This is a genomic window from Paraglaciecola sp. T6c (assembly GCF_000014225.1).
Classification (GTDB): Bacteria; Pseudomonadota; Gammaproteobacteria; order Enterobacterales; family Alteromonadaceae; genus Paraglaciecola; species Paraglaciecola atlantica_A.
Genome location: NC_008228.1, coordinates 3,979,328 through 4,036,998, shown reverse-complemented (window position 1 = coordinate 4,036,998; position 57,671 = coordinate 3,979,328). Strand labels below are relative to the sequence as shown.

The window sequence follows — 57,671 nt, the reverse complement described above, 5'->3', positions numbered from 1 at the left end:
AAGTCATTGATAATAAAGCGTTGTTAAAGAGTTTTGAATCAGGGTACAAGCTAAATGTTGTGTTAGATGTGTGGGAAAACGAACCAGATATCGACCAAGCGCTCGTACCCTATATCGCATTAGCTACGGCGCACATCGCTGGGCACACTGTTGAGGGAAAGGCGCGCGGTACTGAAATGCTTTATCAGCAGGTGTGCGAACAATTTGGCTTTAATGCGACAAAAAAGCTTAGCGATTATTTGCCGGCACCCCAGCCAAGCATTATCACGCTTGATGAAACATTAAGCGGGCAAGCGCAACTAAGTGCGTTAGTGCTTAGTGTTTACGACATTCGAAAGGACTCTAAGCAGTTTAAAGAGACCATTGAACAGCCGGATCAGTTTAGATATATCCGAAAAAACTATTCTATTCGAAGAGAATTCGCTGCACTTAGCGTAAATACTGGAAATTATAGCGGATCAGAGGCAATCTACGCCCTCGGATTCAACCGTAAATAAGTTACTTAAATAAACAATCACATTTTAGGAGTTATGCTACATGTCTCGGTCTTTTGATGTCGCCGTGTTGGGTGCTACTGGTTTAGTAGGACAACACATGATTGAAATTCTTGAACAAAGAGGATTTCCAGTCAATAAACTTTACCCATTGGCAAGTTCACGTTCTGCTGGTGGTACGGTGACGTTTAAGGGTGAAGAAGTAACTGTGCTAGACGCAGATACTTTTGATTGGAGCCTAGTGCAATTGGGTTTCTTTTCAGCAGGCGGCAGTGTTTCTGAGAAATTTGCACCTATCGCTGCAGAAGCAGGTTGCGTGGTTATCGATAATACATCGCACTACCGTTATGAACCGGATATCCCTCTAGTGGTGCCGGAAGTGAATGCTCATGCATTGGCTGATTTTCGTAACCGCAACATCATCGCTAACCCTAACTGTTCAACCATCCAAATGATGGTAGCACTTAAACCAATCCACGACGCAGTGGGTATTGAGCGCATTAACGTGTGCACTTACCAGTCTGTATCAGGTGGCGGGAAAGAATCTATGGATGAATTGGCGAAGCAAACTGCCGCGCTCCTAAACGGGCAAGAAGCAAAGCCTGAAGCGTTTAGTCGTCAAATCGCGTTTAACGTAATTCCGCAAATAGATGTGTTTTTAGATAACGATTACACCAAAGAAGAAATGAAGATGGTGTGGGAAACCCAGAAAATCTTGGGTGACGAAAGCATTCGTGTGAATGCCACCGCAGTGCGTGTTCCGGTATTCTATGGCCACGGTGAAGCGATACACATAGAAACGCGTACTCCGATTGATGCACAAGATGCGAAAAACTTATTGGCTGAAGCGCCGGGTATTGTTCTAAAAGCAGACCCAGCCGACTTTCCTACTCAAGTAAGTGATGCGAGCGGAAACGATGATGTTCACGTTGGGCGCGTTCGTAACGACATTAGCCACCCCAATGGCCTGAATATGTGGGTTGTTTCTGATAACGTGCGCAAGGGCGCTGCTACTAACAGTGTTCAAATTGCAGAGGTGCTTATTCGCGATTACATGTAATCACCGAATAGACTAATGTTGACCCACGGTGCGTACTTTACGGCCGTGGGTTAATTATTTGTGCAGCCGATAGTGCTAATAATCGCTTATAGTTTGATGGTTTATATATTCATATTTTTACTGCATGTGTCGATAATAAGACGTAGCCTTATCATAAATCATGTGATGTTTGAGTTGTTCCGGTCTTAGATGAATTGATAGGAAAGTGGCGACTAGGCCATTCTAGATCATCTGAATCTTCTGGTTTATAGTAAGACGTGAAGATGTAATCCACTTAGTTTATGAATTTGTGGAATATTTTTTGCTGTGATTCGTCGTATGCAAGTACGCGTAACGATAATAATAAATGATATTGTAAATAACCTGATGGCGGCTTATTTACCCTAATTTCGAGGCATAAAGGATCAATGAATTTGCGAACGCTAGCCCTCTTATTTGTAGCGAGCCTCACCTTAAACTTCTCTATTGGTTTACACGCAGCCGATTTTCAGCAAATCCGTATTAAAGGTCCCAAAAGCAGCGATTCCGATTATTCAGGTCAAACATATGGCCCAATAACGGCCGCTGACACACTTTGGCGTATTGCAAGCGATGCAAGACAGAATACCAATCACTCCATATATCAAGTGATGCTCGCGACCTACGAGCTTAACCCCGATGCTTTTGAACGCAATAACATAAACCTGATGAGAGACGGGGCTATTTTGCGCCTACCAGCGTCTCAGTATGTGAATAGGGTAAACGAAGCTCAGGCTATTTCAAAAGTGCGCTACGACAATCAGCTACTTAATTTAGGTGGCGAAACTCTTGGCGATGGCGCAACAGGTAACGTCAATAAAAAATTAGCCAGTAAAGACGATTTAGACGAAACCAAAGACATAATTGAAAAACGTTTAGGTGCTATCGATGAGGAACAAAATCGTCAATTTCAAGAAATTCGGCAACAATTTGCCGAGTCTATTCTCAGCGTTCAAACTATTCTCAATGAAAACCAGCGCGTTTTCGAAAGCCTTGATTCGGTTAACAAAGACTTAGCAGAAATTCGCAGTCAAGAAGAAATCCGAGACGAACAAATGTCGCAAATGGGCAAGAGCATTGAAGAGCTTCTTGCTAAATCACGTGATGCTGAGGCCAAAGCGTTGGCACAGCAGCAAGAAGGCGGTTTCACAGACTGGCTGATGAAACCACTGACCTTGATTATCTCCTCTATCTTAATTTCTTTGCTTATCTTAGGTGGTTTTGCTTTCTGGCTAATGAAGCGTAAAAAGCCGCAGGAGATGGATCTAGACTTATTGGCGACAAAAGATGAGCCGGCTGATACTTACGTGGCCAGTGAGATGGATGATCTGTCTGATGCATTGAGCGAAGAATTAACTTCGGAATTAGATGACGATAATTTATTTGGCGAACAAGATGTTCCCGACGATGTATTAGCAGAAGAGCTGAAAGACTCATTTGACGACACGCAAGAGTTAGATGACACATCAGAACTTGCTGGAAAGGAAGAATTCGATGATCTTGGCGATGATATGTTGGTGCCAGATAGCGAACTCAACCCGACAGAAGAGTTTGAAGCAGGAAGTGACGAACTTGACCAAGATGATTTAGACAACCTATTCGAAGATGAAGACGATCTGTTGGCTGAAATTGATGAAGAAATGGATAACATCAGCCTGTCTGATGAAGATAAGGAAGAAATTCAGGCTGACGCGCAAGAAGCCGAAACTGAGAAGGTCGAAATAGACGACACGCAAGCACAAACTCCTGAACCTGAAAACACTGAGGAGTCGAGCGCCTCAGACGACGAAGAGTTTGACTTTGATATAGATCTCGACGAGTCGGCGAAAGTAGAGAGCGCAACCGAAGCCGAAATTGTTGAAGAGCTAGGGGATGAAGACTTAGATTTAGACGATAACGAGTCGGATGATCCGGACGTCGAAGCCACTGGTGATGCATCTAACGAGCTATTACAGGAAACATCAAGCGAGGCTAGTGCAGTCTCCCAGGTAGATGACAGTGATGAGCAACCTGAGATCAGTATTGATGATTTACTCGTTGAGCCTAAACCTGAATTACCAGAATCATCTGAAGTAAATGCAGATGATCCTATCAATGAAGATATGCTCGAGCAACTCGATAAAGAAATTGCATCGCAAAGTGAAGAGCTAGACAACATCACCAGCAACTTGATTGATGAACTTGAACAAGTCGAGATGATGCAGGATATGCTCCCCGACGAAGAGGATGCATCCGAGCCAGAATTTACCGGTACGCCGCAACATGATATTCAGGAATTAGACAAGATTACAGAAGGGCTAGGCGATATCTTTGCTGAAGCTGATAGCCATGAGTCTGAAAAAATTGAACATGATGTTGAAAATCTGTCAGTAGAAGATTTGAAGTCAGCAGATGAAGAGTTTGGGACTGAAGTTGAAGAGCCAACGCTGACCGATGAGCAGGCCGACGAGTTCGAAACAGAAGAATCAGCGCTCTCAGAAGAGGAAAATTTACCAGAGGAATCACAGCCTCTAGAAGAGGATTTAACCCCAGAGGCGGCAAACACTGAAGAATCAGAAGATGAAGAGTCGACGCAGACAGCTGAGCAGGCTGACGAGTTTGTAACAGAGGGATCACAGCCTCTAGAACAAGAGTTAACCCCAGAAGTAGCAGACGCTAACGAGTCAGTAGACGACTCCGTAGATGACTCCATAGGTGAAAAACGGACAACAGAAGACGAGCTGCTTGACGAGTCTGGGACAGACCATGAAGAACCAACGCAGACGGTTGAGGAGGTCGACGAGTTTGTAACAGAGGGATCACAGCCTTTAGAAGAAGGTCTAACCCCAGAAGCAGCAGATGTTGACCAGTTAGTAGATGACTCAGTAGATGAAAAGCCGGCGACAGAAGACGAGCCGCTTGAAGAGCTTGCAGCAGATAAATCAGAGTTGTTAGAAGAGGGCACATTGCCTGAGGCAGCAATTGCTGACGAATTAATAGACGAACCTGCAGAAGAAGAGCCAGGGAAAGGCGATGAAGCATCGACGCCGATAGCTGAGCAGGCCGACGAGTTTGTGACAGAGGAGTCACAGCCGTTAACAGAGGAAACCGCATCTAAGGCGACAGCCGCTGACGAATCAGTCGACGAGGCAGAAGATGAAGAGCTGGAATTAGATACTGAATCAGATGTTCTCGATGAAGATAATGCGTTAGAGCAAGCACTTGCTGATTTCGATGAATCGATAGCTGAGGCAAATGACGAACCCTCTCAAGCGGGTGAAAGCGACACCTTGTCTGATCCTATGGATTTGGATGATATAGATGGCTTGAGCGATTTTGATGACGGTGAATTAGAAAAAGCACTTGCAGATTTTGACGACGATGGGCCTGAAACCAGTGTACAGCCATCTCAGTCTGAGGAAAGTGAGCTGTCATCCGATGCAATGGATTTAGACGACATAGATGCCATAGGTGATTTTGATGATGATGAGTTAGAGCGTGCGCTAGATAATTTTGTTCTAGACGATAACTCTAGCAATAGCGCAGCGTTATCTGATAACGAATCATTAGCACCGTCCTTTGATAAAGACAGTGAAGAGTTAGATGAATTCCCTGAACTAGGGGACTGGTTAAACGAAGTAGATGAAGACGACAAAGGGGCCATCGAGAACCTAGAATCCGGCTCATTCGATGACATGTTGCAAAGTTTAGATGAAGATTTGGGCGACGCCATTTCTGCAACGACCGAAAACACGCCGTCACCCAGCAATACCAATCAAGCCGGACAGGATATTGACGACGCGGTGGACATCGCAACCTTACTGGAAGAAAGCGATCCCCATGAACAAGAGCGCGATTTTCTGGACGTTGACGACTTGCTTAATGACAGTATCACGGCGGATCCCTCACCGGAAAAAGCGCTAGATTTAGAGTCTGTGATGGGGGAGTTTTCAGGGGCACAAGGCGACGTTGATCATATTGACGTGGACAGTGACGACGGCTTTGGCGCTAAGCTTGATTTGGCGCATGCCTATATCGAAATAGGTGAGACAGAATCAGCTACGGAGCTACTTGAAGAAATCATCGAAAACGGACACCCCCCGCAATCAGATGAAGCTAAGCGTGTGCTGGCTAGCCTATCCGAAAATGACTAAGTAAGAAACTATGACAAAGACGACGTGATTTCGTTGTCTTTGCCCCATTAAATGTCGTAAAAAAGCGTCTTTATATAATACATCAACAAAAAATAAGTTAGTATTATTCAAAAAATTGAGGCGGCTGTGACCAGGTTCATTCTCTTTCTATTGCTAATCATGGCAAATTCAGTCAGTTTTGCTGGCAACATTGCGGTTTCCCTTTTGGATAACCAGCAAAACCCATTAGCGAATGCTGTGGTTTATCTTATACCGAAAACGGAATCTTTCGAGCCTGTTGAAAACATGGCGATCATGGATCAAGTCGACACCCAGTTTTACCCGCATATTCTTGCTGTTCAGCGTAACACTCAAGTGAGTTTTCCTAATTCTGACTCGATTCAGCATCACGTATACTCGTTCTCTAGCGCCAAGGTGTTTGAGTTAGAGCTATACAAGGGATTACGGGCGGATCCGTTATTGTTCGACAACCTTGGAGTGGTGGAAATGGGGTGTAACGTGCATGACTGGATGCTGGGTTACATCTATGTAGTGGATACACCGTATTTTAAAAAATCGGACTACGCAGGCGAGGTGACAATCAGCGTGCCTGACGGTGAATATACTCTTAAAGCATGGCATCCACGTATTAGCGATAGCCCAGAGTCATTTCAAATGATGTTATCAATACAAGGTGATACTCACGTGAGCATGAGTGTGCCTTCTGCTCTGTTACCTGATGTAAATGCTTTTGAAGATGCGGCAGATGAATTCGGTGAATATGAGTAACAAAAGCGTATTGATTAAACCATCTTTGCAAATGCGGATGTCTTTCATATTTTTGCTCTTGCTCAGTATTATCGTCGTGGTAACCATTTATTTCGTTCAGCAAGCCACGTTCAAACACGCTAGTGCTCAACTAATGAATCATATTCAAACTTCTGCTGCGGTCGTTCAGGACAATGTGGAGGGACGAGCCAGTGCGCTAGATAACGGAATGGCCACACTCGCCAAAGATTTCAGCATGAAGCAACTCATAGCAACAGCTAAAAATGATCAACGCTCATTAAGCTCCGCTATGTCAAACTACCAGAGCCGTTTAGGAGCAGATATCTACTGGGTTTTGAGTAAGGACTTCACACCACTTATTGAAGCGCATTCGCCGTTTGAAAATAGCAAGCAAGTCGTTCCTGCTTTCTCCAAAGCAGCGTTACATTGGTTTACTTACCAAGGGCGTAACTACCTTATGCGCTCAACACCTGTGCGCTTTGTCGAAACGTCAGGCCATATCAATGCTTGGGTCGTGATGGGGATTGATGCAAAGAAATTGTTCACACCACATCTGGTGGATTTAACCGATATGCAAATATCACTGTTCGGTGGCAATGCCAGTGTGCTGTTGGGAGCGACCCCTGAAGCGCATTTCGTCGCGGGCCAAAAGCAAGGTGAAATCGCTAAAACGCGAGGGCTTCACAGGCTACCATTAAATTCTACCAGCATCATTTACAGTGCTTTTGAGCTTGGCACTTGGCAAGGGGAATCGGCTTTTATTGTATTGTCGATGGACGAAGATGATGCGTTTCTTTCTAATGAAAGTTTAATTGGTCAATTAATCTTCATTTTGTTGGCCGCTGCCGCGCTGGGTTTGTTAGGTGCGACACTGCTATCACGCGAAATTACCAAGCCATTGAAGCAATTGATAGATGCAGCGCGCAGAATGCGTGCCGGTGAGAATGTTGATAGTTTTCCTAGTGCAAACACTCGAGAAGTAGAAACGCTTTCCAGCGCCTTTAGTGATATGCAACTAGGTATCCAAGATCGTGAAGCGCAAATTCACCAACTGGCATATTTTGACGAGCTAACTCATATCCCAAACCGCATCCAGTTTTCTAACCATATCAGCGACATGATCAGGCAAGCACCAGAATGCGAGTTGATCGTGTTGATGATAGATGTAGACCGATTCAAAGAGATAAACGATACCCTAGGTCATGATTTAGGCGACGAACTGCTTATTGCCATCGCCAAGCGTTTACATAGTCATACGCAAAACAAGGGTTTCTGTGCGCGATTAGGGGGAGATGAATATGCTTGGGTCGGCCTTCAAGAGGCCAATACACGCCCGCAAGATGTGGCTCAAAATCTCCTGAGCGTGTTCGAGCAGCCTTTTAAGATAGAAAATCTAGTACTAGATGTGGACTGCTCAATGGGAATTGCCCTTTATCCACAACACGCTTCGTCGCTGCAAGGGCTTATGCAATGTGCTGATATTGCTATGTACAGTTGTAAAGATCAGCATAATCCATTCGCCCTTTATAATGATGCACTTAACAAGCACTCAGTGGTTCGGTTGAGCCTGATGTCACAGCTTAAAGGCGCGTTAGGCGAGGGACAATTAGAGCTGCATTACCAACCGAAGTTAACCATCGCGAGCGACAAAATAGAGACGCTGGAATGCCTAATACGCTGGTTTCACCCTGAACATGGTTTCGTTCCCCCTGATGATTTTATTCCACTAGCCGAGCAAACAGGCGCTATTCGCCACGTTACCCAATGGGCATTAAGAACAGCGTGTGAGCAAGTCAAACGATGGCGTGATAAGAACATATGTTTTTCCGTGGCAGTGAATATTTCAGCGATCGATTTAGTTGATTTATCGTTACCAGCGAGCATTGAATCTTTGCTCAATGAGTTTGATTTACCCCCCAGTGCATTGACAATGGAGGTGACTGAAAGCGCGGTTATGGGCGATCCAGAAAATGCCCTTAAGGCATTAAACCTGCTCCGAGATATGGGGGTTACCTTGTCTATCGATGACTTTGGTACGGGGTATTCTTCGATGGCTCAATTGAAAAAAATGCCGGTAGATGAACTCAAAATTGATAAGGCATTTGTACTTGCGCTAGCCACAAACCAAGAAGACAGAGTGATGGTGAAAACGCTAGTCAGCTTAGCGCAAAATTTAGGGCTTACAACCGTAGCTGAGGGAGTTGAAGACCTTGAAACGTTAGAATTTTTAAGAGAAGTCGGTTGCACCAAGGCGCAAGGCTACTATATGACTAAGGCATTGCGCGCTGATGAATTAATCTCTTGGTATGAAATGTTTACCGAGCAGGGATTGGCTTCGTGCTCACAATGAGGTTATCGCGTTTTGTGTCTGTGATGTTACTCGGCTTTTATGGAATAGTCGGTTGGCAAATCCCTGTAAGTGCCCAGCAACTCAGCGGCCTCATTCAGGCGAATATTGTGCACGGTGATGAGCAGGCGCCATGGCTTGAAAAAGGGACCGGTATTCTTGCGTATGAAGATAATGCAGTGCATTTACAGCAAGGTGTATTGAGAATAACGGATCGGTTATCATCGAGTTTTTCCTATGACGTCAGTGCTAACCTGTATCAGTTAGGTGAACAGCGCTTGGGTATCTCACAAGCCACCATACACTATAAGCCTTTGTCTCATCGCCAGGTCCGGTTTAAAGGGCGAGCAGGTTTTTTTTACCCGCGTTTGTCTCTTGAGAATGTTGATTTAGGATGGTTATCGCCCTATGCCTATACGCAATCTGCTATCAACAGTTGGATTGGTGAAGAACTCAGGGTTGCGGGTATCGAGGGATCGTTATTTAGTTCCGGGCGCAGTCGTCGCAGTCCATTGACTTGGGAAGTAACAGCAGGGGCATTTAAAGGCAACGATACCTTGGGGACCGTGCTTAGCTGGCGAGGCTTTGCAATGCACGATAGACAAAGTTTGCACAATGATAGAGTTGTTTTCGCTAATTACCCTACGGTTGTGGATCCTAACGGAATTTTTCATCCGTCTTATGTGGAGCCATTTCATGAGCTTGATAGCAGAGTGGGGTATTACCTAGGTGCACACCTGAATTACTATCACAGAAGCAAAGTCCGTTATTATTTCTACGACAATCAAGCCAATCCAAACGTCGTGAATTCTCAGCGTTTATACGCTTGGCGTACTAAGTTTCATTCGTTAGCGTTCTCACATGACGTCACGCCAAATGGACGATTCATTGCCCAATGGTTAACAGGCAGCAGCCACATGGGGCAGCGGTTCGTATACATTAATTTCGATGCATACTATGTGATGTACAGCCATAAAGTCGGCTCACATCGATTCAGCGCTCGCTACGATGACTTTGAGGTGAGGGAAGATGACATATTCCCAGATGATCCAAACAACAGCGACGGGCAGGCTATGACCTTGGCATGGCGCTATACTATTGATAAAAATTGGCAAGTGGGGCTAGAGCAACATTTTAATCGTAATCGCGCTGATATTCGTTCGACGCTCGGCGAACAACAAAGACAAAATCAGCAACAAACCCTTGCCGTGGCGCAGTACAGATGGCGCTAGCAGTATATAGATACAAAAACGGCAACCCATGGTTGCCGTTTCTTTTTAAGCTTGACCGTTGTTTAGAAGAAAGTGTAAACGATGGTTGCTGCTGTTTGCGTATCTAGCTTTTCTATTCCTTCAGACACACTCGAGTTGTGATCGAACGTTAAGGTTAGTTTCATTGATAATGAACTGTTTATTTTGGCTGAGATAGAGCTTATGGACTTAGACTTAGTGTTATCTTCACCGACTTCCGTACTCATTGTTTGTTTGAACGTTGCGGTATCAGAAATTTTCCAATTGAAGCCCAATGCCCCACGGACGATAAAGCTATCAGCGTCTTCGCCTTCAGAGGTTTCAGCAAAAGAGTAACCAGGACCCACACTGTATTCAAACTTGGTGGTTTCGTTGTCCCACAACTTTTGGCTCCAACCCGCGGCAACGGTTGATTGATAATTAAAGCTGCTGAAACGGTCATCTTCGTATGAACCGAACGCGAATAAACGGTGATCAGGGTTGGCTAACTTGTAGTTACCTTGACCAGAGATAAAGAATTTCTGCGCTGTAGTTTGGCTTTCACTAGTATCATCATCAAGGGTGACATCATCTTTCTTATATAAACCCTCGAATAAGAAATCATTACTCCATTGCTCTAACTCTTGATGAGCAGACAACTTAGCATTCAAAGACGTGGTTTCTGTGTTACCTGAGGTAGCGATAAAGCCCAGCTCGCCATCCATAGAAAATGGTTTAACTTCTTCTTGGGCGAAGGCATTTCCCGCAAGGAGTAATCCAGTGGCGATAAGCGTTTTTTTCATTTAAAAATATCCTTAAGTTGAAAAGTAAATTTGTTAGGGCGATGGCGCATCAGAAAAATTGATAAACAAGCGTAACAGCGGTTTCCGTATCTAGGCTCTCTTGGCTCACTTCGGCGTTGCTGTTGTGTTCCATAATGAAGGACAGCTTCATGGCTAATGAACCAAATATTTTAGTGGAAAGTGACGTTTCTGATTTTGTTTTGGTGTATTCGGGATCGGTTTCTGTGCTGATAAACTGGCGAAACTGCGCTGATTTAGATATTTCTAAGGTGTATTCCAAAGCAGTACGTAGAATGACGCCTTGTAAGTCATCATTTTCTTCGTCGTTTTTGGCTTCAGCGATAGCATAACCCGGTCCTACACTGTATTTGAACTCGCTAAACTCGTCACGCCAAAGGCGTTCGCTCCAACCGCTGGCGACTAAAGTTTGGTAGTCATAAATATCGAACCGATCATTTTCATATTCGGCGTAAATAAAGATCCGTTCATCCGGCGAGGCGAGCTTAAAGTCTATTTGGGTGGAGATAAAGTTCTTCTGAGCCGTAGTGACATCATATTCATCCCCCCCATCATCTGCTTCCTTTGAGGTCTTATACCGAGTGTTGGCAATCGCTTGATAGCTCCATTTCTCGAGTTCGTGACTGATATTAAATTTAGCATTGACACTGGAAGAGTTGGTATTGCCCTTGTTATACAGTAAACCTAATTCACCGGTGGCCGTGATGTTGCTTCCAGAGGCTGGAAGGTTTCCACCGCTGTCGGACATGTAGAGTGAGCGCATAATGTTTATTTGAGCATGGCAGGGGAAACATAGTGCCAGCAAGATGAGGTATCTAAGCATTATTCTTCGAAACATGATAGGTAGCTAAAAGACAATGCCGTGCAGTATAGCTAAACGGGATAGTAAATGCATCCATAAACATGGCTGAAGCCTTCTACTTTAGGCTACTACTAGAACATTAGGGGCTAAGAAGTTCAATCATCGTTTGTGCTTCCATGTGTGCGAATTTTATACCGTCCGTTATGTCTTGTTCTTCTAAACCCGCTTTGCGCAAAATCATCGGGTGAATCACACTTGAAGCACTAAACTTATCAGGATAAACCATAGCAACAGCCACGCGGCAAACTATAAACATTAGGCTTGCTTCATGGCTCGAGTTTGCGGCCGTTTCATTGTTGGCATCTGGCAACACTTGGTACAAATGCGCAGGGAGTCCCCATTGTTTTAACAACGCATGAGTACAATCCGTATAATAGAATCCCAGTACTGACTTTTGGCGTTTCCAAGGTGGTACATGTTGGTCGTAATCGTTACAGGCAATTGCCAATTCAGGGGTTTGTACAGCCACGATGAGTTCACCAATATTGTGCAATAAGCCGATAACAAAATACCGAGCACTGGTGCGGGTTTGCGTCATCTTTGCTAAATGTTTAGCCACCAATGCAGCGTAGATACTCTGTAACCAGAAACGCTTTAAATCAATGACGTCGTTGCTGAAATGTTCAAACGCAGAGCCAGCCGTCTCGGCCATCACTAAGTTATACAGCGCTTCACCGCCCACCACATTAACGGCTTTATTAATGTTATCCACCTGAGATTCAAAACGAAACAAGGCACTGTTGGCCAGCTTCAGAAGTTTGGAGCTAAGGGCTGGGTCGGTAGAGACAAGTCTGGCGATATCGTCCGTGCTGGCATTGTTGCTGTCCAGCAGCGTGCGAATTTGTATACAAATTTTAGGTAAAGCGAATGACTCAGTGGCACGGTTTGCGTATTCATCAGCAGTGAACATAAGCTGGCTCTTTGATTTTTATTATTATTAGTCGCTCAGTATAGCCCTCATTGTTGCAATATTGACATTGAACTAAAGGCGCTTTTACAGGCCAAAACGGAGTGTCTTCATTTAGGTCCTTATTTATGCCCCATGCTCTACCTGTAGAATTGAGAAATCACGCCGGCGCTGTTCGCCTTGCTTTTGATGCTTTTGGTAAGTGCGAAAACCCCTCAATCATGCTGATTATGGGGCTAGGGGCCCAGCGCATTTTCTGGGAAGATGGGTTCTGTAACATGCTCGCCGAACAAGGCTTCTGGGTGATCCGCTTCGATAATCGAGATGTGGGAGAGAGCACAGTACTGGCTGATAGCTTGCCTCCGAATTTATTGCAGTTGGCGGCAAGTGGATTGTTTGACGCAACGGTTTCTACCCCATATTCATTAAAAGATATGGCAGATGATGTGGTCAGTTTGATGGCGCAATTAGGGATCACTAAAGCCCATATAGTGGGCGCATCAATGGGAGGAATGATAGCTCAGCTATTGGCCATACATCATCCGCAAAACGTCCTGAGCTTGACATCTATTATGTCTAGTACCGGTGATAAAAACCTGTATAAGCCTGACAAAATGGTATTACTTAAGCTGTTGAAACCGATGCCTAAAGAGCGTGAAAAATGCATCGAAAGTGGTGTTGAATTTTGGCGATTACTGCATGGTCATTTTTATACCTTCGACTTACCTCGAACGCAAAATCTAGTGCGGCGAGCATATGAAATAGGGGTTAGCACAGATGGAGTACTACGCCAGTTTGCTGCTATTTTAACGGCTAAGGATCGCACCAGCGACCTGAATCGCTTATCTTTACCAACATTGGTTATTCACGGTGAGGGTGACCCCTTGCTTCCAGTGAATAACGGCCAAGCAACCGCGAGCGCAATTGATAACGCGATATTGAAAATTTATGCTGGAATGGGGCATACGTTGCCCATTGAATTGTGGCAGTCTATCGTCAGCGATATAGCAAACATCGCACACAGTGCAGATTTAAGAAAGGTCAGTGAGCGACTAAAAGCCGCGGTTTAGTCTAGTAAGTCGCCCTGAATAGGCGGGTGTGGGGGAGGCGCGTCTTGGCTGCGCTTTCGCGCAAAAGCACGTTTTTTACGCAGAGCACAAGCCTTCACAATCTTACTTTTTACTTGATCGTCTAAGTTGATCCAGTGCAACCGTTCTTCTCTAGAGCGATAACAGCCTAAGCAATATCCACGCGGGCCTGCTTGGCAAACGCCAATACAAGGACTTTCAATGTGGAATATTTCGAGTTGTTGCACCGCTAGGCCTCGATAAAAGGAATAGTTAAAGTTTACGTCGGGCTGGGGGAAATTGGTACCGCTAAAGCTCATAGCTCAAAGGAATAAAAAAGCCAATCAAGGAGCACCTCAATTGGCTTTTAATCATAGCTAGGCGATCAAAGACCGACCATTGATTACCAGATTTTAACGCGGTCTTCAGGCTTCAGATACATGTTATCACCTTCTTTAACGTCAAAGGCCTCATAGAAAGCATCAACGTTACCTACTATGCCGTTTACACGGTATTCGCCAGGTGAGTGTGGGTCACTAAGCAAGCGAGCACGTAAAGCATCTTCACGCATTTTGCTACGCCATACTTGGGCATATCCCATAAAGAAGCGCTGGTCACCGGTTAGGCCGTCAATGACCTTGCCTTCTTTATCACCAAGTGACATGTGATAGGCTTTGTAGCCGATAGTCACACCGGCTAAATCGCCAATGTTTTCACCTAAAGTCAACTCACCGTTTACGTGCTGACCTGGGATGGGTTCGTAAGCGTCAAATTGGGCCACAAGCTTTTTACCAAGCACATCGAATGCGGCGCGATCTTCATCACTCCACCAGCTACGCAAGTTACCTTCGCCATCGTACTTTGAGCCTTGGTCGTCAAAACCATGGCCAATTTCATGGCCAATTACCGCTCCTATAGCGCCGTAATTAACAGCATCATCAGCGGTCATATCAAAAAACGGTGATTGCAATATGCCTGCAGGGAACACGATTTCGTTGCGTACCGGGCTGTAGTAAGCATTGATTGTCTGCGGTGTCATGCCCCAATCTGCTTTATCGACGGGTTTGCCAATTTTAGCTACATCTACTGCGTGATCGAATTCGAAATAACGCAGATAGTTGCCGACTAAGTCGTCTGCGGCAATGGTTAGATCATCGTAGTTCAACCACTTATCAGGGTAGCCGATTTTTGGGGTAAACTTAGCAAGCTTTTCACGGGCAGCCTTTTTCGTTTCAGGCGTCATCCAATCGAGTTGATCGATGCTTTCACCGTACGCTTTGGTCAAGTTTTTAACTAACTCATCCATTTTTGCTTTTGCTTCTGGGGTAAAGTGACGTTCAACGTATTGCTGGCCGAGTACTTCACCTAATACGCCACTGGTTGCGGCAACTGCACGTTTCCAGCGAGGTTGCTGCTCAGGAATACCGTTCAACGTCTTTGAGTGGAAATCGAAATGTAGGTTAACCAGTTCTTCATCTAAACGAGAGGCGTAAGCATCGAGCAAATTGTAAGTGAGATAGTTCTTCCAAACTTGCACGTCATGGTTTGCGTATATCTCGCCTACGGCTTCAAAGTAAGGCATGTTGCGCACGATAATTTCATCCACACTGCTGATACCGCTAGCAGCAGCATAAGCCTGCCAGTCAAAGCTACCGCCCATTAAGCTGGTTACTTCTTGCGCGCTGCGTTTGTTGTAGTTTTTTTCTGCATCACGGCTTTCTACGCGCGAGATGTGCTTGGAGGCTATGTCTTTTTCTAAATCCATTAACTCTGAAGCGGCTTGCTCAGGATCACTTACGCCAGCTTTTTCTAGTAGAGCTGCCATGTATGTTTGCGTTGCATTACGGAAGTTAACGAATTTTTCTTCGTCTTTACTGTAATAGTCACGATCAGGCAAGGTCAAGCCGCCTTGCACTAAGTACATACCAACAACTTCAGGTTTCTTGGCATCAGGTGACACATAGAAGTTGAAGATCCCGCCAATACCTTTAGTGTAAAGCTCACCAAATTTAGCCGATATTTGCTTCATATCTCTGATATCGTTAATACTATCAAGCTCAGCTTTAAGTGGTGAAAGGCCTAAGGAGTTGGCTAATTCAACGTTCATGTAACTGTTATACATGTCGCCTAATTTTTGCGTATTGGTGCCTTTCTTGGCGTTGCTGTCAGCAGCTTCTTGGATGATGGTTTTAAGATGATCTTGGGTATCATCATATAACACGTTGAATACACCATAACGAGACTTATCTCCTGGAATCTCTGTGGTTTCAAGCCATGTACCATTTACGTAACGAAACAAGTCGTCTTGAGGACGAACGGTTTTATCAATTGCCGTTAAGTCGATACCTGATAATTCAGGAGCCTTTTTCTCAGCGACTTTTGTGATTTCTTGTTTTGTTTCTGACTCTTTTTCAGGGCTAGGACTACAAGCGCTCAAACCCAATGCAATGCATACACTCATTGCTACTAAAGATAGCTTTTTCATATTTTTCCTTGTGAAGTGATGTTACACCATTATGCCTAAAGTTCGTGATACGTCACGAGAACGGGCAGTGCACTCACTTTTATTCTGTCGTTTAGGCAGCGAGCAGTCTAATGTCAACAACCGTTAAGTGCAAAATCCTTAGCTCTAAGAATCGCATAATAAGTGTGATAATTTGTAACACATTGCATTTAGCTGAATTTCAGATAATTCCAGCGTATTTCACGTTATAAAGGTTATTCATCGAGTCATCGCTGTTGGAAATAAGAGCTAGAGCATATTGGGAGCAATAAAAAAGGGCCCTGAGGCCCTTTTAAAATCTAACGTGCAAGCGGTTAAAAAATATTACTTTTTCTTTTTCGCTTTCGGGTTAGGCAAATCTGTAATGCTACCTTCGTACATTTCAGCAGCCAGACCTATAGACTCATTCAAGGTAGGGTGAGCATGGATAGTCAATGCGATGTCTTCAGCATCAGCACCCATTTCGATCGCAAGACCAATTTCGCCAAGCATTTCGCCTGCGTTGGTACCCACAATGGCACCACCGATGATGCGGTGAGTGTCTTTATCGAAAATAAGCTTAGTCATACCGTTGGTAGCAGCAGAAGCGATTGCTCGACCGGAAGCTGCCCAAGGGAAGTTAGCTGTTTCAAAGCTTATACCTTGCTCTTTTGCTTCTTTTTCAGTTAACCCCACCCAAGCCATTTCTGGCTCAGTGTAGGCAACAGAAGGAATGCATTTCGGGTCAAAGTAATGCTTCATACCAGAAATAACTTCAGCCGCTACATGGCCTTCATGTACGGCTTTGTGAGCAAGCATAGGTTGACCTACTAGGTCACCGATAGCAAAAATGCTGCTAACGTTGGTGCGCATTTGCTTATCAACATTGATAAACCCGCGCTCATCAACGGTTACACCAGCTTTGTCAGCGTCAACTAACTTACCGTTAGGACGACGACCCACTGCAACCAATACTTTGTCGTATTTAACCGGTTCTGCCGGTGCTTGTTTGCCTTCAAACGTCACGTACAAACCGTCATCTTTCGCTTCAACCGCAGTCACTTTGGTTTCAAGCATGATGTTGAATTTGTCTTTAACGGTTTTTTGGTAAATTTTAACGATGTCCTTGTCAGCTGCTGGCACCAATTGATCCAAGAACTCAACCACGTCAATTTGTGAACCTAACGCACTGTATACCGTACCCATTTCAAGACCGATGATACCACCGCCTAGAACTAGCATTTTACCAGGGATGTCTTTCATCTCTAGGGCGCCAGTTGAGTCGATTACCCGAGGGTCATCTTGAGGGATAAAAGGCAAGCTAACAGGCTCAGAGCCGGCGGCAATAATAGCGTTGTCAAAAGAAATTGTGGTTGTGCCGTCGTCGCCTTTCACTTCAAGGGTGTTACTGCCTGTGAATTTGCCGTAACCTTGCACGTGTTTCACTTTACGCATTTTAGACATGCCAGCGAGACCACCAGTGAGCTTGTCAACTACACTGTCTTTCCAGTCACGAATTTTGTCTAAATCAAATTTTGGCGCGCCAAAATCGACACCATGAGCCGATAACGCTTTAGCTTCTTCGATTACCTTTGCTACATGAAGCAGAGCTTTTGAAGGGATACACCCTACGTTTAAGCACACACCACCTAGCTTGCTGTTTACGTCAACAATTACTGTTTCGATTCCTAAGTCAGCAGCACGGAAAGCCGCGGAATAACCACCAGGGCCCGCACCAAGCACTACCAACTGAGTTTTAATTTCACTCATTTTGACCTCAATCTATTGATTTTCTTCCAGACTCTAGGAAATTCTACCTAGCCGATGTCTGGTTAGCAAAGAAAAGGCGATAACTTTTTGTACATTATCGCCTAGCTGTTCGTTACAGTAACATTTCGCGCAAGTCACCTAGGACTTTGCCCAAGTGTACAGCGAAGCGTGCGGCAACTGCGCCATCAATGACTCGGTGATCGTAAGACAAAGATAAAGGCAACATTAGCCTTGGTTCGAAGTCTTTACCGTTCCATTTCGGCTTCATTTCACTTTTAGACACACCTAATATGGCGACATCTGGCGCATTTACAATAGGGGTAAACGCGGTTCCGCCAATTCCGCCTAGGCTGGAAATGGTAAAACAACTACCTTGCATGTCAGCCGCCTTCAGTTTGCCGTCTCGCGCCTTGATGCTTATATCCATCAATTCTTTCGATAGCTCGTAAATGCCTTTCTTATCAACATCACGTACCACAGGTACAACTAAACCGTTTGGTGTTTCTACCGCAATACCCACGTGGAAATACTTCTTCTGGATCAAGCTTTCACCTGATTCAGACAAAGAAGAATTAAACACGGGGTACGCTTGAAGGGCATCCGCTACGGCTTTCATCATGAAGACCAATGGCGTTATTTTAAAGCCAAGCTTTTTCTTCTCAGCAACCACATTTTGCTGCTTACGGAATGCTTCTAAGTCTGTGATATCAGCTTCTTCAAACTGAGTGACGTGTGGGATAGTGACCCAGTTGCGATGCAAGTTCGGTCCAGAAATCTTCTGGATACGAGTCAATGGAATTTCTTCTATTTCGCCGAATTTGCTGAAATCAACTTTAGGTGGCGCAAGCACTTGTAAACCGCCACCGCCAGCATTAACCGAAGAACCTGAGGTCATCTTAGGACGAGACAATTCATACTTAACGTAAGATTGAACATCTTCTTTTAACACACGGTTTTTAGGGCCAGTGCCTTTGACTTGGGTTAAATCAACACCAAATTCACGAGCTACACGACGTACCGAAGGTGAGGCATGTACTTTCCCTGCTTTACCGCGCTCACCCGCTGAAGGATGATGAGGCACAGGGGCTGATTTAGGGGCTTGTTGCGCAGGCGCTGATGTTTGTAATGCTTGTGGCTCAGGTGCTTTAGGTGCAGCCTTAGGCGCTGCTTTCACAGCGCTACCAGCGACTTCAAGCAGAAGCACGACTGAACCTTCTGAAACCTTATCACCAACGTTGATTTTAAGCTCTTTAACCACACCCGCTTTAGGTGCGGGGACGTCCATGGTCGCTTTGTCTGTTTCAAGTGTGATTAAACCGGTTTCTTCTTCGATTTCATCACCAACGGCAACTAAGACTTCAATGACATCGACATCAGTGTCGCCACCGATATCCGGTACAGTCACTTCAATCGTTTCAGGTTCGCCAGAGGTTTGTTCTTCTTGTGCTGCAGGGGCACTTTCGGCTTGAGTTTGCTTTTGAGCCGGCGCTGCTTGTGCTTGAGGTGCAGAGTCAGCTTGCGCACTGCCTGCGACTTCAAGCAAAATCACTAGTGAGCCTTCAGATACTTTATCACCAGTACTGAGTTTCACTTCTTTAACAACACCTGCTTTAGGTGAAGGAACGTCCATAGTGGCTTTGTCTGTTTCAAGGGTGACAAGGCCTGTTTCTTCTTCGATGCTATCGCCGGCGGCGACAAGGATTTCAATGACCTCAACATCGGTGTCACCACCGATGTCGGGTACGGTCACTTCAATCACTTGTGCTGCTGAAGAAGCCGCTGGTGCTTCTTCTTTCGCAGGGCTGGCAGCTTCAGTCTTAGCAGGCTCAGGGGCTTGCTCTTGAGACTCTTGAGCTGCGGGTGCGCTGTCACCACTGGACATTTTCATGATCAGTTGGTCTTGGCTGATTTTGTCACCGACCTTGACCGAAATATCACTGATTTTACCAGCGAAAGGGGCAGGGATATCCATGCTCGCTTTATCGCTTTCTACCGTGATAAGGGATGCTTCTGCGTCAACGTCGTCGCCAACAGCAACAAGTACTTCAATGACTTCTACTTCGTCGCCACCCACATCGGGTACCAATACATCTTTTATATCTGACATTTTGATTTAATCCTCAATGGTTATGCGTAAAGCGGGTTAATTTTATTTTGGTCAATGCCATATTCTGCAATCGCATCTACCAATACTTTCTTATCGATGTTACCCGCTGTAACTAATTCACGAAGGGCAGCAATGACCACGAATTTAGCATCTACTTCAAAATGATGACGCAAGTTAGCGCGGCTATCTGAGCGGCCGAAACCGTCTGTGCCTAGCACTTTGTATTGACCTGGAACAAACGCACGTACTTGGTCTACATAAGTTTTGATGTAATCCGTTGCTGCGATAGTAGGGCCATCAAAACCGTCGTTTAACACTGTCGTGATGTAAGGAACGCGTTGCTCTTTTTCAGGATTCAACAAGTTAAAGTGCTCGCAATCCAAGCCGTCACGACCCAACTCATTGAATGAGGTCACGCTGTAGACTTCTGATGCAACAGAGTACTTGTCATGCAAAATCTTAGCGGCTTCACGCACTTGCTCTAAGATGGTGCCAGAGCCAAGCAGTTTCACCTTGGTCTTGTTGCTGGCGTTACCTTGATGCTCAAGTTTATAAATACCTTTGACGATACCTTCGCTAACGTTGTCAGGCATAGCTGGTTGAACGTAGTTTTCATTCATTACGGTCAGGTAATAGAACACGTTCTCTTGCTCTTCAAACATCCGGCGCATACCGTCTTGAACGATAACGGCAATTTCGTAACCATAGGTTGGGTCATAAGACACACAGTTAGGAATTAAGCCAGCTTGAATGTGGCTGTGACCATCTTGGTGCTGTAAACCTTCGCCGTTGAGGGTTGTTCTACCCGCTGTACCGCCGACTAAGAAACCGCGTGTTTGACTGTCACCCGCTGCCCACGCCATGTCACCAACACGTTGGAAACCGAACATTGAGTAGTAAATATAAACAGGGATCATAGGCAAATCGTTGGTCGAATATGACGTACCAGCCGCAACAAACGAGGCCATTGCGCCTAGCTCGTTAATACCTTCTTGCAGTACTTGGCCCTTTTCGTCTTCACGATAGTAAGCCACTTGATCTTTATCTTGAGGGACGTACTTTTGACCGCCATTGGAATAGATACCAACTTGACGGAATAAGCCTTCCATACCAAACGTACGAGCTTCATCAGGAATGATGGGCACGACGCGAGAACCGACTTTTTTGTCTTTCAACATAACGGTGAGTACACGAACGAAGGCCATAGTGGTCGAGATTTCACGATCACCCGATCCTTTAGTAATCGCTTCAAACGCTTTAAGAGGAGGAGCAGGTAAGTCTTCAGTGCTTTTTGCAAGACGTACTGGCATATAACCATGTAGCGACTCACGGCGGGCACGCATGTATTTCATTTCCTCGCTGTCTTCAGCAAATTTGAAATACGGCAAGTTTGCAATATCTTCGTCTGCAACAGGAATATTAAAACGGTCACGGTATTCACGTACCGAATCCACGTCCATTTTCTTCACGTTGTGAGCGATATTTTTACCTTCACCTGCTGAGCCCATGCCGTAACCTTTGACGGTTTTGGCTAGGATAACCTGTGGACGACCTTTGGTTTCAGTTGCGCGCTTGTACGCAGCGTAGACTTTAACCGGATCGTGACCGCCACGGTTCAAGCGCCAAATGTCATCGTCTGACATATTTGACACCATTTCTTTTAGCTCAGGGTATTTGCCAAAGAAGTTCTCACGTGTGTAAGCACCGCCTTTCGCTTTGTAGTTTTGGTATTCACCATCAACCGTTTCGTTCATCACATCAAGCAATTTGCCTGATGAGTCGCGGGCCAATAGTGGATCCCAGTAACGACCCCAAATAACTTTCAATACTTCCCAGCCTGCGCCGCGGAACGTGCCTTCTAGTTCCTGGATAATCTTACCATTACCACGTACCGGGCCATCTAGGCGCTGTAGGTTACAGTTAATGACAAATGTTAGGTTATCTAGGCCTTCGCGTGATGCAAGACCAATAGCCCCCAAGCTTTCTGGCTCATCGACTTCACCGTCACCCATAAAGCACCATACGCGTTGATCTGAACAGTCTTTCAGGCCTCGGCTGGTCAGGTATTTTAAGAAGCGCGCCAAGTAAATCGCCTGCATCGGGCCTAAGCCCATAGATACAGTTGGGAACTGCCAGAAATCAGGCATTAATTTAGGGTGCGGATAAGATGAAACACCTTTGCCGTCTACTTCCTGACGGAAGCCGTCAAGTTGGTCTTCGCTTAGACGCCCTTCAATAAATGCACGTGAGTATATTCCAGGTGACACGTGACCTTGTACGAACAAGTAATCACCGCCATCTTTCTCGTTAGGTGCGCGGAAAAAGTGGTTAAAGCCTACATCGTACAACATGGCAGAAGAGGCAAAACTTGAAATATGGCCGCCTAGCTCTAAGTCTTTCTTAGAGCCGCGAAGCACCATCATCATCGCGTTCCAGCGAATGGCTCTGCGGATGTTGGCTTCAATGGTTTGGTCACCTGGCATGGTAGGCTCTTGGCCTGCAGGGATCGTATTGATATATGCTGTGGTCGCATCATAAGGCAAATACGCACCATTGCGACGGGCTTTTTCTACTAAGCTTTCTAGCAAATAATGCGCACGGTCAATGCCTTCTTCTTCTAATACTGCGTCTAAGGCATCTAACCATTCTTGCGTTTCTTGTGGATCCACATCCGGATGCATCATATCAGCCATGGTGCTCTCCTATATTTAAAGTTGTTTATCAAATTTACTTTTATTTCAGTAGCACTTATGTAGTGCATACCGGTCATAAAAGCGATTCATTGTTTACTTAAAACGACTACTCTTTTACTTCTATTCTTCGCAACGCTCTTTGTATACGCATGTCTTGACGATTAATATCTAACAAGGTTTTTTCTATGTATCCAAGGTGTTCGTTACTTGCCTCGCGAGCCAATTCAGGGTCACGGTTAATAATGGCTTGTACAATATTTTTACGTTGAGAATTAATCATCAGCTGAGCGTCAGGGTAGGCAGATAAAAAAACTAAATTTCGATAAATATTATCTTTTAAAAGGGCTTCGAAGCTGCGCATAACATGTAATAACACCACGTTATGGGCTGCAATAGCCATTGTTAGATAAAATTCAACCAATGCTTCGGCTTCTTTATTGTGATCACTTTGCTGCGTTGCACTGGGTAAGTTTAACAGTGCATTTTGCAAGGCGTCGTAATCACTCTGTTGTCCCCGTAACGCAGCGTAATAAGCTGCCATTCCTTCGAGCGCGTGACGAAATTCTAATAAATCAAATTGCGTTTCAGGCCGCGTGGTTAACAAGGCCATTAACGGGTCGGTGAGCAACGTGTTCATCCGACGTTTTACAAATGTTCCGCCGCCTTGCTTGCGTTCAACTAGTCCTTTGGCTTCCAATTTTTGTATTGCTTCACGAACGGAAGGACGAGACACCGCAAACTTTAATGCCAGCTCACGTTCAGACGGCATTTTTTGTCCAGAAAGAAAAGTGCCGTCAATTAACATGGATTCAATTCGCTCCATTATTTCATCGGACAATTTTTTTGTACGAACATGCTGCATGTCGTGTAACCACTCCTGTCTTTTAAAATCGCACGCTCGGGACGTAAAACATGCAAATTGGACAATTGGTAAGACCAATTGACCCAATAGCTTAGAGCAGTATCGCCATTGGGTAAATGTCTATTTGCTTAAAAGGAGCTGAATAAAGTAAAAAAAAGTGAACAGATAACCCAAATTGCGGGAGATTAAGGGGATTCACCCCGGCTGGTCTGATGTGTCAACTAAGCCAACCACCAAGGGTTAATCCAGCGATAACGGCCATTAAGAATAGAATATTTCGTTTTGCTAGCTTGACGAGAGTACAAGGCTCTTCAGTGCAATTGCGTTCATTTGGCTCGATATCTTCTGCCGCTCTTGACACATCCACCAGTAATTTCTTAGCGGAAATGCTCGGCGTGAGAAAGTGTCCCAGCCAAATAGGCAGCGCACGAGAGAAATGCCCAACCAACAAAAAGCCTAAAGAGGTAATGCGTACAGGCAACCAATCAAGAACATGCATGAGTTGATTGGCGGTTTTATTCTCAAAGGCCATTTGAGATTGAACCGCCCGCGCCAATACGTAAAAAACAGCGCCTGGTGCACCAAGCAGTACAAAGAATAAAATGACTGCGGCATAGTGTCGATAATTTTGCCAGACTAAATTTTGCCCGAATGTGGCCGAGATCTGTTCGCGGTCACAGATTTGGTCTTCGTATAAGCTACACGCTTCCATGTCACCGCGATTAGCGGCCTGTAAATAGCATTTGTAGGTTGCACGAACGCTAGGGCAGCCCATGCACACCATGAGTATGGTCGTGCTGATGATAAACGCGATAATCTGACCAACGGCAAAGCTCAAAAAACAAAAAATAATCACAGGGGGAATGACAATCGCTACGAGTAAAAATAGCAATGAAGTGTCACTCGATAACCCATCGCGCTTTTGCCACGCAGCTAAGTATTTAGTGCTATAAAAGTCGGCCTGCCAGTATCTGGATTTAGTCGTCACGCGCTCCACAAAAAGCACTAGTAATAAACTGATCAAGGTCATGTCTTATTCCTCACTTTTATTATTATTATCATTATTTTTATCATTATTTTTATATTTTGTTAAAGACACAAACCTTGTCTTAGGCGTTGCCAGTTAAATGACCTTCCTGGGTCCGTTTTTCGGCCAGGGGCAATATCATTATGCCCTACTATTCGCCCAAGTGTGATTTTTGGGTAAGCCAGCATGATAGCCTTGGCGAGTTGCTCTAATGCGTCATACTGCTTTGTCGTATAGTCGCTGTCATCAGTTCCCTCAAGCTCAATGCCGATGGAATAGTCGTTACAACGCTCACGTCCTTGAAAACTGGACACCCCAGCGTGCCAAGCTCGTTCATCAAAGGGCACAAACTGAATGACTTCACCGTTACGCTTAATCACGCAATGGGCTGACACACGCATTTGGTGGATCTCTTCAAAGAAAGGGTGTGCAGCTGGGTCGAGCTTGCCGACAAAAAAGTCTTCAATGTAGCTATTATCGAACTGATTTGGCGGCAGCGATATATTATGGATAACCAAAACGGAAATATCTTGTGGGTCTGGGCGTTCATCTTTGTGAGTCGTTGTGATGTGCCGCGCTTGCACAACGCTATGCTGATTGATGGTTAATCGAGTGAAAATATCAGATGGTGATAATGAGGACAACACAGCAACCCTGTTAAATCTCAGTGAGGTTGGTATTATTTAACGTCACAAGATAAAAGTCGAATCGAATATGCCAAAAGATGGGCCATTGCAGGCCGCACAGACTGACCAAAGCCCAATGGGTAAATGGATGCTGATATTGGCTTGGGCCGCAGGGTTGGGCCTTTTGACCTTATTGTTTCATAAACAACTTGCTCAGCAACTTAATCCTAATACGACGCCACAAAGCCAAACCCGAGGTGAGCGTATCGAGGTACAACTGCAGCAAAATCGATACGGGCATTACGTCACTAGTGGTTTAATCAATGCTCAGCCGGTTGTATTTATGTTGGACACCGGCGCGACTAATGTGTCAATCCCCAGCGCGCTCGGTCCGTCGCTTGGGCTAACGCCCGGTCGTCAAGCTTGGGTGCAAACAGCCAATGGGCGTTTACGCGTCTCACAAACCAGTATTGATGAACTGCAAATTGGCGGTATTGTTTTACGCAATGTCACGGCGCATTTGAATCCCGGTATGATGGGCAATGAGATATTGCTTGGGATGAGCGCCTTGAAACAAGTAGAATTCGCGCAAAGAGGCGACCAGCTAATACTGCGAAGCGATTAACGCTTTGCTCATCGTTAAATTTTCCTATTCATAAATAAAGAGTCAACATGTTACAACACGCAATTCAAGAGGCCGTTAAAGCCGCATTACTCGAAGATTTAGGCGGCCCAGACTGCACCATGGGCGACATTACTGCCAACCTCATCCCTGAACCCCAGCAAATCGTGGTGAACATTATCACCCGTGAAGATTGTGTGCTTGCGGGTAAGGAATGGGTGAATGCGACATTCATGCAGTTGGACGACAATATCGACATCAATTGGCATGTAGAGGATGCGCAGCACGTTAAAGCAGATACCGTATTGTGTCAGATTAGCGGTAACGCCCGGGTGATTTTGACCGGTGAGCGAACAGCGTTAAACTTCTTACAAACATTGTCTGGTACTGCCACCGTTGTAGCTGATTATGTACAAGCTTTAGGGGACAGTAACACTAAGCTGCTGGATACCCGCAAAACCCTTCCAGGCATGCGCCTAGCGCAAAAATATGCCGTGACCTGTGGCGGTGGCAAAAACCATCGTATCGGTTTGTTTGATGCATATTTGATTAAAGAGAACCACATTTTGGCCTGTGGCTCTATCGCTAATGCGATAGGAAAAGCGCGTGAAATGCACCCTGATATTCCTGTTGAGGTGGAAGTAGAAAACTTAGAAGAACTCAAACAGGCATTAGATGCGAAAGCGGATATTATTATGCTGGATAATTTCTCATTACAGGACACGCGTCAAGCCGTCGCATTGACCCAAGGTGCGAGTAAATTGGAAGTGTCCGGTAATATCACCAAAGAGCGTATTACTGAACTTGCACAAGTGGGAGTGGATTACATTTCAAGTGGTGCACTCACCAAACATGTGCAAGCCATTGATTTATCATTGCGCGTAGTCGGTTAATTTTTGATACCGCCTTATTTTTCAATAGGATCTGGTTGGTAATGAGTTAAGTTACTAATTTCATAAACCTAGGTATAGCCCTGCATACTTGTCAGTTGGTCGGGGCGTTCTATACTGAACTGGAATTAACAACACGCCTTGTTACAAAATCGTGACTAGGGCCCAACTTACAAAACATGCACCGAGCAAGTGCAGGAGAGCTCCATGAACACAACTGACATCAATACAGTCGCGACAAAAAAACAAAGCGGTTTTACCTTAATCGAATTAATGATCGTGGTGGCCATCATCGGCATCTTAGCCATGATAGCTCTACCTGCCTATCAAACTTACACGGCAAAAGCCGGCTTCAGTGAAGTGGTGTCAGCCGCTGGCCCAGCGAAAACGGCTGTTGAAATCTGTGTGCAAACCGGTATTCCGGCAAACTGTGATGATCTTGCCGATCAAGCTGGCTGGGCGTCAGGTGATCTAGTGAACACCGTGGTGATCTCAGGAACAGAAGCAGCTGGATACGTCGTAACTGTCACTCCTAACGCTGATGTGCAGTCTGGTGTTACCGCCGCTGAAACTTATGTGTTAACCGGCACTGTTGCTGATGGCTCGGTCAACTGGGCTACTTCAGGTGGTTGTATTGCTGCTAACTTATGTTAATTAGCTAACAAAACGAATTTCTGCCCAGCCTCTTGCTGGGCTTTTTCATTTAAGAGAGCGCCCTATGCCAAAAGCCACCACTACCTTTGTATGGAGCGGAGCCAACCGTAAAGGTCAAACTGTGAAAGGGGAGATCAGTGCGTTATCGGTATTAGAAGCAAAAAACCTGTTACGTCGCCAAGGCGTATCGGCTAAGAAAGTCAAAAAGCTCTCAAAGCCTTTCTTCGGTGCTCAGAAAATCAAACCCGTGGACATCAGTATTATCTCTCGGCAAATCGCGACGATGTTAAGCGCTGGGGTCACCTTAATTCAAACCATAGATATGATAGCGGGTGGGCATAACAACCCGAATATGCGCAAAATGCTGGGGGAAATAGGCGGCGAAGTAAAAGCGGGTAATCCTTTTTCAAGTGCGCTGCGCAAACATCCAGAGCAATTTGATGATTTGTATTGCGATTTAGTGTCGACCGGAGAGCAATCGGGTGCCCTTGAAACCATTTACGACAGGATCGCCACGTACAAAGAAAAGGCTGAAGCGTTAAAATCAAAAATTAAAAAAGCCATGTTTTATCCGGTGGCCGTTATTGTAGTGGCCTTTATTGTCACCACCATATTGCTCATATTCGTGGTACCGCAATTTGAAGAAATTTTCAGTAGCTTTGGTGCTGAGTTGCCGGCATTTACTCAGTTTGTGTTGGCTATTTCCCGCTTTTTGCAAGACTACGGTCTGTTCGTGGGGGCGGGCTTAGTGGTAGCGAGTATTGTATTCAGTAAGACTTATAAAAAATCAAAACGATTACGAGACAGTCTAGATGGCAAAATGCTTAAAATCCCTGTGATTGGAGAAATATTAAAAAAAGCCGCGGTGGCGCGCTTTAGTCGCACCTTAGCCACGACTTTTGCTGCGGGCGTTCCGTTAATCGGTGCCCTTGATTCTGCCGCAGGAGCGTCGGGTAATGCGGTGTTTCGGGATGCTATTTTATTCGTTAAAAAAGAAGTCGCTGGCGGTACGCAAATGAACACGGCCATGCGCGCCACGGCTGTATTTCCTGATATGGTGACACAAATGGTTGCTATTGGTGAAGAGGCCGGCGCAGTAGATGATATGCTGAGTAAAATCGCGACGATATACGAAGCAGAAGTCGACGATATGGTGGATGGTCTAACCAGCTTACTAGAGCCTATGATAATGGCCGTGCTTGGGGTGGTGATTGGTGGTTTGATTGTTGCCATGTATTTACCGATATTCGAAATGGGTAATGTTGTTTAAGGAGTAAAAAGGCTGCAACAGCCGTACAATCTATCCTGAGGCCTAGTTTCGCCTTGCCTTTTCTGGCAAGCTAGCGACCATTAATCGCCTTTAAAAGCTCTGTACAATGGATGCAATTTTTCAGCTGATGGCTGACTCTCTCATTTTTTTCCTCGGTTTCGTTTTTATCATTAGCTTGATGATAGGTAGCTTCTTGAATGTGGTTATTTATCGCTTACCCATTATGATGGAGCGCAGCTGGAAAGCGGATTTTCACGCGCACTTTGATACTGACACAGCGCTCGAAAATACGCCTAGCAAGGCACCTACTGAGCCTGCAAATTTTAACCTTGTGAAACCTGATTCGACCTGTCCAAACTGCCAGCATAAAATTCGGGCGTGGGAAAATATCCCGGTGCTAAGCTGGTTGTTGCTTAGAGGGAAATGCAGCCAATGTCAAAACGCTATTTCAGTTCGTTACCCTCTTGTTGAGCTAGGCACTGCATTTTGCTCCGTGTGGATAGCCTGGCATTTTGGTTATTCTTGGTCAGCGCTTGCAGCCGTGGTGCTGACTTGGGTTTTGGTTGCGCTGATTTTTATCGATATTGATACCATGTTGTTGCCTGACCAGCTCACGCTACCGTTACTGTGGATGGGATTACTGTTCAGTATTATTAACCCTGACGTAACACCCACAGATTCGATCATAGGGGCGACCACAGGCTATTTAAGTCTTTGGTCTGTGTATTGGGCATTCAAGTTACTCACAGGTAAGGAAGGCATGGGGTATGGAGACTTCAAACTACTGGCTGCGCTTGGTGCTTGGTTGGGATGGCAGTATTTGCCTATCGTTATCCTCATGTCTTCATTGGTTGGCGCTGTTATTGGAATTAGCATATTGACAATTCAGGGCAAGGACAAAGGTCAAGCGATTCCCTTTGGACCGTATTTGGCCATTGCTGGTTGGCTAACCTTGTTATACGGAGATTGGATTTCTGACTATTACTGGCAGTGGGTTGGCATACGATGAGCAACATCATGATAAAAAGATACGAGAAAGCGCTATGAGTAACTATGTTGTTGGGATCAGCGGGGGAATTGGCAGCGGTAAAACGACTGTTACCAACGAGTTCGCCAAGTTAGACGTTGATATTATTGATGCGGATGTGATTGCCAGAGATGTGGTAGCCCCGGGAACCGAAGGTTTGCGCGCCATTATTACTAAATTTGGTACAGGGATTTTAGATCAAGGGCAATGCCTTAATCGGCGCGCACTACGGGAGATAATTTTCAGTGATGAGCAGGCTAAAGCGTGGCTCAATGCGTTACTACACCCCCTAATAAGACAAGAAACCTTGCGTCAAACAATCGAAGCGACGTCAGCCTACTGTATGTTAAGCGTCCCGCTACTGGTTGAAAACGGTAGTTACAAAACTGTCGATAGGGTTCTGATCGTCGATGTGCCCGAGGAAATGCAATTGCAGCGAAGCATGGCGCGGGATAAAGCAGATGAGACGTTGATCAAGTCGATTATGGCGTCTCAGGCGACTAGGCAACAACGGCTTGAGGTTGCTGATGACGTGATAGATAATAGTGGCAACGAAATCGCGCTGGTAAAACAGGTTGCTAATCTTCATCATAGCTACCTTAAGTACGCTGGCGCTATCGACCAGTCTTGATTTAAGCTGATTATCGACGTTGTATAGCTGTGTCGATGCATTAAATCGAATGATAAACAAATTGGACTTTTTGCTGTCCAACTGTTTACGCTTTTTTTCATACCTACATTCACATAACTTTGAGAGAGTAATGCCCCAAGCCATTTACGAATTTCCGCTCAATGAAAAGGTCAGAACTTATCTGCGCCTAGAGCAACTTTTTCAACAATTAAATCAAGTGAAAGAAGCCACCAAGAGTTGGCAATATATTCAGTTTCTATCTTCATTATTCACTTTGTTAGATTTACTTGAGCGTTTGGATCTTCGCACAGACGTGCTAAAAGATATTGAAGTACAAGAAAAAAACCTTGTTCTATGGTCACAGCACCCCAACATTGATAACGACGCTTTACAGTCTGCTTTGCAGCAGATATTGCGTTTGCGTGAAGAGCTTAAAAGTGCCAAAAAATTCGGTTCAGATTTAAAAGAAGACCGCTTTCTTGCAGCGATACGCCAACGTTTTTCCATACCTGGAGGCACCTGCAGTTTCGATTTGCCAAGCCTACATTATTGGCTGCAACAGCCTTTTGAGCGAATTCAAGGAGATATCAAAGGATGGATGTCTGACATCGATCTAATCGATCGCGGCTTACAAGTCATTCTGGCATTTTTGCGCGAACGAGGCCGATTTGTACCAATAGAAGCGGCGAAAGGTTTTTACCAAGGCATTGCGGATGATAAAAATGAGCTTATCCGGGTTATCAGTGCAACTGATCAAGGTTACTACCCCATGTTAAGCGGCAATAAATATCGCTATGCGATCCGGTTTATGTTGTTCACACCGAATATGCAGGGCTCAACAACAGTGGACGAACACGTAACGTGCAAGTTGGCCTGTTGTTGACCAGCAACGATTTACGATTTGAGAGAGGAGCCGGTCATGAAGGTGAATTGTCCGTCATGTAAGACATCGGTCGAGTGGCATGAAAGTAGTCCATTTCGACCCTTTTGCAGTAAGAAGTGTCAGCTAATTGATTTAGGTGAATGGGCAGACGAACAAAAAGCGATACCCTGCGGCCCGTCAAAAGACGCAGAAACGTCACAATTACCTGATATAGAAGAGATTGAGGCGATGCTGAGTCAGCAAGGAGACGACTTTTTCAAAGCGTGAGTTTCAACGCAGGAGCATTTAGTCAGAGCCTCTTTCTTTAATCGATTAATTAGATTTAGCTGATAGATTTTAATTGTTTTTTATGTTCTTGGTGGTGGGCTATAGTAGCTACATCAAATTGATTAACTCAATAACTAACTGGAGATATTATGTCTAATCCAAATTTTGCAGATAAAACAGGCCAACGTGTTCCTAATGTGACTTTCCCTGTACGTGTGAACGACGAATGGGAAAAACGTACTACAGATGAAATATTCTCAGGAAAAACAGTCGTTGTGTTCTCTTTACCTGGTGCATTTACGCCGACTTGTTCATCTACTCACTTACCGCGTTACAACGAACTGGCGAAAGTGTTTAAAGCCAACGGTGTAGATGAAATAGTATGTGTTTCTGTAAACGATACATTCGTGATGAACGCATGGGCGCAAGACCAAGAAGCGCAAAACATCAGCCTATTACCAGATGGTAACTGTGAATTTACTGACGGTATGGGCTTGCTTGTTGATAAAGCAGACCTTGGGTTTGGCAAACGCAGCTGGCGTTACTCTATGCTGGTGAAAGACGGTGTGGTAGACAAGATGTTCATCGAACCGGATTTACCAGGCGACCCGTTTGAAGTATCTGATGCTGATACCATGCTTGAGTATATTGCTCCAAATGCGGCTAAACCCGCTCCTGCAGCAATTTTCACTAAACCTGGTTGTCCTTTCTGTACCAAAGCAAAAGCTTTGTTAACAGAAAAAGGTTACGAGTTTGAAGAACTTGTGATGGGCAAAGAAATTACGTTCACTGGTATGAAAGCTATTTCAGGTAACGATACTTGGCCGCAGGTGTTCATCAATGGTCAGCACATCGGTGGTAGCGATGAATTGGCAGAATTTTTTAATAAATAAACTCATCGCAATATAAATACTGTAAGGGCTAACCATGTTAGCCCTTTTTTATGGGCGAGAAAAATGTCACCCGTGGTAATCGATGGCACTGCCAGCTATGATAAGGTCAAAATTTATTAGACAGACACCTATTTTATGTCATTTAAGCGATTGGTATTTAGACCATTATTAACTCTCACTCTTATATTACTAACTGCATCGCAAGCTAACGCAACCGTCACCGCTGGTTTAGCCAAGTTTGATCAGCTTTATCAAAACCAACTAGGCCAGATAATATCTTGTTCAAGTCAGCCATCGCATCGTCATAAGGTGTGCTCTTCGCTGCTAAAAAATGAAGGTAACGCCCCGTTTGTTTTGCATCATGGTGACAAAACCCAAAAGGTGTTTGTGCTTTTTCACGGACTCAGTGATTCACCTTTTTTCTTAACGACGATTGCCCAGTCGCTATACGATCAGGGCTACAACGTGTTGGTTGCTCTACTGCCTGGTCATGGTAAAAAAGAGGCTGATGCAGACATGCAAGATCCTGAATTGGCGGCGCGTTGGCATGATAATGTACAAAATATGATTGGCTTAGCACCGGAGTTTGGCACTGATTTATATATCGGCGGATTCTCTACTGGTGGTGCGCTGGCTGCGCAATATGTGCTGGAAAACCCAAATGAAGCAACAGGATTACTGCTGTTTTCTGGGGCGTTAGCGCTAGATCCAAGTGTTGAGACCATGGCCAATATTTGGGGCATAAAGTGGTTGGCCAAAACGCTAGATGGTGATTATCAAAGCGTTGGGCCGAATCCTTTTAAATACCCTAGTGTGGCGCGTTATTCGGCGTTTCAGTTAACGGACGTTATATTCTCAGTTCGCGACTTGTTAGAACAACAAAAGCCGCTGGATATTGCTCTTTTTGCGGCGCACTCCGAGGCGGATAACACCACGCCCATCTCCGGCGTGAAAGACCTGATAGCATACAATAAAGGTGAGAGCATTTTATTTTCCATTGAGAATGATTTGGATGTTTGTCACGCGGATTTGGTGGTAAATAACGAGCAAATCCAGCAAATGGACTTTGATGAAAGCCAAGTGACTGAAATTCTGCCGTGCAGTGTGCCAAAAGCAAATCCGAAACACCAAAAAATGCTTGGAGCTCTTCAAGCGTTCATAAGCAAACAATAGCGCAGTGGAGGCCTTATGGATAATGAGGCCTGAAAGCCGCTAGCAAAATAAATTGATAGCTTTCGCGCGCTTATATCCCAATATCAATGAACAAAATGATCCGCCAGCACACTGCGTATTAATCTAAGCACAGGTCTTACTTGCGGATATCTTATTATGTACACCTTATATGGTTCAGAAGTCTCATTGTATACGGGCAAAATTCGCGCGTATCTTAAATTTAAGCAATTACCTTTTACCGAAGAGCTATCCACCGTCAAGGTGTATAAAAATATCATTCGCCCTCAGACCAAAGTGGCGTATATTCCTGTTGTAAAAACACCGCAAGGGCAGTACTTACAAGATACCGCACGTATTATCGATCATCTAGAGGGGCAGCATAGCGAGCGTTCTATTACACCTACAGCACCAAAACAGCACTTGGTCAGTGAGTTGTTCGCGTTGTGGGGAGATGATTGGTTAGTGATCCCAGCTATGCATTATCGTTGGAATAAAGACAACTTTCCTTTTATTTACCAAGAGTTCGGGCGGGTCGTTGCTCCTAAAGCCCCTGGCTTCATTAGAGCGTATTTCGGTAAAAAACTGGCTAAAAAGTTCAGTGGTTTTGTGCCGGTTCTGGGAATTACACCTCATTCTATTCCCAGTATCGAAGCGTGGTATGAAAAAACAGTGTTGCATCATTTGAATGAGCATTTCGCCACGCATAAATACCTGCTCGGCTCTCGCCCATGTGTGGGAGATTTTGGGTTGATGGGGCCATTATACGCCCACTTATATCGCGACCCAGCCCCAGGTAAATTAATGAGAAAAATTGCACCGAATGTGGCCGCATGGGTAGAGCGAATGAACAAACCAGAAGCAGAGCTTGGTGAGTTTCTGCCGGATGATGACATTCCTGAAACCTTGCTGCCCCTGATCCAGAACATGTTTGAACAGCAGTGGCCTGTACTTAAGAGCACGGTTTCAGCACTCAGTGAATGGCGAGAGGCTAACCCCCAGGAGCATTTTATTCCGCGTAGTATTGGTCAACATAGTTTTTCAATTAACCAAGTGTCGGAAAGCCGTGCGATATCAAGTTTTCATCAATACAAGTTACAAAGAGTGCTAAACACATACCAGCAGTTAAGCGCTTCGGAAAAAGAAAACGTTAACGTTTTTTTAGCGAGTGTAAAAGCCGATAACTATCTGCAGATGACAGTGAAAGACATGGTGACGATGGAGCATAATAAGTTGGTTTTTGCCTAAGACTGAGTGAGCTGTACAAGTCTAATGATAGGTTGCTGGGCTGTTTTTTAGCTAGAGTCATGAACTGGCACAGCCCTGAGTCACTTTGGCGTTATATAGGAATAGTTAATTCAAAGCGCACGCCGCCGTTGACACTGGTGTGGCAATCGATTGTCCCTTTTAAAAACTTGACGACTAAGTTATAGCAAATATGCATGCCAAGGCCGTTTTCACTATTTTTATCAACAAGGCTGAAATAGGGCTTGTATAAATTGCTAACGCTCGTTGGCTCCATGCCCTGACCGTCATCAATGTAGACAATATGCAAGCATGGCCGATCCTCGATATATGTGTTGCTCGCATGAATGGTAATCTTTCCAGCCTGATTATCTGTATAAGCATGTTCCACTGAGTTGATAATGAGGTGGGTCAGTACTTGCCCAATTGCGCCGGCATGACAAACAACAGACAAATCACTCGGTATATCCAAACATACTCTGTGGCGGGTGGTTTTTAATCTGGGCTTGAGTGATAGCAATACTTCAGTCAAATAATGACAAAAGTTGATTTCACGCTTACTGCGTTGGTGCTGGTCTTGCACCAATTGGGTAAAACTCCCCATAAGTTGGTCAGCTCGCAGTACATTGCGCTTGATGATACCGAGTGCGGTGCGAGAGTCTTGATGAAACTGCTTTAGCTCAGATTTTTTCAGTAAATTGTTTGCTAATTTCTGCTCACAACGCTCATTGCCCGTTTCCACATGCGATGCGGCCGTCAAAGCAGCGCCTAAAGGGGTGTTCATTTCATGAGCGAGGCTTGAAAGCATAGTGGTCAACGCAGTCGCGCTCTCCATTTCGACGAGTTGCTCTTGAACATGATCCCGTTGATACAGCGCTTTTTGTAGCACGAGCTTCGATTCATCTATCTCTTGTTGTTGCTGAGCGATTTGCATGGCTTGGGTTTTTTTAAGTGAGCGTAGCTGGCGTGTATTGGCTTCATTGTGCATAAGCTGGCAAAGCGCTGAGCAGAGTATATCTATGCGCGCTTGTTGCATTTTCGACACTGTTGTATTGGCAATATTAAATGCACTCACCACAGCTAAGAGTTCATTTGAATGGGTGACAACTGGAAGGGCAATGCAATTATCGATTGATAGCTTCTGTGTATCCTGATGCAAGGCTGCCCAATTCGGATCTGCACTTATATTAGCGATGAGTTCTGTCTGCACGTGGGACAATACGCTGTGGGGCAAGCTTTTAGCTTGGGTACCATTTAGGGCTAATATGGCATTTAATAACGTATCAGGTGTGGCCAAGTTCAACGCCACAGACACGCTGTTGTTCATCTCGGTGCGCCACAGAACTAGATATTGGCTGTTCAAGGTTTCTTGCAATAACGCCGCCAGGGTATGTACAGCATTTGATGTTTCACCAAGCAAGGCTGTTAGTACATCTGACTTAAAGCTATCAATGCTCAAGCGTGTGCGCTCTGCAAAATGTGCTGTCATGCACTGGGTCATACCTCGACGTTTGGGCTTTTTATCGCACACCTTCAATTTAATGTTGGCGGCTTAAGCCTCTTTATTATGGGTGAACAGTCACGTTAACTTTTGCTTAGCCTCAAGCTTCAGTCAATATTTGCCTAACTGAGATGCTCAAAATAGCAACAAAAGTTGGCCAAGTATATATAGTTATCAGGTTTATAGATCGCCGTAAATTGCTTGTAAGGCACTGATAGCAGTGATTGCGGCGGTTTCAGTACGCAGTACCCTTGGGCCTAATTGAACGGTTTGAAACCCGCCTTGTTCGGTCTGATAAAGCTCCTGATCGGAAAACCCACCTTCCGGACCTATTAGCAAACGTACGCCATCTTTGCCAACGCTGGTATGACGAAAGCTTTTCTCGGCTCTTGGGTGTAGGGCTAAGCGCAATGCTTGCGTAGATTGATTAACCCAGCTTTGAAAATCCATCGGCATATGCAAAACGGGCAAGACGTTACGGCCGCACTGTTCACACGCCGCAATAATAATTTTTTGCCACTGTGCATGTTTCTTCTGCCAACGTTGCTCATCGAGCTTCACACCGCAGCGCTCTGTGATGAGCGGTGTTATTTCAGTGACACCTAACTCAACAGATTTTTGCAGCACCCAATCCATTCTGTCGCCACGTGATACGCCTTGGCCTAAGTGAATGCTTAAAGGTGATTCAAGACTCATGCTGAGCTTAGCGTCGATTTGTACACGCACCTTACGCTTGGAAACATCGATAAATTCACCGCTGTACTCATTGCCATCACCGTTGAACAGAACGACAGGCTGGCCGACCTTGGAACGCAATACATTGGCGACATGATTACTGGCGTCAGGGGTTAATGACAATTCTTGGTCTGGATGAAGGGTATCAGGATGATAAATTCTGGAGATTCGCATAGTTCAAACAATTAGTCGGTTTGCAGCTATGGTATCAAGGTCTCTTGGAATTAGGAAAGTGTATTAGAAACGTGAACTAGAAGAGGGGAACACAAACGTGAAGTAAAGTTAGTTTGGGGTCATTAAATCGTGTCTAACATATAGAACAATACTCGATAGGGGGTTCAGGCCTATCGAGTATTAGATTTAGTTTACTTCTGCTACCTTACCAGTATCTATTGATGACGCCTGAGCTATGGCGTTAGCCCCCTTGCGTGCATATTTAGTATTCTTACCCGTGTCTTTAAATAACGAATAAGCAAATAGAACTGCTACGGTAGTCGCGAGTATTACGAGTAGCAACATTTTCAATTCCTTTAAAAATATTATGCCAAATCGATTAAGTCGACGAGGCCAGTATACCACCAACAGCAAAGTGTGTTCAAAGAATAAACTTTTCGCCTTCATGTCTTACAACTAAAGGGTAGTAGCCGAAAGTTGTAAGCAAAAACAATATATTTATTAAAAATTACAGGTATATTAAGCCAGCGTAAAAAAGCACTGGCTTTGTATTATTTAATCAATATGTAATATTAAATAGTACCTGCACAGATATGCTGGGCGTGATGGTAGAGGATTCGGAGTAACCATCGAAAAATAATGAAATAAATGGAGAAATACATGTTTGAATTCGACTCAGAACAAATGTCACAAATGATGGACACTTACGTTATTCCTTGGGGAATTAATATCGTAATGGCTATCTTGATCTACATCGTTGGTAAAATAGTTGTTGGCATCATCGTTAACTTGTTTGGCAAGGTAATGAAGCGCTCTAAATACGACGATATGTTAGTAAATTTCATCAAAGCGATATTGAACGCCATTCTGATGTTGTTCGTTATCATCGCATCATTGAACGAACTAGGTGTTGATACTACCTCGCTTGTCGCGATTTTAGGTGCTGCTGGTTTAGCCATTGGTTTATCTTTACAAGGTTCACTACAAAACTTTGCTGCAGGCGTAATGTTACTTGTATTTCGTCCATTTAAAGCGGGTGACTTTGTTGAAGCGGGTGGAGCTGCAGGTGTGGTTAAGAGCATCAGTATTTTCACTACCATCATGACCAGTGGTGATAACAAAGAAATTATCGTACCTAACGGCCAAATATACAGTGGCACCATCACTAACTACTCTGCAAAAGAAACGCGCCGTGTAGATATGGTTGTTGGTATCGGCTATGACGCTGACCTTAAGCGCGCTAAAGAAGTATTGAAAGAGCTAGCAGCTGCTGACCCACGCATTCTTCAAGATCCAGCGCCGACTATTGCTGTCGCTGAACTTGCTGATAGCAGCGTTAACTTTGTGGTACGTCCTTGGGTGAAATCTGCTGATTTCTGGGGTGTTAAATTCGATTTTACCGAAGCGGTTAAATTACGTTTCGACCAAGAAGGTATTTCAATTCCATTCCCACAAATGGATGTACACCTTCACAAAGACGCAGAATAATTTCTAAAGTCTTACAAAAATGCCGCTTTAAAGCGGCATTTTTTTTGTCTGTTATTTGTATGACTAAGTTGATTACGTCTTACATTGGGGACGGTCTTTAGCCTGCTGATATAACGCAAGGGCCGGTCCCATATTTTCACCTAACTTTTCGATTCTGCTTTGCGGGGCAGGGTGGGTAGACAGCATCTCTGCCTGACGATTATCACCACTCGCTTTATCCATGTTCTGCCATAGGTTAACCGATTGCTTTGGGTCAAAGCCTGATTGTGCCATTAACTGTAAGCCAATTAAGTCCGCTTCGGTTTCATGTGTGCGGCTAAAAGGCAGTTGTACGCCTACTTGCACGCCCATACCGATAGCGGCCATTATCATATTGTTATTGGCGATTTGATTGGCTTGCAATAATTGATTGGTTGCTTCCATGCCAATACCTATCAAGGTACTGCTCGACATCCGCTCATTACCATGGTCAGCGATAACGTGTCCCACTTCATGGCCAATTACCGCAGCTAACTGATCTTGATTTTCTGCGACATCAAGTAATCCTGTGTACACGCCAATCTTGCCCCCTGGAAGCGCGAATGCGTTGACTTGCGGGTCATCGAAAACCACCAATTCCCATTCACCAGAGAATACTGATTTCGGTACATGCTTGGTGATGGCATCCGCTACGCAAGACACAAATTTATTGGTGACTTGGGTATTAGAGACTTTCTGCTCTGATTTCATGCCATCAAATGTCTGCTGGCCCATGTTAGCTAGCTGATCAGAGGAATAAAGCTTAAGTTGGTTGCGCCCTAATGGTGATTTAGCACAGCTCGTCAATAGTAACGTGGATACACAGACGGCGGTGAACACTTTGCTAAGTGAAAATGTCATGGCGTACTTCCTGTAAAGTAATGTAAAGGGAATAGGGTGATACTACCTTGTTATATCGACAGGGTTAATAGATGTCCCCTGTTTAGGGTCGACGATAGCCAAAAAAAAACGTATCAAGCACTTGCTGATACGTTTTTTGTGTCACTGGATTAGTCCTCAAGATGCTAGTCAGCACCTGATCTTTTCAGTTATAGATTTGCAGCAGCGCGCAAAGCGTCCGCTTTATCTGTTTTCTCCCAGGGGAATTCTTCACGGCCAAAGTGACCGTAGGCGGCGGTGGCTTGATAAATTGGACGTTCCAAATCAAGCATTTTAATTAAGCCGTATGGGCGAAGTTCAAAGTGTTCGCGCACCAAGGTGGTTAACACTTCATCAGAGACTTGCCCTGTTCCAAAGGTTTCAACGTTAATGGATGTTGGCTCGGCAACACCGATGGCGTAAGAAATTTGAATTTCACAACGCTTTGCTAAACCAGCCGCCACTATGTTTTTGGCCACGTAGCGCCCCGCGTATGCAGCACTGCGGTCAACTTTTGACGGATCTTTACCAGAGAACGCACCGCCACCGTGACGTGCCATACCGCCGTAGGTATCAACGATAATTTTACGTCCTGTTAGCCCACAATCACCCATTGGGCCGCCAATCACAAAACGGCCTGTTGGGTTAATAAAGTATTTAGTTTGCGCTGTTAACCATTTAGCAGGTAAAACCGGCTTAATGATCTCTTCCATCACCGCTTCACGTAATTGCTCAGTGGTCACGGAATCACAGTGCTGGGTTGATAGCACAACGGCATCTATACCCACGGGGACGTTATCTTCGTACACGAAAGTAACTTGGCTTTTTGCATCAGGGCGTAGCCAATCCAATTGGCCGCTTTTACGAATTTCAGCTTGGCGCTTCACTAAACGATGAGCGTAAGTGACTGGAGCTGGCATCAGTACGTCAGTTTCATCACTGGCGTAACCAAACATAAGTCCTTGGTCGCCAGCGCCTTGATCTTCTGGGCGAGTGCGGTCAACACCTTGATTAATATCAGGTGATTGTTTACCAATGGCGTTCAATACCGCACATGAGTCGGCGTCAAAACCCATATCTGAATGGGTGTAGCCTATTTCACGAACGGTATTGCGTGTTAGCTCTTCAATATCCACCCAAGCATTGGTGGTGACTTCACCGCCCACCATGACCATGCCGGTTTTTACGTAGGTTTCACAGGCTACGCGAGCCTTCGGGTCTTGCTTTAGAATTGCATCGAGTACCGCGTCAGAGATTTGATCCGCGATTTTATCTGGGTGCCCTTCGGAAACCGACTCGGAGGTAAAAAGATGCTTAGCCATGTTGGATCCTTATCAAATGAAAATGGTTTAACGAATATAGTGACATTTTACTGATTAAGATCAAAAATACCAGTCTTTACTTCTAGACGTCCAAACGGCTGGGCGTAAACGAACCGTTCCAGTAAAAAAAGTCAACCGCAAATGGAGTTTCGTTAGGTTTTGTCGTTGCAGTTAGGCGAGGCGTAAGCCAGAATGTAGCGCTATATCGGTCGCTATTTTACATTTTCGATGAGTTTTTAACAGCGAGCGTCAACCAGTCATTAATAATCAGGAGACCACATGCCTTCACGTCAACAACTCGCTAACGCAATACGTGCGCTTAGTATGGATGCAGTACAACAGGCTAATTCAGGACACCCAGGCGCCCCAATGGGCATGGCGGATATAGCCGAAGTATTGTGGAACGATTTTTTAAAGCACAATCCGGCGAATCCAAACTGGGCTAACCGCGATCGCTTTATTATGTCTAACGGCCACGGTTCGATGTTAGTTTACTCATTGTTGCATTTGACCGGTTATGAGTTACCCATTGAAGAGTTGAAAAACTTCCGTCAATTGCATTCTAAAACACCAGGCCACCCAGAGTATGGCTACGCGCCAGGCGTTGAAACAACCACTGGCCCACTAGGTCAAGGCATCAGTAATGCAGTCGGTATGGCGATTGCTGAGAAAATGTTGGCAGCGCAATTCAACCAAGAAAAATTCGATATCGTTGATCATTTCACTTATTGCTTCCTAGGTGATGGCTGTTTGATGGAAGGTATTTCTCATGAAGCCTGCTCACTTGCTGGAACATTAGGTCTTGGCAAGTTAGTGGCATTTTGGGATGACAACGGTATTTCTATCGATGGTCACGTAGAGGGTTGGTTCACTGATAATACCCCTGCACGTTTTGAAGCTTATGGTTGGCATGTTATTGCCGATGTTGATGGCCACGACCCACAAGCGATTAAAGCGGCAGTTGAAACGGCGAAAGCCAATACCACTCAACCGACGTTGATATGCTGTAAAACCGTTATCGGTTTCGGTTCTCCAAATAAATCAGGTAGCCATGATTCACACGGCTCACCATTAGGTGCAGATGAAATCACTGCGACCCGCGAATTCTTAAAATGGCCATATGGGGCATTTGAAATTCCGGCAGACATCTACGCAGGTTGGGATGCAAAAGCGTCAGGTTCTGATTTAGAGCAAGCATGGAATGAAAAATTTGCTGCTTACGGGAAAGCCCATCCTGAATTAGCCGCTGAATTAACACGTCGTCTAAACGGTGATTTACCTGCTGATTTCGCTGAAAAAGCCCAAGCATTCGTTGAGCAATCTCAAGAGAAAGCTGAAAATGTAGCGAGTCGTAAGTCGTCACAAAACTCTATCGAAGCATTCGCTGGCATCATGCCTGAAATTTTAGGTGGCTCGGCAGATTTGGCTGGTTCAAATCTAACGCTTTGGTCAAAATCTAAAGGCGTCACAGCTGACGATGCCAGCGGTAACTATTTATACTACGGTGTGCGCGAATTCGGTATGAGCGGCATCATGAATGGTATTGGTTTGCACGGTGGTTTCCGTCCATTTGGTGCCACCTTCCTGATGTTTATGGAATATGCACGCAATGCAGTGCGTATGGCTTCTTTGATGGGGATTCCAAATATCTTTGTTTATACCCATGACTCGATTGGTCAGGGCGAAGATGGCCCAACTCACCAGCCTATCGAGCAATTAGCAAACTTGCGTTTAACGCCTAATTTAGCCACATGGCGCCCTTGTGACGGTGCTGAAACAGCCGTTGCATGGAAATCTGCGCTAGAGCGTAAAGATGGCCCTAGTGCATTGGTGTTTAGCCGTCAAGGTTTGCCTGGTCAAACGCGTAACGCTGAACAACTCGCTAACGTAGCTAAAGGGGGTTACATCCTCAAAGATAGCGATGGCGAGCCTCAAGTCATTTTGATTGGTACCGGTTCTGAAGTCGGTGTTGCCATGGATGCAGCTGAGCAATTAGCTGCCAAAGGCGTTGCTGTGCGCGTTGTGTCTATGCCAAGTACCTCGGTGTTTGACCAACAAGATGCGGCTTATCGCGAATCTGTATTACCGCGCGCAGTGACTGCACGTGTAGCCGTTGAAGCTGCTCACGTCGATTACTGGAGCAAGTATGTTGGTCTTGATGGTGCAGTCGTCGGAATGTCTACTTTTGGTGAGTCTGCACCGGGTGGCGTACTACTCAAGCACTTCGGTATCACAGCTGATGCCGTGGCTGAGAAAGCACAAGGTTTATTGAATTCTTAGGAAATGGCTTCCAGTTGAAACAATAAAACTATAATCTAAGGCGCTTTCGAGCGCCTTAGCTATTTTAGTGACGCACTTTTTACGTTTTAAATTGCGTTTTAAATCATGTTGCAAATAGTGTTTTAAATTTCAGTAAGAGCCAAATGATACGAGTAGCAATTAACGGTTTTGGTCGTGTTGGTCGCAACGTATTACGTGCGTTATACGAAACAGGGCAAAACAAGCAAATACAAATTGTGGCGATCAATGAACTCGCCGAGCCTGAGGGCGTAGCACATCTATTAAAATATGATACTGCGCATGGGCGTTTCCGTTTTCCTGTAGTGCTAGACAACCAACAGCTTGTGGTTGCTGGTGACCATATCACTTTATTGCAGCAAGAAAATATTCGCGACCTGCCTTGGGCGCAACTTGATATTGATGTGGTTCTTGAGTGTACCGGTGTCAATAATGAGCGGGTTCACGGCGAACAACATATCGCTCAAGGGGCGAAAAAAGTGTTGTTTTCTCAGCCCTGTGGCCCAGATGTTGATGCAACGATTATTATGGGGATCAACGAGGAGTCTCTTAAAGCTAGCGATAGCATAGTATCTGCGGGTTCATGTACGACCAACTGCATCGTCCCTGTCATTCAAGTACTCGATGAAGCATTTTCAGTTTCAAGTGGCACCATCACGACTATCCATTCATCCATGCACGATCAACAAGTGATAGATGCTTACCACCCAGATTTACGCCGAACTCGTGCCGCTAGCCAATCAATTATCCCAGTGGACACCAAATTAGCCCGGGGAATAGAGCGGGTTTTACCTAAGTTTGCAGGCAAATTCGAAGCCATCGCTGTGCGCGTGCCGACTATTAACGTTTCTGCAATGGATTTAAGCGTAACCCTTGATGCCAAAGTGACTATCGATGACGTGAACCAAGCGTTAAAAACGGTAAAAAATGGGCGTTTGAATGGTATTTTAGATTTTACTGAAGAGCCTTTGGTGTCAGTGGATTTCAACCACGACGCACATTCTTGCATCGTGGATGGCACACAAACGCGAGTGAGCCACAAACAACTGGTTAAATTACTGGTGTGGTGTGATAACGAATGGGGGTTTTCAAACCGAATGATTGATATTGTACTCGTCATGAACACCTTATCGCTGGGCAATACGGGCAAATGATGTTGGTCGCGGCAATTGAGAGGGCATTTTTGCACCTAGCACGCGTAACCCGGTACACAACGAGTTTACAGATTACATTTTTTAATTAGCAATTCACGTTTAACACGTCAAATGGGGAAAATATGTCAATAATTAACATGACTGATTTAGATTTAGCAGGAAAGCGCGTACTTATTCGTCAGGATCTGAACGTACCTGTCAAGGGCGGAAAAGTCACTTCCGATGCGCGTATTAAGGCGTCTTTAGGCACACTTAAACATGCACTTGAAGCCGGTGCCAAGGTCATGGTTATGTCTCATTTAGGTCGCCCCACAGAAGGTGAGTACGACAGTGCATTCTCATTGCAGCCCGTGGTTGATTATCTTAATGACGTTCTAGAGTGCTCAGTAAGCCTAGCGAGTGATTATTTAAACGGTGTTGATGTGAAAGCCGGCGAACTGGTCGTTCTTGAAAATGTACGTTTCAACGTAGGCGAAAAGAAAGACGACGAAGCGCTTTCTAAGCAATACGCCGCGTTATGTGATGTATACGTAATGGACGCTTTTGGCACTGCGCACCGTGCACAAGCCTCAACTCATGGCGCGGGCAAATTCGCACCTGTTGCCTGCGCTGGCCCGCTACTGGCGGGTGAACTAGAAGCACTAGGTAAAGCATTGCACAATCCGGCGCGTCCAATGCTGGCGATTGTTGGCGGCTCTAAAGTGTCAACCAAGTTAACGGTACTTGAATCTTTATCTAATAAAGTGGACCAGCTTATTGTGGGTGGCGGCATCGCCAATACCTTTATTGCCGCCACTGGCAACAACGTGGGTAAATCCTTGTATGAAGCTGATTTAATCCCTGAAGCGAATCGTTTATTAGCGGCGGCAAAAGATGCAGGTGGGAATATCCCTGTGCCTGTTGATGTTGTCACTGGCAAGGAGTTCTCAGAGCAAGCACAAGCAACACTCAAGGCCGTTAGTGACGTAGCAGACGATGATATGATTTTTGATATCGGGCCACAGACTGCCACTGAGCTGGCAGAGTTGATCAAAAACGCCGGAACAATCGTCTGGAATGGCCCTGTAGGGGTATTCGAATTTGACCAATTTGGAGAGGGCACAAAAGCCATTGCTATGGCAATTGCACAAAGTAATGCATTTTCTATTGCTGGCGGTGGTGATACGTTAGCAGCAGTAGACAAATATGGTATCGAAGATAAGATATCGTATATCTCTACCGGTGGTGGCGCATTTTTAGAATTTTTAGAAGGTAAAGCGCTACCGGCTGTGACTATGTTAGAAGCGCGCGGCGCGTAATTTACTTGATAATTTGATCAGCGCGTAAACAAAGAGCGCGAACAAGAAATTTAAGAGCAAGAAATTCAATAATAAGAAAAGCAAAAGCTTTCATTAACCTTTGTAACCTACTAGCCGGTTTACCCCCGGCTCACAACACAATTAAGGAGTGTTGCTCATGGCATCACAAGCACAATTGGATATGCTAAAAAAAATAAAAAGCGACAATGGATTTATCGCGGCCCTTGACCAAAGTGGAGGCAGTACGCCTAAAGCTTTGCGTTTATATGGTGTTGAAGAAACTGAATATAGCAATGATGATGAGATGTTCACTCAAGTTCACTTGATGCGAACTCGCATAGTCACGAGCCCTGCCTTTAATGGTAAGCGTGTACTGGGCGCTATATTATTTGAAAATACATTAGATCGTGAAATTGACGGTAAATCATCTGCGCATTTTTTATGGCAGGAAAAGAACGTTGTTCCGTTTTTGAAAGTAGATAAAGGCTTACTGGATGAAGAGAACGGCGTTCAGTTAATGAAGCCTATCGCTGATTTAGACAACTTGTTGGCTAAAGCAAATGCACAAGATGTGTTTGGCACCAAAATGCGCTCAGTGGTCAAGCTGGCTAACAAAGCAGGTATTGATGCCATTGTTGCTCAACAGTTTGAAGTGGGTAAGCAAATTTTAGCTGCCGGGTTAATGCCGATAATCGAACCAGAAGTTGATATTAACAGCCCAGAAAAAGCACAAGCAGAAGCATTGTTGAAAGCGGCTATCTTAGCCGAACTTGATGGCTTGAATGCCGATCAAACTGTGATGCTCAAGCTGACTCTACCTGAAGAAACTAATTTTTACAGTGAGTTAGTTGAGCACCCTAAAGTGTTGAAAGTGGTAGCCCTCTCAGGTGGTTACAATCGTCAAGAAGCCAACCGTCGTTTGTCAGAGAATAAAGGCATTATTGCTAGCTTCTCGCGCGCACTAACAGAAGGCGTGAGTGCTAAGCAATCAGACGAAGAGTTTAACGCGACGCTAGATGACGCTATTGAAGGTATTTATCAAGCATCAGTTAGCTGATAACGTGCTGAATGTGTTCATGAAAACCAAGCTTAGTGCTTGGTTTTTTTGTATTTGAATTGTTTCTATATAGCAAAATAGTGTCTATACCTTTGCCTAGTAGATTTACCCTCTACACTTGCTATTATATGGGTAGCCTATCTTCGTTTTGTTAATTAAAGATAAAATTATGTTTATCAACCGCTTACAGAAAATGGTGCGCGTTATATGCAAGTAACGTTGCCTCTGCCATTATATAAAAAATTGTCAGTTACATTCAGGGTAGAGCCTGGTTGTTTAGGGCCTGATGGGGTTGAGCATATTGAGGGTTTTTGTCAGTTTGCTAAGCAGCAAGTGGCTAAATTGCATAGTGACTTTGTGCGCTGGCGTATCATACCTCGATACGACAAAAGTTTGCCTGAAACCGAATATAAAACCAATAATAAGCGTCTTGATCACAAAAAAGCGACCCAATATTTACGGGTTTTTGAGCAAGAGTTAGAGACGTTTGAAGAGCACTTTCAAGACAAACTAGCCGAGTTGATTGATCAATATTTGGGGCGTTAAGCGTCCAGTAACCACTGTTTTTCCACCGCTATATCCACTTGGCTTAATACATACTCCCATAGCTTAGGCGCAATATCTTGCAAATAGGTATTTCGTTTAAGCACTTGGCTTTTCTTAACGTGATTTACCTTCCAACTGCCACCTTGATTACTCATGTTCTGCAACACAGGCAAGACTCTGTCCATGCCTTTGGCGAATCTTGCATCTGCGGTGTGGGCTTGCTCAAATTCGAGCCACATATCTAACATGCTTTGCCCTATATGCTTGGGTAACAGGCCGAAGATACGTTTGGCAGCTTCCAGTTCTTTTTGTTCTTGCGCTTGATGATCTTGCTCGTCTGCAAAGGCAAATAAATCCCCAGCGTCTATTTCAACAATATCGTGAATAAGCAGCATTTTAGTCACGCGTAATATATCTACGGGCTCGTCCGCGTATTCCACCATAACGTTTGCTAACAGTGCAATGTGCCAACTGTGCTCGGCGCTATTTTCTTGACGATTATCGTCGGCTTCAACAACCGTCTTGCGATACACCGCTTTAAGTTTGTCTATTTCGAGCATAAAAGAGATTTGAGCAGAAAGGTCGTGCATGTTTTGGGAGATCCTGAATATGGAAAGCGGCAACAGCGAAATGCGTGTTGCCTTGTTGGTACTTAAAGTTCGCTGGTGTCGTTTCGATCTGCGATTTTTTTCAAGTTTTCGTGAATTTTAAACAGCACGATCAGTAGTTCGCACCAGATTCGGGCACCCACTGCGCCCGCGATGAGTATCCCAGCACCAGCGAAAAAACCACCGCCGTAAGAATTAAACATGGTGCCTACGCCTGATACTACAGCTGCAAGCAGCATCAACCAGTAAACAACGGTGATGATTTTTGGGGTGAGCATGGAGTCGAAGAAAAAAAGATCTTTCATTGTATAGCTTCCTTGTTATGTATATTAGAAACGCAGTTCAACTGCGAAGTTCCACATTGCTCTCACAATGTGAAGGCAATACTATAAGATATTTTTATTAACTAATACAATAGGTTATGCCTGATGGGTCAGCATCTTACCTAAACCACTGATATTCAAGCAGGTGTTATTCGTAGCGCAGTTGTAGGTCTACAGCGTGTAGATAGCGCTCTTCGGTTGCCAGATCCGCACTAAAAATAGGCTTATTCTCAAGCCAACCTTCGGGGAATGTTAGCCGTATGCTGTTTGCTTTCACTTTTACGTTAATGGGGGGAAGTATGTCGTCTTGACGCTTAATGTTTAGCAGCACTGCTAAGCGTAAAATGGCGATTAATTTGTGCACTTGCTCTGCTGGATGTTGAGTGAAATCTGCAATTTCGCTTGGGCGAATTTTTTTACGGTAGTAACGCACTAATGTGGCTATTAATATTTGTTGCTCTTGATTAAAGCCAGGTAGGTCTATGTGCTGCAAAATATAGGCAGAATGGCGCTGGGTACCGTGAGTGTTGATTTGCAGGCCCACTTCGTGAAGCAGTGCCGACCAACCTAACATGCTTTTGAGCTCTTTGGTGGCAATATTCCAGCTGTCTTTACATTGTTGGTAAATGTCCATAGTGACACTGTGAACCCGTCTAGCTTGTTCAATATCTACATCGTAACGCGTCGCAAGACTCTCAGCAGAACGCTGGCGTACGTCAGGGTGGGTCAACTGGGTTTCCATTTCATATAAGACCCCTTCGCGCAATGCCGCTGAAGAGAACACCATATGGTCTATATTCAAGCTCTTGAAGATGGCAATCAAGATTGCCAAACCCGCCGCGAAAACAGGCTTACGATCTTCACTCATTTGGCTGATGTTAAGTTTATCTAGCGTGCCGGCATCACAGCTGATTTTCACTAAACGGGTAAGTTGTGACAAGGTAACTTTACCTTCGGTGGATTTCACACTGTCATTTTGCGCGATCTGAATAATGTTGCGGATGGTGCCAGAGGTGCCAATACAGCTTTTCCAGCCCGCGCGTAAGTAAGCTTTGTCGATCATTTCTAGTTCTTGCTGAGCGGCGGTAATAGCACGCTCGAAAGACTTGTTTTTCAGCTCATTGTTTTTGAAGAACTTCTTAGTGTAACTGACACAGCCCATTTGTAAGCTGCGCAACATTTTAGGCTCAAACCCTTGGCCAATAATAAATTCAGTTGAGCCGCCACCGATATCGACCACTAACCGTTGACCGTTGTCGTGGTTAGTATGAGCGACGCCCAAATAAATTAAGCGAGCCTCTTCGGCGCCTCCTATGACTTCAATAGGGTAGGGAAGAATATTACGTGCTGCGCGGATAAATGTTTTGGCGTTGCTGGCTTTGCGTAAGGTATAGGTGGCGACGATGCGCACATTCTCTGGTGGAAAGTCTCGCAGGCTTTCTGCTACGACATTGAGGGCATCTAAGCCGCGTTGTTGGGCCTCGTCATCAAGGTGATAATCACTGCTTAAGCCTTGAGCTAAACGCACTTTTTGTTTAACTCTGTGCAGGATCTGAACTGATCCTGCGACTACGCGGGCGACCACTAAATGAAAGCTGTTAGAGCCAATGTCTAATGCGGCAATTTTGCTGGTGTCTCTTACTTCTACACCATCAAATGGCGCATTGTCATTGGGCATCGTTCTTTTTTTCCTGCTGTTTAATGTACTCATAGGTCTCTATTTGAGAGCGCAGCTTTTTGCGATTACCACGACGTACGTATTTGTTCGATTGGTGTTGGTCAATAATACGGGCTTTAAGGGTATCTTGAAATTGAATTTCGAGAATATCCAAAATTTGCTTGATGAGCTTGGGTTCGTATATGGGGCAACCCACTTCGATACGAAAATCCATGTTGCGGGTCATCCAATCCGCGGATGAGATAAACACGCGTTTCTCGCCGGCATTCTCAAATACCATCACCCGAGGATGCTCCAAGAATCGATCGACGATGCTGATCACCGATATATTTTCGCTCAACCCTTTTACGCCAGGAACCAGTGAGCACATCCCGCGAATGATTAAACGTACTTCTACCCCTGCCTGACTGGCTTTATACAGGTCGTCGATAAGCAGTTGGTCATCCAAGTTATTCAGTTTAAGGGTAATGCCTGCACTTAAGCCTTCTTTGACGTTTTGTATTTCTTGCCTGATCAACAGTTGTATTTTGGTACGTGCGTTAATTGGCGAGATCTGTAAATGTTGAAACTTTTGGCGTCGATAGGGTTGCTGAATAAAGTTAAAAACGTTTTCTGCCTCCAGGGCAAGCTCTTGATTACGGGTAAACAAACTAAAATCGGTATAGATTTTTGCGGTTTTCTCGTTGAAGTTACCTGTACCGAAATGTGCATAATGAATTAATTCCCCTTTCTCTTCACGGCTAACCAAACACAGTTTGCTGTGAATTTTCAGCGCATGCATACCAAATACGACTTTAATACCCGCATCGGTCATGGTTTTTGACCAGCCAATGTTGGCTTCTTCGTCAAAACGCGCTCTTAACTCAACCACCACAGTGACTTTTTTTCCGTTGTCGACTGCATCAATAAGCGAGTCTATGATGCGCGAGTTCTTTGCTACTCGATAGATATTGAGCTTTATCTGTTTCACCTTGGGATCAAATGCAGCTTGGCGTACAAACTCAGTCACATGCAAGAAGCGATGGTAAGGATAGTAAAGCAGAATATCTTTTTCGCTGATCGCATCAAACACCGTGTTGTGGCGGGCGAAATCGCTCGAGGTTATGGCCGGTAGTTTTGGATTTTCTAAGTAGTCACGGCCGACATTTGGAAAGCCAATAAAATCTTTAAAGTTTCGGTAAGTACCGCCAGCAATGAGGCTATCGTAAGACGATATCTTTAAGCGTTTCTTCAGGTTACGTACCATGTCACTGGGCATCTGCTCGTCATACACCACGCGCACCGGCTCGGCAATCAAACGTTGTTTCATGCTTTCTGACATTTTTTCAACGTAACTTTCTTCAATTTCATCATTTATAGAGTATTCAGAATCTCGAGTCATTTTGAAGGAGTAGGCTTCACCTGATTCAAAATCAACAAAACCTTTAAAAATGCTTTCAAGATTGAGCCGTATAATGTCATCGAGCAATATGATGTATTTCTTTTTACGGCTATTCTCAGGAGGGATCACCACAAAACGTGACAGCGCCTTGCTGGGCACTTCAATTGTGGCGTACTGAGTATTCTTGCCGCTATTATTAATCGCTACATATAAATAGGTGGCTGAGTCATTTAAGCGAGATACAAGGTTTACTTTGCCATGTAATAAAATGGGGGCAATGTGACGTAATATCTTATTTTTGAAGTAGTTCTTTAGCCAAGTAGTTTGGTAGTCGGACAACTTTTCATTTTCAAGTAAGAAAATATTATAGCGAGCGAGTCGGGCCACAACGTCTTCGCGCACACGTTCAAAGTCTTCTGTCATGCCTAAGACTTTCTCTTGGATCTGCTCCATGAGTATTTTAGTTTGCTCAGCCTTTTCATTATCACCTTCGTCCAAGTGAATATAGATTTTACGTTTAACATCAGCGACACGAACGCGATAGAACTCGTCCATATTACTTGAGTAAATACCTAGAAATCGAATTCGTTCAACGATAGGATTTTTGCGATCTGCTGCTTCTTGAAGAACGCGTTGATTAAACGCCAGCCAACTGATTTCACGAGAAAAGTAGATATTGGGTTGAGAAGTCATTACGTCTTAATTGTCAAAATAAACAAAATTTGAGCGATATAGTGTCAATTGTGTATGACGAATTTATGACAGCTATATCGCAGCCTTGTACGCCTTGCTCATCGTAGACTTAGGCTTTACAAAACAGCCAAGCCCGATGTAAATCTATTTTGTTGGTGTTGAGCTGATATCAACCACCAAGTCGTCGGCGATGGACTCTAATGCATCACTCAACTCATCCAAATCGAAACCCTCTTCTATGGCAACTAATGCGTTAGCTTTAAACAGTAAACCACCCCAATTAGGAGCGCTGTCGCAGGTGGAGTCAAATTTAACAATGTTGAGGTTGAAGCGATTCAAAATCGTTGTAAGCTCTTGCACGATCCCAGGCTTGTCATTGCCCATTATGTCTATTTGAACCGTTTGAGTGTGGGCGGCAAGGTTGTTATCCCCTTCGACCAAATTGATAGAGAGATCCGGATGGGTAGAGAATTGCTCTATTAATGCTGCTTTTTTCTCCTCAGGCAATTGAATTTCAACAAAGCCAGCGAAGTGACCTGCCATGTACGACAAGTTACTGCCAAGCCAATTTCCGCCCAATTTGAACACTGATTGAGCAAGTGAGTCGACCAAGCCACGCTTATCCTTACCAACAAGTGTAAAAATCAATGATTTCATATTAATGAACCTCGCGTTAAAGTGATGCTCTAGGTATTGAGATTTAGCATAGCGTAGAATCATGGTGAATGTGTGTAATTTTTCCTTAATAATCAATTGATAGTATAATATAGACCTTCCAAATTTAGCTCTGATTGCCGAGCAAATGTGACAGTTTATTGAAATGCCAATTGAGCGCTATTATTACCATGTGTTGTAAAACTGATACGAAAAGCACGTCACTGTCATGTTACTGTCATTTTTCTTCAGGTATCATGCGCGACGATTAAATTCGAATTGTAGTATTTAAACCATAGAGATACTTAACGTATGCCAACAAACACATTTCTTGGGGTTTTCGCAAAATCTCCCCTGAAGCCGCTTGAAGATCACATTAAAGTGGTGAACAAATGTAGCCAAGGGCTGCTTCCATTTTTTAATTCTGTTTTCGCCGGCGATTGGGAAAAAGCAGCACTATTTCAGAAAGAAATTTCTAATTTAGAAAAGCAAGCTGACACGCTTAAGCGAGATCTTCGCATCAGTTTGCCCCGCGGTATTTTTATGCCTATTCAGCGTCAAGACGTTCTTGAGTTGTTAACCCAGCAGGACAAAATTGCCAATAAAGCGAAAGATATTTCTGGTCGTGTGTTAGGTCGACACATGGATATTCCAGTGATCATGCGTGAAAGCTTCATGGCTTACTTGGAGCGTTGCCTAGATGCAACGAAACAAGCAAAACGTGTGATAAACGAGCTAGAGGATTTACTTGAAACTGGGTTTCGTGGACGTGAAGTCCGCCTAGTGGAAGATATGATCGTCGATCTAGATAAAATTGAAGATGATACCGACGTCATGCAAGTTGCTGTACGTAGGGAGTTATTGGAATTAGAGTCACAGCTTAACCCGATTGATGTCATGTTTTTATACAGCATCATCGAATGGGTTGGGGAGTTGGCTGATATTTCAGAGCGAGTTGGTTCAAGACTCGAACTCATGTTAGCCAATTAAGAGAAAGCATTAATGGATATTTTACAAACATACGGCTTCACACTCATTGTTGTAGCTGCTTTGGTCGGTTTCCTCATGGCATGGGGTATTGGTGCAAATGATGTAGCAAATGCCATGGGCACATCTGTTGGCTCTAAAGCTTTGACTATCAAGCAAGCGATTTTGATTGCTATGGTATTTGAGTTTGCAGGGGCTTATTTGGCGGGCGGTGAGGTAACGTCCACCATTCGTAAAGGTATTTTAGATTCGTCTTACTTTATTGAAAGTCCCGAGTTATTAGTATACGGAATGATATCCGCGTTACTTGCGGCTGGTATTTGGTTGGGCTTTGCTTCTTATCTAGGCTGGCCGGTGTCGACTACACATTCAATTGTGGGCGCGCTAGTGGGCTTCGCCGCTGTAGGAGTAAGTGCTGATGCTGTTGCTTGGAATAAAGTCGGTGGCATAGTGGGGAGTTGGGTGATAACCCCTGCCATATCGGGTTTCATTGCTTTCCTTATTTTCCAAAGTGCGCAAAAACTCATTTTTGATACTGATAAGCCATTTAACAACGCTAAACGTTATGTGCCTTTTTACATGGCTGCAGCGGGCTTTGTAATGTCGTTGGTGACGATCAAAAAAGGCTTGAAGCATATTGGTTTTGAAATTGGAGCCGCCGAGGGATATTACGTCTCTATCGCCATCGCTATCTTGGTAGGGATTGTTGGTAAGTACGCGATAAATCGCATTAAATACGATGAGAAAGCAGACAAGCGTACCCATTTCGCTAACGTTGAAAAAGTGTTTGCTATTCTGATGGTCGTGACGGCATGCTGCATGGCATTCGCCCATGGTTCAAACGATGTAGCTAATGCGATTGGGCCGCTGGCTGCCGTCGTTAGTATCATTCACAATGATGGTGAAATAACCAGTAAAGCCGGGTTGGTCTGGTGGATTTTACCGTTAGGTGGCTTAGGTATTGTTGCAGGTTTAGCGCTTTTTGGTCACCGAGTTATCGCTACCATAGGAAATGGTATTACTCACCTTACTCCTAGTCGTGGTTTTGCGGCAGAACTTGCTGCAGCATGTACCGTGGTAATAGCGTCTGGTACTGGCTTGCCTATTTCAACCACGCAAACCTTAGTGGGGGCCGTATTAGGTGTCGGCATGGCGCGTGGTATCGCCGCGATTAACTTAGGTGTAGTACGCAACATAGTGGTGTCTTGGGTGGTAACCTTGCCCGCAGGCGCTGGCTTGTCAATACTGTTCTTCTTTGTCCTTAAAGGTATTTTCGCTCCATAGGGACACATGTTGGCGGGCAACCGCCAAATAAAAACAGAACCCGTGTACTCTCAGCCTTAGGGCTAGGTACAGGTTCTGTTTTTTTATATGTGAAATTCACCTAATGGCGTTGGTATCGAAGAAAATTTAGCCCTTTGGCGCGACTGTAATATAACCGTTATAAAACTGTCATATTATGGGCAGCTAATTTGAGTCTCTTATGAAAATAGTTGAATGAAACCAAGTACTTTATCGATAATTTGTGCATGTGTGTGGACGCTAATCAGCGCTCCAGCAAACGCTATGCGCGACTATATCGATGTTGTCGGCTCTTCAACTGTGTATGCCTTCTCCACGGTCGTGGCTGAACGTTTCGGCAAAACCTCACCGTTTCATACACCCAAAATTGAATCGACTGGCTCTGGTGGAGGGTTGAAATTATTCTGCCAAGGTGTGGGAATGAAGTTTCCTGATATTGCCAATTCATCCCGGCGGATCAAACCATCAGAAATTGACCTATGCCAGCGAAACGGTGTTCACGAGGTGATTGAAATCTTGATCGGCTTTGATGGGATCGTGCTTGCGCAAAGTAAATTGGCTGAAAGTATCCCGCTAACACGCCGCGAACTCTACCTAGCATTGGCTAAAAGCGTGCCAAATCCAGATGGTAGTGCAACCACCATCGATAATCCGTTCATAACGTGGCAAGACATCAACCCTAGATTGCCGAACATCGAAATCGAAGTGTTTGGTCCTCCCTCGACTTCAGGTACAAGAGACGCTTTTTCTGAATTGGTACTCGATTATGGTTGTCATACCTTTGCTTGGTTAGCTCAGATGAGTGAGCCACAAAGCCAGGCACAGGCAACGTCAAAAGAAGCCAGAATCCGAAAAAGCCAGCAAAGACGCTTATGCCGGATGTTACGGGAAGACGGCGCTTACATTGATGCGGGGGAGAATGATAATCTGGTTGTGCAAAAATTAAATGCCAATCCAAATGCGCTGGGTTTATTGGGCTTCAGCTTTCTTGATCAGAATAGAGACCGCATTAAAAGCGCTAAAATCGATGGATTTCTTCCGAGCTTTAGCTCTATTGCCAATGGTGATTACCCTATTTCAAGGCCACTCTACTTTTATGTTAAAAAAGCACATATTGGCATGATCCCAGGAATAGAGGCGTTTATACGCGAATTTATCAGTGATAATGCGTCCGGCGAAAGTGGCTATTTGCCGCGCAAGGGGATGATCCCACTGACCAAATCAGAACGCCAAGCCATCGAATATCGAATCAACGCCTTGCACCCAACTATGCATCAATAGATAAGATATACGCGCTATGAAAACCCCGACACTCATCATTCTGACCCTTCTATGTGCTGCAGGCGCTTATATTTTAGTGCGTAATCGTGCGTCTGATATCGCCTATCGAGCTGGCAAAAAGCCTGCGCTCCACTCGTTACCTTATTACTACGGCATGCTTAGCGCGCTTTGGTGTGCCTTGCCTTGCTTGTTGATCGTGTTTGCTTGGACTGTCCTCGATGATTACGCAGTTCACGCCGCTATTGTGAACTTGTTACCAGAATCGGTGCAAGCCTTGCCCGCAAGCGAAATTGATTTGATGGTCAATACCGTGATTAATCTAGCCTTGTATCCCAATGCGTTACTGAGCAGCAGCACGCCAGATTACCTCATTCAAGCAGGGCAAGATTACTTGCGATGGCAGCAACTTAGCCAGCTTAGTCTATCGGTCGTGGTGTTGATTACTTTGTTTTTGGCTTTTTCGTTATGTTGGGCGCGAATAAAACCCAAAGTGAAGGCGCGTCAACAAGTAGAGCGCATATTCAAATGGACACTCCTACTGTGCGCTAGCATCGCTATTTTGACGACTATCGGTATTGTGGTGTCGGTATTATTTGAATCCTTGCGGTTTTTCCAATCTGTGGGCTTTTTTGAATTTATATTCGGCACACATTGGAGCCCTCAGACGGCATTGCGTGTTGATCAAGTAGGCGCCTCCGGTGCTTTTGGGGCGGTTCCCTTGTTTGTAGGAACACTGCTTATTTCCTTTATTGCCATGCTGATTGCCGTACCAGTGGGGTTGATGTCAGCGATTTATCTATCAGAATACGCTACCCCAAGATTGCGCGCCATCGTCAAACCTATGCTTGAAATTTTGGCGGGTATACCCTCGGTTGTGTATGGTTTTTTCGCGGCACTGACCGTGGCACCGTTTATTCGTCAATCCGGAGGCTTTCTCGGCTTGGAGGTATCCTCTGAAAGTGCGCTGGCTGCAGGCTTAGTGATGGGCGTGATGATCATCCCATTTGTCTCATCTTTATCCGATGATGTTTTAAAAGCGGTGCCTCAGTCACTACGTGATGGGTCATTAGGATTAGGGGCAACACAGTCTGAGACCATCAAGCGGGTGGTGATTCCCGCCGCGTTACCGGGTATCGTCAGTGGGGTGTTATTGGCGGCATCACGGGCGATTGGTGAAACCATGATAGTCGTAATGGCGGCTGGTTTGGCCGCGCATCTTACGGCAAATCCACTTGAGTCAGTGACTACTATTACCGTGCAAATCGTCACGCTATTAGTAGGCGATCAAGAATTTGATAGTCCTAAAACCTTGTCTGCATTTGCTTTGGGCTTAATGCTGTTTACCGTGACGTTAGCCCTCAACTATGTGGCCTTGTACGTGGTGCGCCAATATCGTGAAGAGTACGAATAATCATGGGTAAAGCCAGTCACAAATTGCCCTTTACTAAGGTACCTAGCACCATCGACTT

The 57,671-nt window shown here is 44.8% G+C and carries 50 protein-coding genes (2 of these 50 running past the window's edge); 29 read left to right on the top strand and 21 right to left on the bottom strand.

Annotated features, from left to right (window positions below):
* From PATL_RS17240 to PATL_RS17215, 6 genes are all read left to right on the top strand, one after another.
* On the top strand, positions 1-497 hold the end of the coding sequence (locus PATL_RS17240) for a 4-phosphoerythronate dehydrogenase (RefSeq protein ID WP_011576100.1). Its footprint begins 628 nt before the window's first position; the window shows 497 of its 1,125 coding nt (coding positions 629-1,125); the start codon falls outside the window, past its left edge; its stop codon occupies positions 495-497.
* A 40-nt stretch (positions 498-537) separates the two neighbouring features.
* Entirely contained in the window at positions 538-1,554 is a 1,017-nt protein-coding gene (locus PATL_RS17235) for an aspartate-semialdehyde dehydrogenase (protein WP_011576099.1), read from the top strand.
* A 407-nt stretch (positions 1,555-1,961) separates the two neighbouring features.
* Positions 1,962-5,705, top strand: coding sequence for a FimV/HubP family polar landmark protein (locus PATL_RS17230; RefSeq protein WP_011576098.1), 3,744 nt, complete (start codon positions 1,962-1,964; stop codon positions 5,703-5,705).
* Between the two features lie 159 nt (positions 5,706-5,864).
* On the top strand, positions 5,865-6,473 hold the full coding sequence (locus PATL_RS17225) for a methylamine utilization protein (RefSeq protein WP_011576097.1): 609 nt from the start codon (positions 5,865-5,867) through the stop codon (positions 6,471-6,473).
* Positions 6,466-8,823, top strand: coding sequence for a putative bifunctional diguanylate cyclase/phosphodiesterase (locus tag PATL_RS17220; protein ID WP_011576096.1), 2,358 nt, complete (start codon positions 6,466-6,468; stop codon positions 8,821-8,823). Before PATL_RS17225 ends, PATL_RS17220 begins: the two co-directional genes overlap by 8 nt.
* Positions 8,820-10,052 (top strand): hypothetical protein, encoded by a 1,233-nt coding sequence (locus tag PATL_RS17215; protein ID WP_011576095.1) that lies wholly within the window; start codon positions 8,820-8,822, stop codon positions 10,050-10,052. The genes PATL_RS17220 and PATL_RS17215 overlap by 4 nt, the downstream gene beginning before the upstream one ends.
* A gap of 62 nt (positions 10,053-10,114) precedes the next feature.
* On the opposite strand, the gene PATL_RS17210 is transcribed toward PATL_RS17215, so the two are convergent.
* The 3 genes from PATL_RS17210 to PATL_RS17200 all read right to left on the bottom strand — a co-directional run bounded on the left by PATL_RS17210 (position 10,115) and on the right by PATL_RS17200 (position 12,642).
* Positions 10,115-10,852, bottom strand: coding sequence for a DUF481 domain-containing protein (locus PATL_RS17210; RefSeq protein WP_011576094.1), 738 nt, complete (start codon positions 10,850-10,852; stop codon positions 10,115-10,117).
* A gap of 49 nt (positions 10,853-10,901) precedes the next feature.
* Positions 10,902-11,633, bottom strand: coding sequence for a DUF481 domain-containing protein (locus PATL_RS17205; RefSeq protein WP_232283245.1), 732 nt, complete (start codon positions 11,631-11,633; stop codon positions 10,902-10,904).
* 178 nt (positions 11,634-11,811) lie between these two features.
* Positions 11,812-12,642 (bottom strand): HDOD domain-containing protein, encoded by an 831-nt coding sequence (locus PATL_RS17200; RefSeq protein WP_011576092.1) that lies wholly within the window; start codon positions 12,640-12,642, stop codon positions 11,812-11,814.
* Between the two features lie 125 nt (positions 12,643-12,767).
* Here PATL_RS17200 and PATL_RS17195 point away from each other — a divergent pair, with 125 nt between their 5' ends.
* On the top strand, positions 12,768-13,709 hold the full coding sequence (locus PATL_RS17195) for an alpha/beta fold hydrolase (protein WP_011576091.1): 942 nt from the start codon (positions 12,768-12,770) through the stop codon (positions 13,707-13,709).
* Here the strand turns inward: PATL_RS17195 and PATL_RS17190 are convergent.
* The 8 genes from PATL_RS17190 to ampD all read right to left on the bottom strand — a co-directional run bounded on the left by PATL_RS17190 (position 13,706) and on the right by ampD (position 25,294).
* Positions 13,706-13,954, bottom strand: a complete 249-nt coding sequence (locus PATL_RS17190) for a DUF1289 domain-containing protein (RefSeq protein ID WP_041714556.1) — start codon at positions 13,952-13,954, stop codon at positions 13,706-13,708. The two genes, PATL_RS17195 and PATL_RS17190, sit on opposite strands and share 4 nt — an antisense overlap.
* 155 nt (positions 13,955-14,109) lie before the next feature.
* Positions 14,110-16,191, bottom strand: coding sequence for a M13 family metallopeptidase (locus tag PATL_RS17185; protein ID WP_011576089.1), 2,082 nt, complete (start codon positions 16,189-16,191; stop codon positions 14,110-14,112).
* 342 nt (positions 16,192-16,533) lie between these two features.
* A complete protein-coding gene (gene lpdA, locus PATL_RS17180; RefSeq protein ID WP_011576088.1) occupies positions 16,534-17,958 on the bottom strand; it encodes a dihydrolipoyl dehydrogenase in 1,425 nt (474 codons plus the stop codon).
* A gap of 112 nt (positions 17,959-18,070) precedes the next feature.
* Positions 18,071-20,065, bottom strand: coding sequence for a dihydrolipoyllysine-residue acetyltransferase (aceF, locus tag PATL_RS17175; protein ID WP_011576087.1), 1,995 nt, complete (start codon positions 20,063-20,065; stop codon positions 18,071-18,073).
* A 20-nt stretch (positions 20,066-20,085) separates the two neighbouring features.
* On the bottom strand, positions 20,086-22,758 hold the full coding sequence (aceE, locus tag PATL_RS17170) for a pyruvate dehydrogenase (acetyl-transferring), homodimeric type (protein WP_011576086.1): 2,673 nt from the start codon (positions 22,756-22,758) through the stop codon (positions 20,086-20,088).
* 106 nt (positions 22,759-22,864) lie between these two features.
* Positions 22,865-23,620 carry a GntR family transcriptional regulator gene (locus PATL_RS17165; RefSeq protein WP_011576085.1) on the bottom strand — a complete coding sequence of 252 codons (756 nt, stop codon included), beginning with the start codon at positions 23,618-23,620 and terminating at the stop codon, positions 22,865-22,867.
* Between the two features lie 217 nt (positions 23,621-23,837).
* Positions 23,838-24,650, bottom strand: coding sequence for a beta-lactamase regulator AmpE (gene ampE, locus PATL_RS17160; RefSeq protein ID WP_011576084.1), 813 nt, complete (start codon positions 24,648-24,650; stop codon positions 23,838-23,840).
* Between the two features lie 59 nt (positions 24,651-24,709).
* The gene (gene ampD / locus PATL_RS17155) at positions 24,710-25,294 is read right to left on the bottom strand and encodes a 1,6-anhydro-N-acetylmuramyl-L-alanine amidase AmpD (RefSeq protein ID WP_011576083.1); all 585 of its coding nucleotides are present in this window, start codon (positions 25,292-25,294) and stop codon (positions 24,710-24,712) included.
* A 67-nt stretch (positions 25,295-25,361) separates the two neighbouring features.
* Here ampD and PATL_RS17150 point away from each other — a divergent pair, with 67 nt between their 5' ends.
* The 11 genes from PATL_RS17150 (at position 25,362) to PATL_RS17100 (ending at position 34,828) form a co-directional block, all read left to right on the top strand.
* Positions 25,362-25,898 carry a retropepsin-like aspartic protease family protein gene (locus PATL_RS17150; RefSeq protein WP_232283244.1) on the top strand — a complete coding sequence of 179 codons (537 nt, stop codon included), beginning with the start codon at positions 25,362-25,364 and terminating at the stop codon, positions 25,896-25,898.
* 47 nt (positions 25,899-25,945) lie between these two features.
* On the top strand, positions 25,946-26,788 hold the full coding sequence (gene nadC, locus PATL_RS17145; protein WP_011576081.1) for a carboxylating nicotinate-nucleotide diphosphorylase: 843 nt from the start codon (positions 25,946-25,948) through the stop codon (positions 26,786-26,788).
* Positions 26,789-26,992: 204 nt separating this feature from the next.
* The gene (locus PATL_RS17140) at positions 26,993-27,439 is read left to right on the top strand and encodes a pilin (RefSeq protein WP_011576080.1); all 447 of its coding nucleotides are present in this window, start codon (positions 26,993-26,995) and stop codon (positions 27,437-27,439) included.
* 64 nt (positions 27,440-27,503) lie between these two features.
* Positions 27,504-28,709: a type II secretion system F family protein gene (locus PATL_RS17135; protein WP_011576079.1), complete on the top strand. Its 1,206-nt coding sequence runs from the start codon at positions 27,504-27,506 to the stop codon at positions 28,707-28,709.
* Between the two features lie 106 nt (positions 28,710-28,815).
* Positions 28,816-29,718 (top strand): prepilin peptidase, encoded by a 903-nt coding sequence (locus PATL_RS17130; protein ID WP_011576078.1) that lies wholly within the window; start codon positions 28,816-28,818, stop codon positions 29,716-29,718.
* A 34-nt stretch (positions 29,719-29,752) separates the two neighbouring features.
* Entirely contained in the window at positions 29,753-30,367 is a 615-nt protein-coding gene (gene coaE / locus PATL_RS17125; RefSeq protein ID WP_011576077.1) for a dephospho-CoA kinase, read from the top strand.
* A gap of 130 nt (positions 30,368-30,497) precedes the next feature.
* Entirely contained in the window at positions 30,498-31,250 is a 753-nt protein-coding gene (zapD, locus tag PATL_RS17120; protein ID WP_041714012.1) for a cell division protein ZapD, read from the top strand.
* Between the two features lie 36 nt (positions 31,251-31,286).
* Positions 31,287-31,517, top strand: a complete 231-nt coding sequence (yacG, locus tag PATL_RS17115; protein ID WP_011576075.1) for a DNA gyrase inhibitor YacG — start codon at positions 31,287-31,289, stop codon at positions 31,515-31,517.
* A 149-nt stretch (positions 31,518-31,666) separates the two neighbouring features.
* On the top strand, positions 31,667-32,410 hold the full coding sequence (locus PATL_RS17110; protein WP_011576074.1) for a glutathione peroxidase: 744 nt from the start codon (positions 31,667-31,669) through the stop codon (positions 32,408-32,410).
* 135 nt (positions 32,411-32,545) lie between these two features.
* Positions 32,546-33,583 carry an alpha/beta hydrolase gene (locus PATL_RS17105; RefSeq protein ID WP_011576073.1) on the top strand — a complete coding sequence of 346 codons (1,038 nt, stop codon included), beginning with the start codon at positions 32,546-32,548 and terminating at the stop codon, positions 33,581-33,583.
* Positions 33,584-33,739: 156 nt separating this feature from the next.
* Entirely contained in the window at positions 33,740-34,828 is a 1,089-nt protein-coding gene (locus PATL_RS17100; protein WP_011576072.1) for a glutathione S-transferase family protein, read from the top strand.
* A 91-nt stretch (positions 34,829-34,919) separates the two neighbouring features.
* On the opposite strand, the gene PATL_RS17095 is transcribed toward PATL_RS17100, so the two are convergent.
* The 3 genes from PATL_RS17095 to PATL_RS22830 all read right to left on the bottom strand — a co-directional run bounded on the left by PATL_RS17095 (position 34,920) and on the right by PATL_RS22830 (position 37,580).
* Positions 34,920-36,314: a GAF domain-containing sensor histidine kinase gene (locus PATL_RS17095; RefSeq protein WP_011576071.1), complete on the bottom strand. Its 1,395-nt coding sequence runs from the start codon at positions 36,312-36,314 to the stop codon at positions 34,920-34,922.
* Between the two features lie 192 nt (positions 36,315-36,506).
* A complete protein-coding gene (locus PATL_RS17090) occupies positions 36,507-37,235 on the bottom strand; it encodes a 16S rRNA (uracil(1498)-N(3))-methyltransferase (RefSeq protein ID WP_011576070.1) in 729 nt (242 codons plus the stop codon).
* Positions 37,236-37,421: 186 nt separating this feature from the next.
* Positions 37,422-37,580, bottom strand: a complete 159-nt coding sequence (locus tag PATL_RS22830; RefSeq protein WP_198136249.1) for a hypothetical protein — start codon at positions 37,578-37,580, stop codon at positions 37,422-37,424.
* 315 nt (positions 37,581-37,895) lie between these two features.
* On the opposite strand from PATL_RS22830, the gene PATL_RS17085 reads away from it, so the two are divergent.
* The gene (locus PATL_RS17085) at positions 37,896-38,723 is read left to right on the top strand and encodes a mechanosensitive ion channel family protein (protein ID WP_011576069.1); all 828 of its coding nucleotides are present in this window, start codon (positions 37,896-37,898) and stop codon (positions 38,721-38,723) included.
* A 72-nt stretch (positions 38,724-38,795) separates the two neighbouring features.
* Here the strand turns inward: PATL_RS17085 and PATL_RS17080 are convergent, their stop codons facing one another.
* On the bottom strand, positions 38,796-39,602 hold the full coding sequence (locus PATL_RS17080; protein ID WP_011576068.1) for a M48 family metallopeptidase: 807 nt from the start codon (positions 39,600-39,602) through the stop codon (positions 38,796-38,798).
* Positions 39,603-39,790: 188 nt separating this feature from the next.
* The gene (gene metK / locus PATL_RS17075) at positions 39,791-40,942 is read right to left on the bottom strand and encodes a methionine adenosyltransferase (protein WP_011576067.1); all 1,152 of its coding nucleotides are present in this window, start codon (positions 40,940-40,942) and stop codon (positions 39,791-39,793) included.
* Positions 40,943-41,221: 279 nt separating this feature from the next.
* On the opposite strand from metK, the gene tkt reads away from it, so the two are divergent.
* The 5 genes from tkt (at position 41,222) to PATL_RS17050 (ending at position 47,295) form a co-directional block, all read left to right on the top strand.
* Entirely contained in the window at positions 41,222-43,222 is a 2,001-nt protein-coding gene (gene tkt, locus PATL_RS17070) for a transketolase (protein WP_011576066.1), read from the top strand.
* Between the two features lie 143 nt (positions 43,223-43,365).
* Positions 43,366-44,394, top strand: coding sequence for an erythrose-4-phosphate dehydrogenase (gene epd, locus PATL_RS17065; RefSeq protein WP_011576065.1), 1,029 nt, complete (start codon positions 43,366-43,368; stop codon positions 44,392-44,394).
* Positions 44,395-44,516: 122 nt separating this feature from the next.
* Positions 44,517-45,692 carry a phosphoglycerate kinase gene (locus tag PATL_RS17060; protein ID WP_011576064.1) on the top strand — a complete coding sequence of 392 codons (1,176 nt, stop codon included), beginning with the start codon at positions 44,517-44,519 and terminating at the stop codon, positions 45,690-45,692.
* Between the two features lie 157 nt (positions 45,693-45,849).
* On the top strand, positions 45,850-46,749 hold the full coding sequence (locus tag PATL_RS17055) for a fructose bisphosphate aldolase (protein WP_011576063.1): 900 nt from the start codon (positions 45,850-45,852) through the stop codon (positions 46,747-46,749).
* A gap of 207 nt (positions 46,750-46,956) precedes the next feature.
* Entirely contained in the window at positions 46,957-47,295 is a 339-nt protein-coding gene (locus tag PATL_RS17050) for a hypothetical protein (protein WP_011576062.1), read from the top strand.
* Here PATL_RS17050 and PATL_RS17045 read toward each other — a convergent pair.
* The 5 genes from PATL_RS17045 to PATL_RS17025 form a co-directional block, all read right to left on the bottom strand.
* Complete coding sequence (locus tag PATL_RS17045) at positions 47,292-47,885, bottom strand: HD domain-containing protein (RefSeq protein WP_011576061.1); 594 nt, start codon at positions 47,883-47,885, stop codon at positions 47,292-47,294. The genes PATL_RS17050 and PATL_RS17045 overlap by 4 nt on opposite strands.
* 62 nt (positions 47,886-47,947) lie before the next feature.
* Positions 47,948-48,208 carry a DUF4282 domain-containing protein gene (locus PATL_RS17040; protein WP_011576060.1) on the bottom strand — a complete coding sequence of 87 codons (261 nt, stop codon included), beginning with the start codon at positions 48,206-48,208 and terminating at the stop codon, positions 47,948-47,950.
* Between the two features lie 166 nt (positions 48,209-48,374).
* Entirely contained in the window at positions 48,375-49,904 is a 1,530-nt protein-coding gene (ppx, locus tag PATL_RS17035) for an exopolyphosphatase (protein ID WP_011576059.1), read from the bottom strand.
* Positions 49,894-51,978, bottom strand: a complete 2,085-nt coding sequence (gene ppk1, locus PATL_RS17030; RefSeq protein ID WP_011576058.1) for a polyphosphate kinase 1 — start codon at positions 51,976-51,978, stop codon at positions 49,894-49,896. Before ppk1 ends, ppx begins: the two co-directional genes overlap by 11 nt.
* Positions 51,979-52,122: 144 nt before the next feature.
* Complete coding sequence (locus PATL_RS17025) at positions 52,123-52,635, bottom strand: glycine cleavage system protein R (protein WP_011576057.1); 513 nt, start codon at positions 52,633-52,635, stop codon at positions 52,123-52,125.
* A 309-nt stretch (positions 52,636-52,944) separates the two neighbouring features.
* Here PATL_RS17025 and PATL_RS17020 point away from each other — a divergent pair, with 309 nt between their 5' ends.
* From PATL_RS17020 to pstA, 5 genes are all read left to right on the top strand, one after another.
* On the top strand, positions 52,945-53,622 hold the full coding sequence (locus tag PATL_RS17020) for a TIGR00153 family protein (protein WP_011576056.1): 678 nt from the start codon (positions 52,945-52,947) through the stop codon (positions 53,620-53,622).
* 12 nt (positions 53,623-53,634) lie between these two features.
* The gene (locus tag PATL_RS17015; protein WP_011576055.1) at positions 53,635-54,903 is read left to right on the top strand and encodes an inorganic phosphate transporter; all 1,269 of its coding nucleotides are present in this window, start codon (positions 53,635-53,637) and stop codon (positions 54,901-54,903) included.
* Positions 54,904-55,116: 213 nt separating this feature from the next.
* The gene (locus tag PATL_RS17010; RefSeq protein ID WP_011576054.1) at positions 55,117-56,202 is read left to right on the top strand and encodes a PstS family phosphate ABC transporter substrate-binding protein; all 1,086 of its coding nucleotides are present in this window, start codon (positions 55,117-55,119) and stop codon (positions 56,200-56,202) included.
* 16 nt (positions 56,203-56,218) lie between these two features.
* Entirely contained in the window at positions 56,219-57,613 is a 1,395-nt protein-coding gene (gene pstC / locus PATL_RS17005) for a phosphate ABC transporter permease subunit PstC (protein WP_011576053.1), read from the top strand.
* Between the two features lie 2 nt (positions 57,614-57,615).
* Positions 57,616-57,671, top strand: partial view of a phosphate ABC transporter permease PstA gene (gene pstA / locus PATL_RS17000; protein ID WP_011576052.1) — the 5' portion only. It continues 1,270 nt past the right edge of the window; 56 of the gene's 1,326 nt are visible here — the first part of the coding sequence; it begins with the start codon at positions 57,616-57,618; its stop codon lies beyond the right edge, outside the window.

Coding starts and splice junctions, on each gene's coding strand:
- PATL_RS17165 (WP_011576085.1), bottom strand. CDS start 23,620: ATGCAGCATGTTCGTACAAAAAAATTGTCCGATGAAATAATGGAGCGA.
- tkt (WP_011576066.1), top strand. CDS start 41,222: ATGCCTTCACGTCAACAACTCGCTAACGCAATACGTGCGCTTAGTATG.
- zapD (WP_041714012.1), top strand. CDS start 30,498: ATGCCCCAAGCCATTTACGAATTTCCGCTCAATGAAAAGGTCAGAACT.
- PATL_RS22830 (WP_198136249.1), bottom strand. CDS start 37,580: ATGTTGCTACTCGTAATACTCGCGACTACCGTAGCAGTTCTATTTGCT.
- PATL_RS17095 (WP_011576071.1), bottom strand. CDS start 36,314: ATGACAGCACATTTTGCAGAGCGCACACGCTTGAGCATTGATAGCTTT.
- PATL_RS17200 (WP_011576092.1), bottom strand. CDS start 12,642: ATGTTCACTGCTGATGAATACGCAAACCGTGCCACTGAGTCATTCGCT.
- PATL_RS17015 (WP_011576055.1), top strand. CDS start 53,635: ATGGATATTTTACAAACATACGGCTTCACACTCATTGTTGTAGCTGCT.
- PATL_RS17140 (WP_011576080.1), top strand. CDS start 26,993: ATGAACACAACTGACATCAATACAGTCGCGACAAAAAAACAAAGCGGT.
- PATL_RS17105 (WP_011576073.1), top strand. CDS start 32,546: ATGTCATTTAAGCGATTGGTATTTAGACCATTATTAACTCTCACTCTT.
- PATL_RS17110 (WP_011576074.1), top strand. CDS start 31,667: ATGTCTAATCCAAATTTTGCAGATAAAACAGGCCAACGTGTTCCTAAT.
- nadC (WP_011576081.1), top strand. CDS start 25,946: ATGTTACAACACGCAATTCAAGAGGCCGTTAAAGCCGCATTACTCGAA.
- PATL_RS17100 (WP_011576072.1), top strand. CDS start 33,740: ATGTACACCTTATATGGTTCAGAAGTCTCATTGTATACGGGCAAAATT.
- pstC (WP_011576053.1), top strand. CDS start 56,219: ATGAAAACCCCGACACTCATCATTCTGACCCTTCTATGTGCTGCAGGC.
- PATL_RS17085 (WP_011576069.1), top strand. CDS start 37,896: ATGTTTGAATTCGACTCAGAACAAATGTCACAAATGATGGACACTTAC.
- PATL_RS17090 (WP_011576070.1), bottom strand. CDS start 37,235: ATGCGAATCTCCAGAATTTATCATCCTGATACCCTTCATCCAGACCAA.
- yacG (WP_011576075.1), top strand. CDS start 31,287: ATGAAGGTGAATTGTCCGTCATGTAAGACATCGGTCGAGTGGCATGAA.
- PATL_RS17010 (WP_011576054.1), top strand. CDS start 55,117: ATGAAACCAAGTACTTTATCGATAATTTGTGCATGTGTGTGGACGCTA.
- aceF (WP_011576087.1), bottom strand. CDS start 20,065: ATGTCAGATATAAAAGATGTATTGGTACCCGATGTGGGTGGCGACGAA.
- PATL_RS17135 (WP_011576079.1), top strand. CDS start 27,504: ATGCCAAAAGCCACCACTACCTTTGTATGGAGCGGAGCCAACCGTAAA.
- PATL_RS17055 (WP_011576063.1), top strand. CDS start 45,850: ATGGCATCACAAGCACAATTGGATATGCTAAAAAAAATAAAAAGCGAC.
- coaE (WP_011576077.1), top strand. CDS start 29,753: ATGAGTAACTATGTTGTTGGGATCAGCGGGGGAATTGGCAGCGGTAAA.
- PATL_RS17205 (WP_232283245.1), bottom strand. CDS start 11,633: ATGCGCTCACTCTACATGTCCGACAGCGGTGGAAACCTTCCAGCCTCT.
- ampE (WP_011576084.1), bottom strand. CDS start 24,650: ATGACCTTGATCAGTTTATTACTAGTGCTTTTTGTGGAGCGCGTGACG.
- PATL_RS17230 (WP_011576098.1), top strand. CDS start 1,962: ATGAATTTGCGAACGCTAGCCCTCTTATTTGTAGCGAGCCTCACCTTA.
- PATL_RS17060 (WP_011576064.1), top strand. CDS start 44,517: ATGTCAATAATTAACATGACTGATTTAGATTTAGCAGGAAAGCGCGTA.
- ppx (WP_011576059.1), bottom strand. CDS start 49,904: ATGCCCAATGACAATGCGCCATTTGATGGTGTAGAAGTAAGAGACACC.
- PATL_RS17130 (WP_011576078.1), top strand. CDS start 28,816: ATGGATGCAATTTTTCAGCTGATGGCTGACTCTCTCATTTTTTTCCTC.
- PATL_RS17215 (WP_011576095.1), top strand. CDS start 8,820: ATGAGGTTATCGCGTTTTGTGTCTGTGATGTTACTCGGCTTTTATGGA.
- PATL_RS17150 (WP_232283244.1), top strand. CDS start 25,362: ATGCCAAAAGATGGGCCATTGCAGGCCGCACAGACTGACCAAAGCCCA.
- PATL_RS17195 (WP_011576091.1), top strand. CDS start 12,768: ATGCCCCATGCTCTACCTGTAGAATTGAGAAATCACGCCGGCGCTGTT.
- PATL_RS17050 (WP_011576062.1), top strand. CDS start 46,957: ATGCAAGTAACGTTGCCTCTGCCATTATATAAAAAATTGTCAGTTACA.
- PATL_RS17040 (WP_011576060.1), bottom strand. CDS start 48,208: ATGAAAGATCTTTTTTTCTTCGACTCCATGCTCACCCCAAAAATCATC.
- PATL_RS17235 (WP_011576099.1), top strand. CDS start 538: ATGTCTCGGTCTTTTGATGTCGCCGTGTTGGGTGCTACTGGTTTAGTA.
- metK (WP_011576067.1), bottom strand. CDS start 40,942: ATGGCTAAGCATCTTTTTACCTCCGAGTCGGTTTCCGAAGGGCACCCA.
- epd (WP_011576065.1), top strand. CDS start 43,366: ATGATACGAGTAGCAATTAACGGTTTTGGTCGTGTTGGTCGCAACGTA.
- PATL_RS17045 (WP_011576061.1), bottom strand. CDS start 47,885: ATGCACGACCTTTCTGCTCAAATCTCTTTTATGCTCGAAATAGACAAA.
- PATL_RS17080 (WP_011576068.1), bottom strand. CDS start 39,602: ATGACATTTTCACTTAGCAAAGTGTTCACCGCCGTCTGTGTATCCACG.
- PATL_RS17020 (WP_011576056.1), top strand. CDS start 52,945: ATGCCAACAAACACATTTCTTGGGGTTTTCGCAAAATCTCCCCTGAAG.
- lpdA (WP_011576088.1), bottom strand. CDS start 17,958: ATGAGTGAAATTAAAACTCAGTTGGTAGTGCTTGGTGCGGGCCCTGGT.
- ppk1 (WP_011576058.1), bottom strand. CDS start 51,978: ATGACTTCTCAACCCAATATCTACTTTTCTCGTGAAATCAGTTGGCTG.
- PATL_RS17220 (WP_011576096.1), top strand. CDS start 6,466: ATGAGTAACAAAAGCGTATTGATTAAACCATCTTTGCAAATGCGGATG.
- PATL_RS17025 (WP_011576057.1), bottom strand. CDS start 52,635: ATGAAATCATTGATTTTTACACTTGTTGGTAAGGATAAGCGTGGCTTG.
- PATL_RS17225 (WP_011576097.1), top strand. CDS start 5,865: ATGGCAAATTCAGTCAGTTTTGCTGGCAACATTGCGGTTTCCCTTTTG.
- PATL_RS17185 (WP_011576089.1), bottom strand. CDS start 16,191: ATGAAAAAGCTATCTTTAGTAGCAATGAGTGTATGCATTGCATTGGGT.
- aceE (WP_011576086.1), bottom strand. CDS start 22,758: ATGGCTGATATGATGCATCCGGATGTGGATCCACAAGAAACGCAAGAA.
- PATL_RS17210 (WP_011576094.1), bottom strand. CDS start 10,852: ATGAAAAAAACGCTTATCGCCACTGGATTACTCCTTGCGGGAAATGCC.